Source organism: Gilliamella sp. BG3 (assembly GCF_046635605.1).
In the GTDB taxonomy this organism is placed as follows: domain Bacteria; phylum Pseudomonadota; class Gammaproteobacteria; order Enterobacterales; family Orbaceae; genus Gilliamella; species Gilliamella bombi.
In genome coordinates, this window is the sequence record NZ_JBIDFE010000003.1 from 57,672 (window position 1) to 115,342 (window position 57,671).

The 57,671-nt window shown below is 34.8% G+C and carries 51 protein-coding genes (2 of these 51 cut by a window edge); 26 read left to right on the top strand and 25 right to left on the bottom strand.

All coding sequences use genetic code 11. From position 1 onward, the window contains the following. The 4 genes from ACGH6S_RS01945 to ACGH6S_RS01960 form a co-directional block, all read right to left on the bottom strand. Positions 1 to 53, bottom strand: the 5' portion of a protein-coding gene (locus ACGH6S_RS01945; protein ID WP_065589319.1) for a hypothetical protein. The gene continues 634 nt to the left of window position 1, outside the view; 53 of the gene's 687 nt are visible here — the first part of the coding sequence; it begins with the start codon at positions 51 to 53; its stop codon lies beyond the left edge, outside the window. Between the two features lie 63 nt (positions 54 to 116). Next, entirely contained in the window at positions 117 to 443 is a 327-nt protein-coding gene (locus ACGH6S_RS01950; protein ID WP_065589318.1) for a hypothetical protein, read from the bottom strand. Positions 444 to 460: 17 nt separating this feature from the next. Next, entirely contained in the window at positions 461 to 769 is a 309-nt protein-coding gene (locus tag ACGH6S_RS01955; protein ID WP_174799426.1) for a hypothetical protein, read from the bottom strand. Between the two features lie 210 nt (positions 770 to 979). After that, positions 980 to 1,948: a helix-turn-helix transcriptional regulator gene (locus ACGH6S_RS01960; protein ID WP_174799427.1), complete on the bottom strand. Its 969-nt coding sequence runs from the start codon at positions 1,946 to 1,948 to the stop codon at positions 980 to 982. Between the two features lie 89 nt (positions 1,949 to 2,037). Here ACGH6S_RS01960 and radC point away from each other — a divergent pair, with 89 nt between their 5' ends. Together radC and ACGH6S_RS01970 are read left to right on the top strand one after the other, a co-directional pair. After that, entirely contained in the window at positions 2,038 to 2,511 is a 474-nt protein-coding gene (gene radC, locus ACGH6S_RS01965; protein WP_081296755.1) for a RadC family protein, read from the top strand. A 144-nt stretch (positions 2,512 to 2,655) separates the two neighbouring features. After that, the gene (locus tag ACGH6S_RS01970) at positions 2,656 to 3,060 is read left to right on the top strand and encodes a helix-turn-helix domain-containing protein (RefSeq protein WP_411578617.1); all 405 of its coding nucleotides are present in this window, start codon (positions 2,656 to 2,658) and stop codon (positions 3,058 to 3,060) included. A 451-nt stretch (positions 3,061 to 3,511) separates the two neighbouring features. On the opposite strand, the gene ilvA is transcribed toward ACGH6S_RS01970, so the two are convergent. From ilvA to ilvG, 5 genes are all read right to left on the bottom strand, one after another. Then, entirely contained in the window at positions 3,512 to 5,047 is a 1,536-nt protein-coding gene (gene ilvA, locus ACGH6S_RS01975) for a threonine ammonia-lyase, biosynthetic (RefSeq protein WP_411578618.1), read from the bottom strand. A 2-nt stretch (positions 5,048 to 5,049) separates the two neighbouring features. After that, positions 5,050 to 6,900, bottom strand: coding sequence for a dihydroxy-acid dehydratase (ilvD, locus tag ACGH6S_RS01980; protein WP_174799429.1), 1,851 nt, complete (start codon positions 6,898 to 6,900; stop codon positions 5,050 to 5,052). A 116-nt stretch (positions 6,901 to 7,016) separates the two neighbouring features. Continuing rightward, complete coding sequence (locus ACGH6S_RS01985) at positions 7,017 to 7,946, bottom strand: branched-chain amino acid transaminase (RefSeq protein WP_065589311.1); 930 nt, start codon at positions 7,944 to 7,946, stop codon at positions 7,017 to 7,019. 167 nt (positions 7,947 to 8,113) lie between these two features. Further along, positions 8,114 to 8,344 carry an acetolactate synthase 2 small subunit gene (gene ilvM / locus ACGH6S_RS01990; RefSeq protein ID WP_065635496.1) on the bottom strand — a complete coding sequence of 77 codons (231 nt, stop codon included), beginning with the start codon at positions 8,342 to 8,344 and terminating at the stop codon, positions 8,114 to 8,116. Positions 8,345 to 8,347: 3 nt separating this feature from the next. After that, the gene (gene ilvG / locus ACGH6S_RS01995) at positions 8,348 to 10,024 is read right to left on the bottom strand and encodes an acetolactate synthase 2 catalytic subunit (protein WP_411578619.1); all 1,677 of its coding nucleotides are present in this window, start codon (positions 10,022 to 10,024) and stop codon (positions 8,348 to 8,350) included. A 1,115-nt stretch (positions 10,025 to 11,139) separates the two neighbouring features. Here ilvG and ACGH6S_RS02000 point away from each other — a divergent pair. From ACGH6S_RS02000 to ACGH6S_RS02015, 4 genes are all read left to right on the top strand, one after another. After that, positions 11,140 to 12,027 carry an SDR family oxidoreductase gene (locus tag ACGH6S_RS02000; protein WP_411578620.1) on the top strand — a complete coding sequence of 296 codons (888 nt, stop codon included), beginning with the start codon at positions 11,140 to 11,142 and terminating at the stop codon, positions 12,025 to 12,027. Between the two features lie 135 nt (positions 12,028 to 12,162). Continuing rightward, positions 12,163 to 12,825: a hypothetical protein gene (locus ACGH6S_RS02005; RefSeq protein ID WP_143422103.1), complete on the top strand. Its 663-nt coding sequence runs from the start codon at positions 12,163 to 12,165 to the stop codon at positions 12,823 to 12,825. 213 nt (positions 12,826 to 13,038) lie between these two features. Then, positions 13,039 to 13,566, top strand: a complete 528-nt coding sequence (locus tag ACGH6S_RS02010; protein WP_085165723.1) for a hypothetical protein — start codon at positions 13,039 to 13,041, stop codon at positions 13,564 to 13,566. A gap of 188 nt (positions 13,567 to 13,754) precedes the next feature. Beyond that, positions 13,755 to 14,195 (top strand): hypothetical protein, encoded by a 441-nt coding sequence (locus ACGH6S_RS02015; RefSeq protein WP_085165721.1) that lies wholly within the window; start codon positions 13,755 to 13,757, stop codon positions 14,193 to 14,195. Positions 14,196 to 14,270: 75 nt separating this feature from the next. Here the strand turns inward: ACGH6S_RS02015 and ACGH6S_RS02020 are convergent, their stop codons facing one another. From ACGH6S_RS02020 to ACGH6S_RS02045, 6 genes are all read right to left on the bottom strand, one after another. Then, positions 14,271 to 15,512, bottom strand: coding sequence for an MFS transporter (locus tag ACGH6S_RS02020; protein WP_051634280.1), 1,242 nt, complete (start codon positions 15,510 to 15,512; stop codon positions 14,271 to 14,273). Positions 15,513 to 15,695: 183 nt separating this feature from the next. Then, the gene (locus ACGH6S_RS02025; RefSeq protein ID WP_411578621.1) at positions 15,696 to 16,808 is read right to left on the bottom strand and encodes a JmjC domain-containing protein; all 1,113 of its coding nucleotides are present in this window, start codon (positions 16,806 to 16,808) and stop codon (positions 15,696 to 15,698) included. After that, complete coding sequence (locus tag ACGH6S_RS02030) at positions 16,798 to 17,583, bottom strand: YchF/TatD family DNA exonuclease (RefSeq protein ID WP_085165718.1); 786 nt, start codon at positions 17,581 to 17,583, stop codon at positions 16,798 to 16,800. Before ACGH6S_RS02030 ends, ACGH6S_RS02025 begins: the two co-directional genes overlap by 11 nt. A 22-nt stretch (positions 17,584 to 17,605) precedes the next feature. Continuing rightward, positions 17,606 to 18,775: a lipopolysaccharide assembly protein LapB gene (gene lapB, locus ACGH6S_RS02035; RefSeq protein WP_085165716.1), complete on the bottom strand. Its 1,170-nt coding sequence runs from the start codon at positions 18,773 to 18,775 to the stop codon at positions 17,606 to 17,608. 12 nt (positions 18,776 to 18,787) lie between these two features. Beyond that, entirely contained in the window at positions 18,788 to 19,093 is a 306-nt protein-coding gene (locus ACGH6S_RS02040) for a LapA family protein (protein ID WP_034914045.1), read from the bottom strand. Positions 19,094 to 19,255: 162 nt separating this feature from the next. Continuing rightward, complete coding sequence (locus ACGH6S_RS02045; RefSeq protein WP_296300926.1) at positions 19,256 to 19,975, bottom strand: phosphatase PAP2 family protein; 720 nt, start codon at positions 19,973 to 19,975, stop codon at positions 19,256 to 19,258. A gap of 106 nt (positions 19,976 to 20,081) precedes the next feature. On the opposite strand from ACGH6S_RS02045, the gene ribA reads away from it, so the two are divergent. After that, on the top strand, positions 20,082 to 20,693 hold the full coding sequence (gene ribA, locus ACGH6S_RS02050; protein ID WP_034914165.1) for a GTP cyclohydrolase II: 612 nt from the start codon (positions 20,082 to 20,084) through the stop codon (positions 20,691 to 20,693). Positions 20,694 to 20,873: 180 nt separating this feature from the next. Here the strand turns inward: ribA and ACGH6S_RS02055 are convergent, their stop codons facing one another. The 4 genes from ACGH6S_RS02055 to zipA form a co-directional block, all read right to left on the bottom strand. Then, positions 20,874 to 21,062, bottom strand: a complete 189-nt coding sequence (locus tag ACGH6S_RS02055; RefSeq protein WP_085165713.1) for a 2-hydroxymuconate tautomerase — start codon at positions 21,060 to 21,062, stop codon at positions 20,874 to 20,876. A 9-nt stretch (positions 21,063 to 21,071) separates the two neighbouring features. After that, positions 21,072 to 21,590: an S-ribosylhomocysteine lyase gene (gene luxS, locus ACGH6S_RS02060; RefSeq protein WP_174799439.1), complete on the bottom strand. Its 519-nt coding sequence runs from the start codon at positions 21,588 to 21,590 to the stop codon at positions 21,072 to 21,074. Positions 21,591 to 21,660: 70 nt separating this feature from the next. After that, positions 21,661 to 23,739, bottom strand: coding sequence for an NAD-dependent DNA ligase LigA (gene ligA, locus ACGH6S_RS02065; RefSeq protein ID WP_174799440.1), 2,079 nt, complete (start codon positions 23,737 to 23,739; stop codon positions 21,661 to 21,663). Positions 23,740 to 23,858: 119 nt separating this feature from the next. Beyond that, a complete protein-coding gene (gene zipA, locus ACGH6S_RS02070) occupies positions 23,859 to 24,773 on the bottom strand; it encodes a cell division protein ZipA (RefSeq protein WP_174799441.1) in 915 nt (304 codons plus the stop codon). Between the two features lie 409 nt (positions 24,774 to 25,182). On the opposite strand from zipA, the gene ACGH6S_RS02075 reads away from it, so the two are divergent. Together ACGH6S_RS02075 and ACGH6S_RS02080 are read left to right on the top strand one after the other, a co-directional pair. Beyond that, positions 25,183 to 26,391: an efflux RND transporter periplasmic adaptor subunit gene (locus tag ACGH6S_RS02075; RefSeq protein WP_065589297.1), complete on the top strand. Its 1,209-nt coding sequence runs from the start codon at positions 25,183 to 25,185 to the stop codon at positions 26,389 to 26,391. Between the two features lie 18 nt (positions 26,392 to 26,409). Then, the gene (locus tag ACGH6S_RS02080) at positions 26,410 to 29,604 is read left to right on the top strand and encodes an efflux RND transporter permease subunit (protein ID WP_174799442.1); all 3,195 of its coding nucleotides are present in this window, start codon (positions 26,410 to 26,412) and stop codon (positions 29,602 to 29,604) included. 164 nt (positions 29,605 to 29,768) lie between these two features. On the opposite strand, the gene ruvC is transcribed toward ACGH6S_RS02080, so the two are convergent. Together ruvC and ACGH6S_RS02090 are read right to left on the bottom strand one after the other, a co-directional pair. Next, the gene (gene ruvC / locus ACGH6S_RS02085; protein ID WP_034914152.1) at positions 29,769 to 30,257 is read right to left on the bottom strand and encodes a crossover junction endodeoxyribonuclease RuvC; all 489 of its coding nucleotides are present in this window, start codon (positions 30,255 to 30,257) and stop codon (positions 29,769 to 29,771) included. Next, positions 30,257 to 31,000 carry a YebC/PmpR family DNA-binding transcriptional regulator gene (locus tag ACGH6S_RS02090; RefSeq protein WP_065560314.1) on the bottom strand — a complete coding sequence of 248 codons (744 nt, stop codon included), beginning with the start codon at positions 30,998 to 31,000 and terminating at the stop codon, positions 30,257 to 30,259. The genes ruvC and ACGH6S_RS02090 overlap by 1 nt, the downstream gene beginning before the upstream one ends. 766 nt (positions 31,001 to 31,766) lie before the next feature. Here ACGH6S_RS02090 and murB point away from each other — a divergent pair. From murB to birA, 3 genes are read left to right on the top strand one after another with little or no spacing between them, the layout of a single operon-like run. Beyond that, positions 31,767 to 32,777 carry a UDP-N-acetylmuramate dehydrogenase gene (gene murB, locus ACGH6S_RS02095; RefSeq protein ID WP_174799443.1) on the top strand — a complete coding sequence of 337 codons (1,011 nt, stop codon included), beginning with the start codon at positions 31,767 to 31,769 and terminating at the stop codon, positions 32,775 to 32,777. Between the two features lie 58 nt (positions 32,778 to 32,835). Then, complete coding sequence (locus tag ACGH6S_RS02100; RefSeq protein ID WP_065560337.1) at positions 32,836 to 33,978, top strand: MFS transporter; 1,143 nt, start codon at positions 32,836 to 32,838, stop codon at positions 33,976 to 33,978. Continuing rightward, positions 33,953 to 34,906 carry a bifunctional biotin--[acetyl-CoA-carboxylase] ligase/biotin operon repressor BirA gene (birA, locus tag ACGH6S_RS02105; RefSeq protein ID WP_174799444.1) on the top strand — a complete coding sequence of 318 codons (954 nt, stop codon included), beginning with the start codon at positions 33,953 to 33,955 and terminating at the stop codon, positions 34,904 to 34,906. Before ACGH6S_RS02100 ends, birA begins: the two co-directional genes overlap by 26 nt. Positions 34,907 to 34,973: 67 nt before the next feature. Here birA and ACGH6S_RS02110 read toward each other — a convergent pair whose 3' ends face one another. Then, the gene (locus tag ACGH6S_RS02110) at positions 34,974 to 37,295 is read right to left on the bottom strand and encodes a zinc/cadmium/mercury/lead-transporting ATPase (protein ID WP_296302616.1); all 2,322 of its coding nucleotides are present in this window, start codon (positions 37,293 to 37,295) and stop codon (positions 34,974 to 34,976) included. A 1,025-nt stretch (positions 37,296 to 38,320) separates the two neighbouring features. Between ACGH6S_RS02110 and ACGH6S_RS02115 the strand changes: the two genes are divergently transcribed. Together ACGH6S_RS02115 and gapA are read left to right on the top strand one after the other, a co-directional pair. Beyond that, a complete protein-coding gene (locus tag ACGH6S_RS02115; RefSeq protein WP_411578622.1) occupies positions 38,321 to 39,271 on the top strand; it encodes a hypothetical protein in 951 nt (316 codons plus the stop codon). Positions 39,272 to 39,758: 487 nt separating this feature from the next. Beyond that, positions 39,759 to 40,757, top strand: a complete 999-nt coding sequence (gene gapA / locus ACGH6S_RS02120) for a glyceraldehyde-3-phosphate dehydrogenase (protein ID WP_034912538.1) — start codon at positions 39,759 to 39,761, stop codon at positions 40,755 to 40,757. 145 nt (positions 40,758 to 40,902) lie between these two features. Here gapA and ACGH6S_RS02125 read toward each other — a convergent pair whose 3' ends face one another. The 3 genes from ACGH6S_RS02125 to yjgA all read right to left on the bottom strand — a co-directional run bounded on the left by ACGH6S_RS02125 (position 40,903) and on the right by yjgA (position 42,628). Further along, the gene (locus ACGH6S_RS02125) at positions 40,903 to 41,112 is read right to left on the bottom strand and encodes a cold shock domain-containing protein (RefSeq protein ID WP_025315032.1); all 210 of its coding nucleotides are present in this window, start codon (positions 41,110 to 41,112) and stop codon (positions 40,903 to 40,905) included. 384 nt (positions 41,113 to 41,496) lie between these two features. Beyond that, entirely contained in the window at positions 41,497 to 42,027 is a 531-nt protein-coding gene (gene ppa / locus ACGH6S_RS02130) for an inorganic diphosphatase (RefSeq protein WP_065589290.1), read from the bottom strand. Between the two features lie 64 nt (positions 42,028 to 42,091). Beyond that, positions 42,092 to 42,628: a ribosome biogenesis factor YjgA gene (yjgA, locus tag ACGH6S_RS02135; protein WP_411578623.1), complete on the bottom strand. Its 537-nt coding sequence runs from the start codon at positions 42,626 to 42,628 to the stop codon at positions 42,092 to 42,094. A gap of 77 nt (positions 42,629 to 42,705) precedes the next feature. On the opposite strand from yjgA, the gene pmbA reads away from it, so the two are divergent. From pmbA to uvrD, 12 genes are all read left to right on the top strand, one after another. Then, positions 42,706 to 44,058 carry a metalloprotease PmbA gene (gene pmbA / locus ACGH6S_RS02140; protein ID WP_411578624.1) on the top strand — a complete coding sequence of 451 codons (1,353 nt, stop codon included), beginning with the start codon at positions 42,706 to 42,708 and terminating at the stop codon, positions 44,056 to 44,058. An 8-nt stretch (positions 44,059 to 44,066) separates the two neighbouring features. Further along, positions 44,067 to 45,809 carry a SulP family inorganic anion transporter gene (locus tag ACGH6S_RS02145; RefSeq protein WP_296317373.1) on the top strand — a complete coding sequence of 581 codons (1,743 nt, stop codon included), beginning with the start codon at positions 44,067 to 44,069 and terminating at the stop codon, positions 45,807 to 45,809. A 153-nt stretch (positions 45,810 to 45,962) separates the two neighbouring features. Beyond that, positions 45,963 to 46,253 (top strand): DNA-directed RNA polymerase subunit omega, encoded by a 291-nt coding sequence (gene rpoZ, locus ACGH6S_RS02150; protein WP_174799447.1) that lies wholly within the window; start codon positions 45,963 to 45,965, stop codon positions 46,251 to 46,253. Between the two features lie 18 nt (positions 46,254 to 46,271). Continuing rightward, positions 46,272 to 48,380, top strand: a complete 2,109-nt coding sequence (gene spoT / locus ACGH6S_RS02155; protein ID WP_174799448.1) for a bifunctional GTP diphosphokinase/guanosine-3',5'-bis pyrophosphate 3'-pyrophosphohydrolase — start codon at positions 46,272 to 46,274, stop codon at positions 48,378 to 48,380. A 5-nt stretch (positions 48,381 to 48,385) separates the two neighbouring features. Beyond that, a complete protein-coding gene (gene recG / locus ACGH6S_RS02160; RefSeq protein ID WP_174799449.1) occupies positions 48,386 to 50,479 on the top strand; it encodes an ATP-dependent DNA helicase RecG in 2,094 nt (697 codons plus the stop codon). A gap of 242 nt (positions 50,480 to 50,721) precedes the next feature. Continuing rightward, a complete protein-coding gene (gene lptM / locus ACGH6S_RS02165; protein WP_141672655.1) occupies positions 50,722 to 50,877 on the top strand; it encodes an LPS translocon maturation chaperone LptM in 156 nt (51 codons plus the stop codon). Between the two features lie 21 nt (positions 50,878 to 50,898). Further along, positions 50,899 to 52,152 carry a diaminopimelate decarboxylase gene (lysA, locus tag ACGH6S_RS02170; RefSeq protein ID WP_174799468.1) on the top strand — a complete coding sequence of 418 codons (1,254 nt, stop codon included), beginning with the start codon at positions 50,899 to 50,901 and terminating at the stop codon, positions 52,150 to 52,152. Between the two features lie 121 nt (positions 52,153 to 52,273). Continuing rightward, on the top strand, positions 52,274 to 53,098 hold the full coding sequence (dapF, locus tag ACGH6S_RS02175; RefSeq protein ID WP_174799450.1) for a diaminopimelate epimerase: 825 nt from the start codon (positions 52,274 to 52,276) through the stop codon (positions 53,096 to 53,098). Positions 53,099 to 53,257: 159 nt separating this feature from the next. Continuing rightward, complete coding sequence (locus tag ACGH6S_RS02180) at positions 53,258 to 53,995, top strand: DUF484 family protein (RefSeq protein WP_174799451.1); 738 nt, start codon at positions 53,258 to 53,260, stop codon at positions 53,993 to 53,995. A 12-nt stretch (positions 53,996 to 54,007) separates the two neighbouring features. Next, positions 54,008 to 54,925 (top strand): tyrosine recombinase XerC, encoded by a 918-nt coding sequence (gene xerC, locus ACGH6S_RS02185; RefSeq protein WP_174799452.1) that lies wholly within the window; start codon positions 54,008 to 54,010, stop codon positions 54,923 to 54,925. A gap of 2 nt (positions 54,926 to 54,927) precedes the next feature. Continuing rightward, entirely contained in the window at positions 54,928 to 55,641 is a 714-nt protein-coding gene (gene yigB / locus ACGH6S_RS02190) for a 5-amino-6-(5-phospho-D-ribitylamino)uracil phosphatase YigB (RefSeq protein ID WP_174799453.1), read from the top strand. 215 nt (positions 55,642 to 55,856) lie between these two features. Further along, a protein-coding gene (gene uvrD, locus ACGH6S_RS02195; RefSeq protein WP_174799454.1) for a DNA helicase II crosses the window boundary here: on the top strand, positions 55,857 to 57,671 show its 5' portion. Its footprint extends 366 nt past the window's final position; 1,815 of the gene's 2,181 nt are visible here — the first part of the coding sequence; its start codon is at positions 55,857 to 55,859; its stop codon lies beyond the right edge, outside the window.

Genomic DNA, 57,671 nt, shown 5'->3' on the forward strand with positions numbered 1-57,671 from the left:
GTAGTAAAAATTAGCCAACAAAAAACTAATAAGTGGCGTAAGTTATTTTTCATATTATTCCTTTCAGCATAATATTTAATAAACCGATAAGATCCTAAGTAGGATCTTATTCATAATTATTCAACAAAAATTGCAAATATTCGAGTGATAACTGTTAAACTTACAAATATTAATGATATGATTTTCCATACATTTTTATTATTATCATTGGTTGTGTTATAGACAGCGAATAACGTGGCTATTGACCAAATGATAATCAAAATATTGCCATTAAATAACCCTGAACTTGAACGTGTAAACATATCAACAATTGTAATAACAACGACAGGAAGAAACCAAAACAACCAAAATGTTTTTGCAAGTCCATATTCTCCTTTAATATATTTAATGTGTGAAGACATGCTTTTATTTTGTTGTTCTTTTATTTTATCTAGTAATGACATGCTATACTCCTTTTTTATTAGTTAACAATTTGAACAAAAAATTGGTTTTTATTTTTTTTGTCTAAAAATACAGAATATTTAACAGGGAATGCTCCATTACCACCAAAAGAAACGTTTGCTTGGCATAAGTATCTCTTTTGTTCTTTATCTTCGTTAAGTGTTAATTGATCGCTAATGTTAATAAAAGAAAGTTGACCGCCACCTTGTTTTGCCATTATTTGGTTCAATAGCTTTTTTGTATCTTTGCTATCACAGCTAGGCGGCATACCATCCCCACAACCTGTTAAAAAAAGCCCTAATATTGATATAGATAGTAATTTCTTCATCGTTTTTCCTTTTTTTATGAATGTTAAAAATTCAATTGTAGACTAGTTATTTTAATAAGTCTATAATTGGAATTAAATTAACAAAAAATCCATTAATGGATTTTTTGTTGATGATTAGTTTGATTATATTAATAATGATATATGTCAAAATTTGACATAGAAAAGAATAATTTTTACTATTGAGTAGTATATTTATTTGAGGTGTTTTTGTTATTCTTCATCAAACCAATCCCAAAAATCAACGGGTTTAATAACTTCCACCATATTGCCCCACATATAGAGATACCAAGACATTTCAAGGGCACCGCCTGCTTTAAATTTAACGGTTATTGATTTGTCTTTATTTTCTATCATAGTTTGAGTTGGGTGGAAGATATAATGTCTAACTTCTTTTGCTACTTCAGGACTAAAACACCACTCCACATCGAAAGGTTCCTCTTTAAAGGTACCAAACATATCTTGACAGTAATCAGTTAAATTAAATGAATTGGGGATTGTATAACTAAGTTCTAAAATATTAATTTTTTCTATATTATGCAAAATAAAATGATGGATCTGTTGGCCATAATAATTATCGCTGTGCCTTGCTAAAAGGTAATGATTTCTTTCACTATATAAAATTCCGTAAGGCTCTAAAGTGTTGTGACTATATTTTCCGCTATTTTTGTTGTAGTATTTTATTTTTATTTGTTTTTTATTAAGCAAAGCTGTTCGTAATGTATTGAGTATTTCTACATCTAAATGAAACCTAGGTCCAGGGCGAAAAGCTAACCCTTCAATTTTCAATAATGCTTCTGTTTCATCTTCAAGGCTTCTTTTACGTTTTTTAGATTGTAATAAATTTTTAATCTTTGTTTCTAAACTAACTAGTGATTTGGCTTGCTCGTGTAAATTATGTTGCTGTAAAAAATTCACACTAGCCTGCAAGGCAGAAAGCTCTTGTGGGGAAAAAGTAAAAAGTGCATTCATCTGTTGAGATGAAATCCGCCATCGCTTGCAGCGTCCGTCTGTTGAATACTCTTCCATATTTGGAAAATAATCACGCAACCCTGCACACATTCGTTGTGCTGTTCGTAGTGATACGTTATAACGTCGTTGGATCTCATCTAATGATAAACCCTCAGCACTATTTTGTAATTCAAAAGCAAGATCAAACAAATCCCATGATTTTTCGTACATTTTTATTTTCCTACTCAGATATTAAATATGACAAAATCTGTCATTATTTTACATTAAGATAAACAATAATAATAACAAAGTAGATATTTATGATGATAATCAATCAAAAAGAGTTAGCTATAATTGATCAAGCAAAAAAAATCATGAAAAAATATATACAAGTAGGGAAAAAGATATCCACAATAGATCATGTTAAGGATTATTTTATATTTCATTTAGGATTATATGATTATGAAGCGTTTTGTGTTTTGTATTTAAATAGTCAAAATAGAATTATTGCACTAGAGGAGCTATTTCGTGGCACAATTAATGAGTCAAGTGTTTATCCTCGAGAAATTGTAAAGCAAGTATTATATTATCAAGCAACAGCCATTATTTTGGTTCACAATCATCCAAGTGGCGATAAAGAGCCTAGTTTATTGGATATTTTATTAACCTCTAAAATTAAAAATGCATTAGCGTTGATCGATGTTGTTGTATTAGATCATTTGATTGTTGCTAGAGATAACGTTATTTCAATAAAGGAAAATACAAAATATAACTCGATGAATCTGTTTAATTGATATTTAGCTGATTATCTGGCGATTAAAACACCAAAAAATCTATTAGTGGAATTTATTCGTTTTTTTAATCCTAAAAAGGTATTTAATTATTATTTTAATCTCAGACAATGATAGCCATGATTTTTTATATTAGATATTCCCAGCATGGTAAAACTAGCAGCGTCAAATACAGATAAAATAGTCGGTAAACGAATACAACAGCGTCGTAAAGAAATGGATTTGACCGTTGCTCAACTTTCCGAAAAAATCAATTTATCTCCGCAACAATTAGCACGTTATGAACGGGGTGAAAATAAAATTAACTTCGATCATTTTGTTAAAATTGCAGAGCACCTAAAAACACCAATAAGTTGGTTTTTTATTGATTTTGATACCTATCTTAATGGTTCGGTATTAAATAATAAAATAGGGGAACAGCAACAAAGTTATGAAATGAAATTTACCGACAAACAACATAATGACCTTGATGCTCGTTTATTGCAACACTGGCGAGTATTATCTATAGAACAGAAACGAGCATTCATACTATTTTTAGATACCTTAAAATAAATCTAAAAAATATACTAAAACAATGAAATTCCCTCTTAAAAGTTACCATACGCTAACAAATTTTTAAAATTAATTAACTTTATTATTCAATAGGCTATAACCTTGACGTTTTTACAGTAATTTTTACCGTCGATGCTCTATTGTTATTTCCGTGTACAGGTATTAATGGTAAATAAAACCATACTATTTATATGGTAATACTCTGTATTTAATATTTGATGAAGGAAAACAAAGGCAATAACCTCTGCGTTATTGGCTATAAAGTTATCCGGTGTAGTATTACAACGCCATCAACCAATACATAAGAGCATATAGAAGACAAAGTCTGCGATTCTTGCGCTTTTGCAACTGAGTAGCAAAAGCGCTTTTCAAAAAAATAAAACTTACTACAACAAAAAAGTACTCTTCGCTAATCCACCTTATAGGTGAATAGTAATTACTAATTTTAACCTTAATTAGTTAAAAACAGTTTAAGCGAAGGATTATGTGTTTCGTTGTGGAAACCATAATCGAGTTCAGTTAGGTGTTGATTAAACTGGTTAAGGGTTGATTCGTCGATTTCAAACGCAGCAAGTACACGCCCATAATCGGTACCGTGGCTACGATAGTGGAACATTGATATATTCCAATTAGTCCCTAACGTTTGTAAGAATTTAAGCAACGCTCCTTGCGATTCAGGGAACTCAAAACTGTATACTTGTTCTTGAAGCGGTTTGCAAGGTTTGCCACCAATCATGTAGCGTACATGTAGTTTTGCCATTTCGTCTTCGGTTAGATCCACTACAGGGTATTTTGCAGCAGCAAGTTCTTGCATAATTTCATCTTTTTCTTCACTTTTCGAGATTTTTATTCCCACAAAAATACAAGCAGATTTTTCATCATGATAGCGGTAATTAAATTCGGTTACTGCGCGTCCACCTAATAGCTGACAGAAACTTAAAAAACTGCCTTTCTTTTCTGGAATGGTGACTGCTAATAGCGCTTCACGTTTTTCGCCTAATTCACAGCGTTCTGATACATAGCGCAAGCTGTGGAAGTTTAAATTAGCGCCTGACAGTATATGAGCAAGTTTTTCACCACAGATGTTATGCTGATCGACATATTTTTTTAGTCCAGCTAATGCTACTGCGCCAGATGGTTCAGCTATTGCACGTACATCGTCAAATAAGTCTTTCACTGCCGCGCAAATTTCGTCGCTATTCACGGTAATAATATCATCAATATATTGTTGGCAAAGTCTGAATGTTTCATCGCCAATTCGTTTGACAGCAACGCCTTCAGCAAAGAGTCCAACACGCTCTAAATCAACAGGGTGACCTGCATCTAATGCAGCTTTTAAGCAAGCTGAGTCTTTAGGCTCAACAGCAATAACTTTGATTGATGGCATGATTTGTTTGATTAATACTGCAATGCCTGCGGCAAGCCCACCACCACCAACAGGTACAAAGATTCGGTCTATTTTGGCATTTTGTTGTAATAGTTCCATAGCAATACTGCCTTGCCCAGCAATTACTAATGGATGATCAAATGGTGGAATAAAGATGCGATTTTGTTCTTTAGCCAGTTCCATTGCTTTGGCTTTGGCTTCGTCAAAGTTGGCACCATAAAGTAATACTTCACCACCAAAACTTTTTACAGCTTCAACTTTGATATCGGCAGTTGTTAGTGGCATAACAATTAAAGAACTGATGCCTAATTTCGTAGCCGAAAAAGCCACTCCTTGCGCATGGTTGCCAGCCGACGCGGCAATAACGCCGCATTTGCGTTCTTCTTCACTTAAGCTGGCTATCATGGCTTGTGCTCCACGGATTTTGAAACTGTGGACGAGTTGGCGGTCTTCGCGTTTGACAAAAACTTGATTGTGTATTCTTGCCGAGATTTTTTCCATTTTTTCAAGTGGAGTTACTTCTGCCACATCGTATACGGCGCTACAAAGCGTTGCTTTTAAATAATCTGCACCGGTAAGTTGAGTATTTTCTTGTTTCACAATTAGCCACCTAATTTACTTTTATCTCGTACGGCACCTTTGTCTGCGCTTGTTGCTAAACTGGCGTAAGCTTTAAGCGCAAATGAGACGTAACGATCTCTATTATGAGGCGTAAATGCTTTTTCACCTCGTTCTAGTTCTGCAACTCGTCGACGTTCAAGTTCAGAAGTTGGGACATCTAGTACTAATTTACGATTTGGGATATCAATATCAATAATATCACCATCACGAACAAGACCTATAACGCCGCCATTTGCTGCTTCAGGAGAAATATGACCAATCGATAAGCCAGAGGAACCACCAGAAAATCGTCCATCTGTTATCAATGCACATTTTTTGCCTAACCCCATGGATTTTAAATAACTGGTTGGGTAGAGCATCTCTTGCATACCCGGTCCACCTTTTGGTCCTTCATAAATGATGACAACGACATCACCTTCAACTACTTTGCCTCCTAATATGCCATCAACAGCATCTTCTTGGCTTTCAAATACTTTTGCTGGACCTCGGAAAATTAAATTTTCAGCAGCAACGCCTGCGGTCTTAACAATTGCGCCATCTTGTGCCACATTACCATAGAGTGTTGCAAGTCCACCGTCTTGACTATAGGCGTGAGCTTTATCACGAATACAACCATTTACACGGTCATCGTCAAGTGAATCCCAATAGCAATCTTGTGAAAAAGCTTTAGTGGTGCGAATGCCTGCAGGTCCACTACGATACATTTTTTTTACTGCTTCGTCGGTAGTTTGAGTTATGTCGTATTTGGTGAAAGTTTCTTGTAATGTTAGTCCTAGAACGTTGTGAACATTGCGATTTAGTAATCCTGCTTTATCTAGTTCTGACATAATTGATACAACGCCACCAGCTCGGTGAACATCTTCCATATGATATTGCGCTGTACTTGGCGCTACTTTACATAAATGTGGGACTTTTCGCGATAATCTATCTATATCTGACATGGTAAAGTCGATTTCGCCTTCTTGTGCGGTGGCTAACAAATGTAATACGGTATTGGTTGAGCCACCCATAGCAATGTCTAATGACATAGCATTTTCGTATGCCGCTTTTGTTGCAATTGAACGAGGCAGGTAAGATGCATCATCATGTTCATAATAGCGTTTGGTGATTTCAACAATGCGTTTAGCTGCATTTAAAAAGAGTTGTTCACGTTGTTTGTGAGTGGCAATAAGTGAACCATTGCCCGGCAGCGAAAGCCCTAAAGCTTCGGTTAAACAATTCATCGAGTTAGCGGTAAACATGCCTGAGCAAGAACCACAAGTAGGGCAGGCAGATTCTTCGATGGTTTTGCTATCTTCATCGCTAACATTTGGGTTAGCACTTTGAATCATTGCGTCAACTAAGTCTAATTTAATGATTTGGTCAGATAGTTTGGTTTTGCCTGCTTCCATCGGTCCACCTGAAACAAAAATGGTTGGGATATTTAAACGAAGCGAAGCCATTAACATTCCCGGTGTGATTTTGTCGCAGTTAGAAATACAGATCATGGCGTCGGCACAGTGTGCATTAACCATATACTCGACAGAATCAGCAATGAGTTCTCTTGAAGGAAGTGAGTAAAGCATTCCACCATGTCCCATGGCAATACCATCATCAACTGCGATTGTATTGAACTCTTTGGCAATGCCACCCGATGCTTCAATTTGTTTGGCAACTAGTTGTCCAATGTCTTTTAAGTGGACATGTCCTGGTACAAATTGTGTGAATGAGTTAACCACCGCAATGATGGGTTTACCAAAGTCTTCATTTTTAACCCCAGTTGCACGCCATAATGCGCGGGCACCTGCCATGTTTCTACCCTCGATCGAGGTTGCTGAACGATATTTAGGCATTTCCTGCTCCCAATTTTATGCAAGTAACCGTGTTTAACGGTTTGTAGTTTTTAATATTAATCACCAAGTTAAAAAGTCATCCGCCAACATGGTTGGCGGATTTTTGATTTTATTTATTATTTAACAAGATCTAACCAACCATATTTATCTTCAGTTTTACCATTAAATAAACCAAAGAATGTTTGTTGGATTTGTTTGGTGATTGGACCACAACGGCCAATGCCAACTTGGATGCGGTCAACACTGCGCACAGGTGTGATTTCAGCTGCAGTACCTGTCATAAAGACTTCATCTGCCAGATAAAGTGATTCGCGTGATAGTGTTTGTTCTCGCACTTCAATACCAATGTCACGTGCTAGCGTTAATACTGCATCACGTGTAATACCAGGTAGCGCCGATGACGATAAAACCGGAGTGTATAAAATGCCATCTTTAATAATAAAGAGATTTTCACCAGCACCTTCAGATAAGTGACCATGAACATCTAACGCAATACCTTCTTGGAAGCCATTTGCTCTCGCTTCAGAACCAATTAATAATGATGATAAATAGTTACCACCTGCTTTAGCTGCGGCAGGAATTGTATTTGATGCAACGCGATGCCAAGATGAGACCATTGCATCAATACCTTTGTCTAATGCTTCTTCGCCTAGATAAGCCCCCCATGGAAATGCAGCTATCATAACATCGGTTTTATAACCCTCACGTGGGTTAACGCCCATACCCACATCACCAATAAAGACTAATGGGCGAATATAAGCGCTTTTTAAATTATTTTTTTTAATGGTTTGACGTGTAGCTTCCATGATTTCATCAAGAGAATAAGGTACTGGGAAACGATAAATTTTTGCTGAATTTAACAGCCGTTGTGCATGTTCTTTATGGCGAAAAATGGCAGGACCTTTATGGGTATCGTAACAACGTACACCTTCAAATACTGAAGTTCCATAATGTAAAGCATGTGACATTACATGAACTTTTGCATCTGCCCATGGAATCATGTCACCATTCAACCAAATATAATCAGATTTTGCTGTAGAACTCATTTTGTTTCCCTCTTTATTTTTCAATTTGTTAAGCATGTACTTTGCTTTCGGTATTTTTGTTTTAACGGTCAAGCATTATACTACACTTATTTGTTTATTTAACTGTTAAATTGTTTACCATCTTTGATTTAAGATATTATTTAATAATAAGTTGTTTGAGATCATTATTACTCAATTACTATTACATCTTCTAATTTTGCTACTTGATTTTGTAGTGTCGAAAACGCTCTTTCGGTGGTTAATATTAATGTCATAATTAGTATGTTGTTTTCAACTGTTTGCATTTGCATTGATTTAATATAACCACCCCGATGACGGATAACCCGTAATATACGTTCAAGTGCCCCCAATTTGTCATAAGCTTTTATGACTAATTGGTATTGTGTTTGTTCGTTCATTGCTTACTCCTCACAACTTCTATCTAGCATGTTTTCGTTTGCTGCTCCAGGTGGTACCAGTGGCCATACGTTTTCTAATTCATCTATGCATACATGTAAAAGATAAGCACCTTTTGAATTAAATAGGTTATCGAGCGCAGTATCGATTTGTGACTTTTTGTTGATAGTTTGCCCAGGTATATCAAATGCTTTAGCTAGCATTAAAAAGTCGGGATTATCTGATAAATTTGTTTCGCTGTATCTTTCGTTAAAAAATAATTCTTGCCATTGGCGAACCATACCTAGGCGTTGATTATCAATTAATACAATTTTTATTGGCAATTTTTTACGTTTTATAGTAGTCAATTCTTGGACATTCATCATGAAAGATCCATCACCTGATACACAAATTACACAGTCATTGGGTCTTGCCATTTGTGCGCCAACGGCCGATGGTAAACCAAATCCCATTGTGCCAAGCCCACTTGATGTAATGAAGTTTTGAGGGTGATTAAAGCACATATGTTGTGCTGTCCACATTTGGTGTTGTCCCACATCGGTAGTGACAATAGTATTAGCTGATTTTCGCTCAGAGATAGTTTTTAATAAAGTTGGCGCATAAATAGCTTCACCAGGGTGATCATAGCGAGTTGGGTATTGTGCTTTTAGTTGATTAATTTTTTTATGCCAGTTATCAATTGAAACTGTTTGATTTAGTAGTGGTAAAACTTGCTTTATATCGCCTTGTAATCCTAAATGGCTTTGGCGTAATTTGTTGATTTCAGCTTGATCGATATCAATATGAAGTACTTTAGCATGTCGTGCAAATTCATTAAGATTGCCGGTAACCCTGTCATCAAATCGCACTCCTAGGGCAATTAGTAGGTCACACTCTTGCACTGCTAAATTGGCTGCTTTTGCTCCATGCATGCCGACTAATCCTAAATAATAGGGATTATTAATATCGGCAACACCAAGCCCTTTTAATGTTGATACACTTGGAATTTGTGTTAATTCCATAAAGCTTCTAAGTTCGGATATTGCGCCTGAAAGCCCAACACCTCCACCAATGTAAAGCATTGGTTTTTGGGCTTGGGTGATCATTTGTTTGGCTTGTTTTATATCATCAGGCAAGATTGGGTATAGTTGAGTTTTATTCTGTGCAATTTTTAATGAGGATGGTGTTAAATAGTTATGATAATCTAGGTTTGCAAGCTGTATATCTTTGGGAACATCAATTAATATTGGTCCCGGTCTTCCCGAATTGGCTAAGTTAAACGCCTCTTCTAATATATTGGGTAAATCGTGTGCATCATCGATTAAATAACTGTGTTTGGTGCAAGCAAGAGATAATCCTAAAACATCAACTTCTTGAAAAGCATCTGTACCAATAAGCTTGGTTGGTACTTGACCAGTTATAGCAACAATCGGCACTGAATCAATCAAAGCATCAGCAAGACCTGTAATGATATTTGTTGCACCAGGACCCGAGGTGGCAATGCAAACACCAGTTTTTCCTGTTGCACGAGCATAACCAATAGCCGCCATGGCAGCACCTTGTTCATGACGACATAGTACATGTTCAATACCCCCGTCATAAAGTGCATCGTATAGAGGCATAATTTGTCCACCAGGATATCCAAAAACGATGGTTACGCCTTTTTCTTTTAAGGTTTTTACTATCCACTGTGTTCCTAACATTTATTCCTCGCTTGTACTTTACCTATCCATTAACCATAAAAAAACCCCCGCTTTTTGGGAGCGGGGGTTTTCTGATTTATGTATAAACATATTTTTTATTCAAAAACGCCCCCGCGCAGGAATAATGACCACGCTGACAATAATATTGATGAGGACGATTTTGAGTGAAAATTTCATAATGTTGGATGATTAACTTTTTATCATTTTTTAAAATATTTTTAACAAAATACTCGTTTTTAAAAAAAGTGCAACAGTTTTTTATTGCTTTTGCTATTTAGCACAAATAGTTTGTGAAAAAGTTTCAGGAAACACTGTGTTTTAGTATAAAAATATCGGTTTTAATAGTTTGGTCTGATGTTTTTGCAATGTCAGTGTATAAAAAATAAATATAAGTAATATAAAGAAATATCAAATATTTAAAAAAAGATATCAGTATGAAAATATTGCAACTAATTATTTTTGTTATTTTTAAATTGGTTTTAATAAACTTTGATAACGCTAAAAAACTTCACAAGATACATCTACTGCGGATTGGGAAAATGGTGATCTTAATGATTCTCAAAGTTCAGTCAATGATCCAATCCTTCAAAAATTACTTAACGCATATTGTGAAAATAGTAATGAGATGAATGAGCTTAAAAAATTTTCTAAATGGTGTTAACTATCACTACGATATAAATAATAAAAAAATCATAATAATTTATCTAAAATCAATATGTTGTAAATAAAAGCAATCTGTTTTTTAAATTTTCTTTTACTAGCTTCGTATATGTTAATTTGATACACTTAGTTCAGTGCAAGATTATGCAATATTTAAGGTTTCGGCTTTACTAATTTCAATGACCTCACCAAGCCAATCATAGAAAGCCGCCTTTGTTTATTATTAGCCTCACTTTTTGTTTGTTTAAAAATCTTTGGGGATGATATTGAGCAATGCTATTAAGTTTAAAAAAGAATATTCTAATTTTTGTTGTCAGTAAATATAATTTATTGAATTAATTAGTTATTTTAAAGATTAAAATAGGTTTATCAATAGGATTTTGTGATTATTAATTGATTTCATTTAAGTTATATCGAATTTGTTTTCAAATACATGTTTAACTTAGGAGAAAATTATGAGCAAACAAATCTATAATCCACTTACCAAATATCATCATGATAAGTTCCCAAAACAAACACAAGTTGCACCAGCTTTACAGTGTGAAATGACCCCAACTCCTGATTGTGGTGAAAAAAGCTATCAAGGCCATGGCCGCTTAGAAGGACGTAAAATGCTTGTTACTGGTGGCGATTCTGGTATTGGTCGGGCGGCAGCGATTGCTTATGCTAAAGAAGGTGCTGATGTAGCAATAAATTACCTTCCTTTCGAGCAAAAAGACGCGGAAGATGTTGCTAAGGTTATTCAAGCGGCTGGGCGCAAAGCTGTATTGATCCCCGGTGATTTGAGTGACGAGACTTTTTGTAAAAAATTAGTTGAAGAGGCACACCATCAATTAGGTGGATTGGATAATTTGACATTGGTTGCTGGTAAGCAGGTTGCTGTTGAAGATATTATGGAACTTACTACCGAGCAAATTAAGAAAACCTTTGAAGTTAATGTGTTTTCGCTTTTTTGGTTAACTAAAGCGGCTTTAGGTTACTTAAAACCAGGATCAACCATTATTACAACTTCATCTGTTCAGGCTTATCAGCCTAGCAGTAATTTATTAGATTATGCTTCAACTAAAACAGCTATTATTGCATTTACACGTGGATTAGCTAAACAATTAGGTCATAAAGGTATTCGTGTAAATTCTGTTGCCCCAGGTCCAGTTTGGACTCCATTACAAATTTGTGGAGGTCAACCAAGTGGCGCTATTCCTGAATTTGGTAAACAAACTCCTTTACAACGAGCTGGCCAACCTGTTGAACTTGCTGGTGTTTATGTGCACTTAGCATCTGAAGAATCAAGTTATACAACTGGCGAAACTTATGGTGTTACAGGTGGTATGCATATTAACTAATTGATATTTGTTATAGTAAAAGAGTTTATTTAAACTCTTTTACTATTAACATTAGATAAAATTAACTTTTAAAATAAAATGGTTATTATGAGTTAATTCATGGTAGTTAAAAAATTAAATAAAAAAGGAATAAAAATGAAACTTTTTAAAGTGATCACTTTAGTAGTGTTAGGGCTTTTTTTAGTCAATTGTGATAATTCAAAATCAAAAACTGATGATATTGAACAACAAGCCAAACAAACAAGTTCAGAAGTAAGTGACAAGGCTAATCAAACAGGTGCAGAAATTAGCGATAAAGCCAATCAATTAAGCTCAGAAATTGGTGATAAGGCTAGCCAATTAAATGCAAAAATTGAAGACCAAGTTAAGCAAGTAAGCTCAGCAATTAGTGATAAAGCTAAAGATTTGTATGAACAAACAAAATCAGAAAAAGATGAGATGCTTAATAAGATTGAAGAAGGTAATTATAATGTTGCTCAAGGTTTGATGATCAAGGCGATTAAAACAAAATTACCTGCAACAATTGATTCGAGTGTAACTTTAGTTGATGTATCGTCAGATAGCAATGCAATTAATTATAAATATATTGTGAATAATATCACTAAAGATGCATTACAGGCTAAAACTAATCAAAAAAATTTACAGGATAAATTGGTTGCGTTTTATTGTGGTGATGATTCTAGCATGAAGACTTTAAGATTAGTATTCCCTAGAGGAGCTAAACATAATTATTATATCAATGACGATAAGGTATTTTCAGTAGATGTAAAACCAAGTGATTGTGATGATGATGATTAAATATATTTTTATTAATTTGAATAACTAGTTAAATTTTATTAATATAAAAGGGCTGATTGAAGCCCTTTTTATTTTGGACGCTCTTTCTTAATAGTGTTCATTTACAGCTCTTTTAAAGGTTAATTAATATTATTATTACTGTTTTTGTATTTTTATAGTTTTATCTTTTAAAAGATATCAGGTAGTGATGAATTAGCTTAGGTAGGAATGAATATGAAAGGCATGAAAGTAACATTTGTGATGTTAATGGGGATAATATTATTTGGTTTTAACAATTCAGAAGCAAAAGTTATAGGTACTCAGCGAACTGGTATTCAAGAGAATATGGATATTGTTGAAAGAGGACAAAATATTATTGCTCAATCAACACCTGAAAAAATTAAAGAATTTAATGAGCAAAAAGATGGTGATTATAGTTTTGCTCAAGATTCGGTTGTTGCAGGTATAAAAGAAAAGTTACCCATTGTGATTGATAAATTTACGATGTTCAATGACATATCAAAAGATAACAATAAACTTATTTATAAATATATTATAAAAGGTTTGCCTAAAGATGTGATATTGCTAAAGCAAAATCAGCAATCTGTATTAAAAACGATAGTTACTTTATATTGTGGTAATGACCCAAATGTTGAAGCGTTGAAACTCATATTCCCAAATGGAGTAAGTCATAATTATTATCTTGAAAATGAGAAAATTATGTCGTTTGATTTGGAACCGAGTGATTGTGATTCTAAATAACCATTAATCAACTTAAAAAATACTAGAAACCATCAGCACTAAATGAGTGGGGGCTTATTAAAGCTTACTTTTTGTTTTAAATTGTAAATTTTTTATGTACTTTTTTCACTGATATTTTACAATTTATCGACCATTTTTTAAATAAGTGGTCGATATGTAATTTATAAAATTTACTCAAAGGAATAATAATGAAAAGTTTAAAAACAGTGTCAGCAATTTTGATAAGCTTGGTTCTTTGTAGTTGTGATAATTCAAAATCTGATGCTAATAAAGCAGTTGGTGATTCTTCAAAAAATACTGAATTAAGTCGTTTGCAAGAAACTATTATTAACGAAGCAAAAAAAATGCTTCCAGTTAAAGTTGATGCAAAAACTAATTTGATTGATATAACTAAAGATAATGATTTAATTAATTATAAATATGTAATTGATAGTTCAAAAGATGAGGTATCAATTCCTGATACTCAAAAAATGACGACAGAAAGTCTAAAAACACTTTATTGTAGTAATAGCTCACAAGTTAAACAACTTAGGGATGCATTCCCAAATGGTGTTAGTCATAATTATTATATAAATGATGAGCAATTATTTAGTGTTAAATTGACGCCAGCTTCTTGTACTGCTAACTAAAGTAGTTTGTTTTAATTTTTGATATAATTTATTAATGTGATATAAAACAGGGTGATTTACCCTGTTTTTTTTGAGTTATTCTAGTTCTTTACCTTTTGTTTCGGGTATTAAAAATACAAATGCAGCCGCTGATAATAAATAAGCAGCAGACAGTAAAGCTAATGCGTAGCTAATTGAATAAACAGTAGCTAAATATGCAATTAAAACTTGCGATATTCCTGCAATTCCTCGACCTACATTGAAAATAATATTTTCAGCACTTGAACGGGCATCTGTTGGGTAATGTTCAGCAAGCAATGCACCATATCCGCCCATCATGCCATTTACAAAAAAGCCAATTGCTGAACCAAATATGATTAATATAAACATATCAGTTTGATGAAAATAAAACCAAATTGAAACTGCCGAAACGAATAAAAATAGGATATAAGAAGGACGGCGACCAAATTTATCACATAACCAACCAAAAATTAAGATCCCTAATGACATACCAATTGTTGTTGAAATGGTCCAGAACATTGTATTTTTGAATGGCAATTTGAGTTCAGTTGCAATCATATTTGGCATCCAAACCATGAGCCCATAAAAACCAAAATTTTGTACTGCACAGGCAATAGTTAACCCTATTGTAGTTGCTACGGTTCGAGGATTTTTAAATAATTTGCCAATGGCTATTTTATTTTTATTTTGGGCTTTTAAATTTTGCCAGATTTCTGGCTCTTTTAGGCCTTTACGTGTCCAAGCAACAAATAGCGCTGGTAGTACTCCCATGGCAAAAGCCCAGCGCCAACCATAAATTTCACCAATAAAATTAACGGTCAATGCGGCTAAAATGATACCTACTTGAAAGCCTAATGCTACAATAGATGTTGCTCTTGAGCGTTTATTTTTAGGCCAGCTTTCAGAAACTAAAGTCATACCAATTCCAAATTCACCACCAAGACCAAGACCACTTAAAAAGCGAAATATTAAAAAGCATTCATAGTTAGGTGAAATTGCACATAACCCAGTGAAAAGAGAAAATATTAAAATAGTCCATGAAAAGACTCTTACTCGACCATATTTATCGGCAAGGATACCAAATAAAATACCGCCTAATACGGCGCCAAGTAAGGTTACTGATGTTAAGGTTCCTAAATCAGCTTTAGTTAGGTTAAAGCTGGTCGAGATTAGACTAAAACATACACCTAAAATCATCATATCCATGCCATCAAGTGCGTAACCGACAGTGGATGCAAAAAGGGTTCTTTTTTGATACGGGGTTGTGTGTTCGTTTTCACTTTCTGCTTGCAAGGCTGTGTTTGCTTCAGTTTTCATGTATACCTCTAGTTTTTAAAAATAGATGTTACTTAAAATTTGCGTTTTATGATGTTTAATTTGTGATTAAACGGAGGGTAAATTAAAGCGGGGCAAGTATATACTTAAAACTAGTAAAAAGCCAAGCTTAATGCCCTAGACAATCGTTTTATCTGCCGATTTTGTTATCGGCAGTTGATTTATTTAATCTTCAGCAAAGTGCCAATAACCTTTGTTGACAAGATCAAGCATGACTTTAAGTGTGTTTTTATCCTGCAACTGTTCGTAATTAAGTGTTTCAGTTTCACAAAGTAGATCAATGATAGGCATTGGTAAGTCAATTTTTTCACCATGAATATAGCCAAAATTGCCTACTTTAAAAATTCGAATGCTTAGTACACGGTTTAGTTCTGCTCCAGCTTTTAGTAATAATTCAAATTCTTCATAATTGTATGGTGGTTCAACTTGTACAATATTTAGATCGTGCATTGGTAGAGTAATGTATTTGCCAAACCAATCGTTAAATAATGTAGGTGTTTTGATTAGGTCGATAATTTGATTTTGTACTTTTGTTAGTTCATAAGGTTGAATGCGATGAGGATCATTAGGTAGCTTTAAATCTGGATCTTGATAAAAAACACTAATTGGTAGGTTATCAATGACATAATCAGCAAAGCTACTTAATAGTTGTTGTGATGTTTGTGTCATAAAGCCAACGGAATAACTTAATGATTCTCCAATGGATATACCATTATGCGGACAACCTGTTGGAATGTATAGAATGTCGCCTGTGGTGAGCTCTTCGTCAATGATTGGTTGATATTCTTCGACATGTAATAATGCTTTGTGTGCATTAAATTGTTTATAATTTGGATCGCCATTGCCTACTTGCCAACGCCTGCTACCCATGCCTTGAATAATAAATACATCATAATTATCAATATGAGGTCCAACTCCAGCGCCTTGGGTTGCGTAAGAAATCATTAGATCATCAAATTGCCATTGTGGAAGGCATTTAAACGGCTTAAGTAAGGTCGCTGCTTGTTCATGCCAATGGTCAACGGCTTGTACTAGCAAACTCCAATGATCTTCACCTAAGTTATCGTATTGAGTAAATGGTCCGAATTTAGCATCCCAAACACCATCTTTATTAGAAACAATTCGGCTATCAATTTCTTCTTCCATCGCTAAACCAGCTAATTCGTCTGGTGTTATGGGATCGATAAAATTAACAAATGCTTTGCGTAAGATTACCGGTTTTTTTTGCCAATAGTTTGTTAAAAAATCATCCCAATCAATAGTTAATTTATAATTCATTTAATTTTCCTTGAAGATTGAATAACTGGCAAAAATTATGGGTGGTTTTTTGGGCTATATCCTCTAAAGAAACACCTTTTAAAGCAGATAAATATTGCGCAACTACACGAACATACGCTGGTTGGTTTTCTTTACCTCGATATGGCACGGGGGCAAGATAAGGTGAGTCAGTTTCGACCAAAATACGATCAAGTGGAACATATTTAGCAACTTCGCGTAAGGCCTCGGCATTTTTAAAGGTGATAATCCCTGAAAAGGAAATATAAAAACCAAGATCCAATAGTTGTTTTGCTGTTTCGATATCTTCTGTAAAACAGTGCAAAACACCAGAGTGGACATGCTCTTCTTTTAAAATTCTTAAAGTGTCTTCTTTAGCATTACGTGTATGGACAATAATGGGTTTGCTTAGCTTTCGCCCTAATCGGATATGTTCTTTAAATATAGTTTGTTGTAGTTCTAAGTTGTCTTGTTGGTAGTAATAATCAAGTCCTGTTTCACCAAGGGCAATGACATTATCTTCTTGTGCTAAGGTTTGAAAGCGTTCAGCATCGTAGGTTTCGTCATCAAGATTAAGTGGATGAATCCCACATGAGAAAGAGCATTGAGTTTGATAAGGTGTAAGCTTATGTTTCATCGATTCATAGCCAGATAGTGTTGTTGCCACGCTTAGGCAATGTTTAACGCTATTGTTGATAGCTTCTTGTAAAACATCTTTGATGGATTTAGTACTAAAGTCTAAACTATCTAAATGACAGTGAGAATCAATTAAAAACATAAAAATCTCTTCTTTATTTATCTTAATGTTGTTCAAAATCACGAACAGGTTTTATTGTTGACCATGAACGGCAAGCAGGGCATAACCAGTAGAGTGAGTTAACTGTGAATCCACATTTTTGGCATCGATAATTGGGTACCGCTTTTATTTGTTCGCCAACCATGTTGCGTAAAAGTAAAAGGCTTTCTTTAGCTTTACCTTGTTCTGCATCAGCAACATGATAGTTCATTAATCGATAAAAACCTTTTAAATTAGGGTGTTTCAGTAATTCTCGATACATATAGTATTGTGCAGTGTCTAGACCTTTTTCTTTTTCGATAACATCAGCAAGCATTAATTCAGCAACATTACCTGTATCTTGATCGACACATATTTGTAAAAATTCTTGAAATTCATATTGATTATTTAGCTTTAGGTAACACTCTTTTAATGCAGGTAATGCTTCGCCAATAAAAGCTTTGTCCTGCTGTAATATTTGCTGAAAAGATTTGATAGCTTGCTCAGTTTTGTTTTGTACCATAAGAACTTGCCCCAACATGAGTGAAGTACGAGCACATTTAGTGTCTGCCATTGCTGATTTTTGTAATAGACTATTGGCTTTATCGAGATCATCATTATCAATCGCTATTGACGCCAATTCACAATAAAATTGTGCAATATCGGTTTTGTATTTTACATTACCAAGTTTGACCAATTTAGTTGCCATGTTGATGGCATTTATCCATTCACTGGTTGATTGATATATGATGATAAGTTGCTGTAATGCATGCTGTTGAAAGTCTTCTTCATCAATTAATTGTAAAAATGTCTCTTCAGCACGATCGTAAAATCCTGCAACCATGTAATCTCGACCTAGTTGTTGAATAGCTAATAGTCTCTGTTCGAATGTTAAAGATGAACTTTCTAATAGCGCTTGATGAATACGGATAGCACGATCAACTTCGCCTCGAGAGCGAAATAAATTGCCCAATGTTAAATGGGCCTCAAGTGTGCCATCATCTTCTTTTAACATGTCTAAGAAAAGATCGACAGCTTTGTCTTTTTGATTTGATAAAAGAAAATTCAAACCATCAACATATTCACGAGATAGCCGATTAGATTGATTTAGATGTTTCTGTTTTGCATTTCTGTCACCCATATACCAACCGTATGCGGCGGCAATAGGAAGTAACAAAAATAACAGTTCAAACATAGTAACCTATTCTTAATTAGTTTTAGTTGTGTTTATTTGCTGATTATTAGCCATGCCTTCATCATATTTTTTTTGTAATTTATTTAGTTTACGTTTTGTTGATGAGTGCTGTAATTTAGATTTTAGAAAGAAAATACCGGTTAATATCCAACCAACAATAAACCCCGAACCAAATAAAATAGCTAATAAGACTGATAAGCGGGTTTCAGTTTTAGCCACCAAATAATTGAATGTTACTATTTGATCATTAGCCGAACCTATTGCTATTGAGATGGCAAAGATGATAATTATCAATAAAATTGATATAACAAATTTCATAATGTTGACCTTTCTTTTTTTTGTTTTAGTTAAACTCTTTAGTTTATTATACTCTTCTATTCTTATAATTTCTTTTTGCATTTGGCTAGTTAGATTATTAACTGTATTGCCTAAAAATAATATTGTTTGTTGTAAATGTCACTTTCTCAAAATATTTAATAATCATTTGTCTACTATATGCCATTTTCTAGCATAAAAATAGCAAATTAATGAGATTATCCATGCGATTAATATACTTGTTATTAGATCAATAGGACTATGCATGCCTAATAATAACCGGCTTAATTCAATTAATATTGACCAAATAATGATAGAAGATACTATCATATAATGTTGTCTAAATTTTAGTAATATTAAGGCCAATAGTGCCCAAGTTACAGCTAACAAGGTATGCCCAGAAGGAAAAGCATATCCCGTTTCATTTTGCCAGTGGCTTGATAACCAACTGGGGATTGTTGATGAATTGTTAAATAATTGATGAATAATTTCTTTTCTTTCTGAACGTGATTTCGAATAAAATTGTTGATCACTAATATTATATTCCTGAGCCATCCAAAGTACATAAGGCCGTGATTCAGCGGTTTGTGATTTTAAAAAGCTTTTAATTATTTGCCCACTTAATATTGCACTCACAAGAAGCAACCATAATAATATGATTCTTTTTTTTGTTTTTTGGGGTAATAGCAGACAAAGTACAATGAATAAAATTGTTGAGGTGATAATTCCCCAAGGAAAACTTGCTGTTTCAGTTATTAAAAATAAACATTTAGATGTATTATTTAAGGTTGCTGGTTGCCAATGCCAATTTATGGCTATAATAGTAAAAGGAACAGCTAAGAAAATAGCCAATAAGACTATTGTTTTTTTTATTACTAACCTCATTTATAAACTCAATTAAGTATAAATTGCTTTTGCTTAATATTTTAGCATAGAAGATAAATTTATTTTTATAAAATCTTATTTATCGTTATTGAAAACGGAGATAATAATGCAATTAAAACGTGTTGCACAAGCGAAATTGCCGACGCCTTGGGGGTGTTTCATTATTGTTGGATTTGAAGAAATTGCAACAAAAAAGGATCATGCCGCATTAGTATTTGGTGATATATCTGGCGATACACCAGTTCTCACAAGAATTCATTCTGAATGCTTAACAGGCGATGCGCTTTTTAGCTTACGCTGTGATTGTGGTTTTCAGTTAGAAGCAGCCTTAAAACAAATTGCAAAGGAGGGTAAAGGGATTTTAATTTATCACCGGCAAGAAGGACGTAATATTGGTTTATTGAATAAAATCAGAGCTTATGCGCTACAAGATCAAGGCTTGGACACGGTTGAAGCTAATGAGCAATTGGGGTTTGCAGCAGACGAACGCGATTTCACTCTATGCGCAGATATGCTAACTTTATTAGGTGTATCACAAATTCGCTTATTAACCAACAATCCCGAGAAAATACGAGTGCTTGAACAATCAGGAATTAAAATTATACAACGGGTGCCATTGGAAGTTGGTGGAAATCCAAACAATGAGCATTATCTAGAAACAAAAGCAAATAAAATGGGACACTTACTTCATTTGCATCACTATAATTGCAATCACTAAAAATTTAAGTTAACTAAGAGAACTTATTGGTTTGTAATTGAATTTATCCAAAATAGTAAAAATGTTTAAATAAAAACTCAAAATAGAAAATATTATTTTGAGTTTTTATTACTTGATAATAAGAGAAAAATTTTAATTTAGGTTTATGTGATAATTGTCAATTGTTTGGCACCTTTAAAATCAATTTTTATCGCTGCGTAGCACACCACCATTAGCAATCTGATCTTTAGATAATTCGTGCATTATGATTTGTACTGCTTCTGGTTTACAGTTAAGGGTTTCAACGATGGCATTAGTTACCCGTTTTGCCATTTCTCTTTTTTGCTCTACAGTGCGACCTTCTAAAAAGTCTATAACGACATTAGGCATAGATACCTCCTAGTGATTATTAATTTGGGCAAGTTGCTCATCAGTTAATGCGATTTCATCATTATGGCATATGCTAATGCCAGATTTTATAATTTGTTCAGCAATGCCCTTAGCTTCATCTAATGAGTGCATTTTATAGGTACCACATTGATACTCATTCAATTCAGGAATCTGATTTTGTGATTTAACATTTAATACGTTATGCATTGATTTTAGCCATGCATCGACAACTAATGCCTCATTAGGATTACCAATTAAGCTCATATAAAAGCCTGTACGACATCCCATTGGTGAAATATCGATTATTTCAACTTTATCACTGTTAAGATGATCGCGCATAAAACCAGCAAATAAATGTTCTAATGTATGAATTCCTTTTTCTGGAAGGTTGTTTTTATTTGGAATGGTAAAGCGTAGATCAAACACAGTAATGCTGTCACCTTTTGGGGTCACCATTGTTTTTGCAATTCGCACAAAGGGTGCTTTCATTTTTGTGTGATCAACTTTAAAACTGTCTAGTAAAGGCATAATGTCCTCCTTGTTATTTGATAATTGTTATTCTAATCAATTTACTAATAAGTACCAGTAGATTTGATATTTACTGATCAAGTAAATTTATTAATTCTTGCTCATCAATAACTTTTATTCCTAGTTCTTGAGCCTTATTAAGTTTAGAGCCTGCTGCTTCTCCTGCAATGACTAGATCAGTATTTTTCGAAACACTGCCTGTTACTTTGGCTCCTAGTTGCTTTAATTTATCTTTGGCTTCATCTCGTGTTAAAACCGACAATGTACCAGTTAATACTACAGTTTTTCCTGAAAAAGGTGAGTTAATGGCGATCTCTTGTACCTGTGGAATGACATCTTGCCAGTGAATGCCTACTTCATTACTGGTTAGTTGTTCAATTACATTGCGATTATGTGGTTCTTGAAAAAAGTCAATAATGCTTTCTGCAATGACGGCACCAATTTCGTTTACTGATTGTAGTTTTTCTAGTGAGGCATTCTCAATTGCTGATAAACTACCAAGTTGGTTAACAAGATTTTCGGCAGTAACTTCACCAACATTCGGGATTCCAAGCGCAAATATAAAGCGGCTTAATGTAGTATTTTTAGATAATTCTAGTGCATTTAATAAGTTATTGGCAGATTTTTCCCCAATTTTATCTAAACTACATAGTGTTGGTAGATTTAGTTTATATAAATCTGCAGGTGTTTTGACATATTCTTTATCAACCAGTTGTTCAATAATTTTTTCGCCCATACCATCAACATTCATTGCTCGCCGTGAAACAAAATGCTTTAAGGCTTCTTTTCGTTGTGCAGGGCAAATCAAACCTCCAGCACAGCGTGATATCGCTGCACCTTCGTCTCGAACTATTTGCGAGCCACAAATAGGGCAGTGTGTCGGGAAGATGATTTCTTTTGTGTCGGCGGGTCTTCTATCTACTATGACGGCTACTATTTTAGGAATAACGTCACCAGCTCGGCGTATTGTTACATAGTCACCCTCACGGATACCTAATCGGATTATTTCATCGCTATTATGTAATGTCGCATTGCTCACAATAACGCCAGCAACTGATACAGGTTCAAGCCTTGCTACAGGAGTAATTGCACCTGTTCGCCCAACTTGAAAGTCTACTTTATTTAATTTTGTAATTTCTTCTTGAGCCGGATATTTAAATGCTGTGGCCCATCTTGGTGCTCGAGCAACAAATCCAAGCTGATTTTGTAGTTCAATACTATTAACTTTAATTACTACACCATCGATATCAAAATCTAATGACATACGCTGTTCACCAATTAGTTTAAAATAATCTAGAGCGGCTTGCACCCCTTGGCGTTTTTGTACTTTATTACTAACTGGTAACCCCCAAGCTTTAAATTGCATTAAACGATCGTAATGAGTGTCAGGTAATGTGGTACCTTCGACAATACCAACACCATAACAAAAAAATGCTAATGGTCTTTTTGCTGTAATTTTAGGATCTAATTGTCTTAATGAACCAGCGGCTGCATTACGTGGATTGGCAAATACTCTTTCGTTATGCTTTTCTGCATCTGCGTTGAGTTTTTCGAAGCCTTTATGTGTCATAAAGACTTCTCCTCGAACTTCTAATCTAGAAGGGATGTTATCGCCTCTTAGAACTAGTGGAATTGTTTTGATAGTCTTTACATTGGCTGTTATGTCTTCTCCTGTTGTACCATCTCCTCGTGTTGCTGCTTGTAAAAAACGACCATTTTCATAAAGAAGACTGACAGCAAGTCCGTCAAGTTTGAGCTCACAACAATATTCAACCTGTTCAGCATCGTTTAAATGAAGACGATCTTTAACTCGTTTGTTAAATGCAATAAAGCTAGCATCATCAAAGACATTATCTAGTGATAGCATAGGTATTTCATGTTTAATGGATGCAAATTGGGCTAATGGGGAACCACCAACTCGTTGGGTTGGTGAGTCGGAAGTAATAAGATCTGGGTTTTGCTGTTCTAATGTTTGTAGTTGCTTTATTAATTTATCATATTCAACATCGGGAATTTCTGGTGTATCAAGGACATAATAACAGTATTCATGATGTCTAATTAGGTTGCGTAGTGAAGTCAATTGCTTCGCTATGTCTTTATTCAATTCAGGTGTATTTACTGAATTTTTTGTTTCATTATGTAGCGACATGATTATATGCTCTTATTAAAACGAAGGTTTGGGAAAATATTATAAATAGGTTATATTCATTTTTATCCACCAATTCAAGTTGGTGGAATTTTTTAAAAGATTTGCTGAAAAGACTACGGTTAAATTTCGTTACTGACCTTTTTAATACGTTCTTTATAACTGTCTATTTTTTGAGGGGTTAGCATATGATGTTCATCATCTAATACTACACCGTTGACATCGTCAGCTATGCGTTGTGCTGTTTGCAACATTAATTTGAAGTTTTGTTGATTGTTACCCTCTGTAGGCGCAACCATAAAAATAGACACACCAGGTGTAGTAAATTCATACATTGTATCGGGATCCAAATATCCAGGTGTCACCATATTGGCTAAACTAAATAATATTGCTCCATTACCCGCAGGATCTACATGGCGGTGAAAAATTCTCATATCACCGAACTGAAAACCAGATTGCATAATGCTAGCGAGTAACACATCACCTTGTAATAATTTCCCGTTAATGCCTGTGATATTTAATACAATAATTTCGGTTGTGGATTGTTCAGTGTCAATATTTATTTTTTTGGGTTCTTCGTTATGGTTAATTTCATTATTAGTATCTGATGGTTTTTCTTTCGTTGTAAGAATTAAATCAGGGTGTTGTTCATCTTCAAAAAGATCAAGTTCAACATTGATAGCTGGTTCTTTTGTTGTTTCAGCATTAATCTCTTGTTTGTCGTCATTATCAACAAATAAATCTTCTTGTTGAGGTATTTTTTCTTGCTCTTTTGTGAGTTCATTAATAATTACATCGTTTTCAACGGTTTCACTGCTTTTTGTTGTTTTAGGTTTGAGTAAGATAACATCATCATCTTCTTCTATGTCATTCATAGAATAGTTTTGATATTGTTGAGTATTTTTTTCAAATTTTCCTTTTTTATTTGAACTAAAAAGCGAAGAACGTTCTTTTTTATTGATCCAAAACCCATGGATGAGCAATGCAATAATGACCAAGGATGCAACAACAACTAGAACAATACGTAAATTATCCATAATAACCATCTCTGTATTAAATTAAATATAGACTCAAATTATTCAATCATCTTTTGAAAAAGTGATTGCGGAGTACAGTAATGTAAATTTTTTATTCTTTATTAGCAATATGAATTAATATTCATTAAAGCAACCATATTTGATATTTGTAGTATAACATTTTATTTAAGATACTTTATAGCACAAAAAATCAATTACTCTATATTACTTTATTTCTAGCAATAATCCTAATTAGCAATACTTTTTTTAGTATCATAATCTAACTAGCTATTTTTTAGAACTCTGTGCTATTAACTTGTAAAGATACTTACAATCTATGCATATTTTTTGTAAAATCGCCGATTACTTTTAACTAAGATCAATTATTAAAAATTAAAATAATTATTAAGTTTACTGAGGTCATATTTATATGAGATTTAACAAGCTATTATTAGCCTTGCCTGTGGCGTGTGCTAGCCTACTTTTATTAACAAGTTGTGATAATGGCAATTCAAAAAATGGTAATAATAAATTACCGAAGGTAACTGTATTTAAAGTGGAACCATTGAATTACACATTAAAAATTGGTTTACCAGGTAGGGTTGTTGCATCTCAAATTGCTGAAATTAGGCCTCAAGTAGGTGGTATCGTCTTAAAACGCGAGTTTGATGAAAGTTCGAATGTTAAGGCCGGACAATCTCTTTATCAAATAGATCCAGCTATTTATCAAGCTAATTATGATAGTGCGGTAGCAAGTGTTGCTAGCGCTAAAGCGAATGCAAATATTGCTCAACTTACTCTTAAGCGTTACGCTGGATTATTAAATACTAAATCAATCAGCCAACAAGATTACGATAAAGCAGCTGCAGATGCTAAACAGGCTGAAGCTGCAGTATTAGTTGCACAAGCAGCTGAGCATACAGCTAAAGTCAATTTAGAATATACAAAAGTGTATTCACCAATTGATGGGTATATAGGTAAATCAAGTGTGACTGAAGGGGCATTAGTGTCGGCAGGTCAATCGACACCACTTGCACTAGTTCAACAACTAGACCCAATTTATGTCGATATGACAGAAGCGGCTACCCGTTATAATAAATATATTCAGGATGAAAACGTAATTTATGAACCAGTAAAAGGTAATAATGTCGAATTATACTTTAATGATGGTTCTAAATACGCTTATCCAGGTAGTGTAAAATTTTCTGATATGACTGTAAATGAAACAACGGGTACAGTAACTTTGCGGTCACAATTTACAAATAGTGAAGGGAAAATTTTACCCGGCATGTTTGTTAAGCCTCAGTTGACATTAGGCTATATCAAAAATGCAGTGCTTGTTCCACAGCAAGGAATTACCAGCAATAAGTTAGGGCAATATACTGCAAAAATTTTGAAACCTGATAATACAGTAGAGTATCGACAAGATATTCAAGTATACACAGGAGTTGGTGGTTATTGGGTTGTAACAAAGGGAATTAACATTGGTGAAGAGGTTATTATTACTGGATTACTTAATTTAACTTCTGTTGAAAAACCTCAAAAAGATGCTCCACCTATGAAAGTAGAAAAAGTCGGAGATCCTAATACACTTTCACAAGAACAATTAGACAGTATCATAAAAAACAGTGTGAAATAAAACAGGAGTAGGTGAATTATGGCTAAGTTTTTTATTGATAGACCTGTTTTTGCATGGGTAATTGCTATCATGATGATGCTAGGAGGTGCTTTATGTATCAAGCTACTAGCTGTTGAGCAGTATCCTGACATTGCCCCTCCTGCTGTAACTGTTAGTGCTGTTTACCCAGGTGCCGATGCACAGACCATCGAAAATACTGTTACTCAGTTGATTGAACAGAATTTAACTGGATTGGATAATCTAATTTATATGAAATCAACCAGTAGTGCACAAGGTGTTGTTCAAACGACGTTAACCTTTGCTCCTGGAACTAATCCCGATTTTGCTCAAGTACAAGTGTTAAATAAAGTAGAGAGTATTAAATCAAGGCTACCAGAAAGTGTGCAAAAAAATGGTGTTTCTGTTGCAAAAAATAACACCAATTTTTTAAAGGTTGTGGGTTTTTATTCAACAAATCCTAAAAAAACACAAGCAGATATTGCTGATTTTGTTTATTCAACTGTGCAAGATCAGATTAGACGTGTACAGGGTGTAGGTGATACTCAATTGTTTGGCTCTGAATATGCAATGCGTATTTGGCTTGATCCAAATAAATTGACCTATTTTAATTTATCAATTGAAGAAATCATTGCGGCTATTCAAGCACAAAATGCGCAAGTAACAGCAGGGCAATTAGGTGCCTTACCATCAACAGATGGACAAGAACTCAATGCGACAATTACAGCTCAATCACGTTTAAAAACACCCGAACAATTCCAAAATATTTTAGTGCGTGTAAATACAGATGGTTCTAATCTTTTATTAAAAGATATAGCAACGGTTGAAATTGGTGCGTCTGATTATAACTTTATTTCTTATTATGATGGTAAAGCATCTGCAGGTCTTGGTATTTATTTGGCAACAGGAGCTAACCAATTAGAAACTTCTGATCAGGTAGATAAAAAATTAGCCGAATTATCAAAAATCTTTCCTGAAGATATTCACTATGCTTATCCGTATGACACAACACCATTTGTAAAATTATCAATTAATAACGTAGTACATACATTGATTGAAGCTATTATTTTAGTTGTTATTGTAATGTATGTCTTTTTACAAAATCTCCGTTCGACACTTATACCGACGATTACCGTACCTGTGGTATTGCTAGGAACTTTTGCTGTTTTGTATATCTGTGGGTTTACGATTAATACATTATCTATGTTTGCAATGGTGCTTGCCATAGGCTTGTTGGTAGATGATGCAATAGTTGTTATTGAGAACGTTGAACGTATTATGCATGATGAAGGTTTATCGCCTTATGATGCAACCGTTAAATCGATGGAACAAATTACTTCAGCGTTGGTTGGTATTGCAGTTGTGTTATCTGCAGTATTCGTTCCTATGGCATTTTATGGAGGTGCAGCGGGTGGAATTTACCGCCAATTTTCAATTACCATTGTAACAGCGATGGCATTATCAGTGTTGATGGCAATTGTATTAACTCCAGCGCTCTGTGTTCAAATTTTAAAAGCACCATCTAAAAGTAAATTAAAAAGAAACTCGTTAGGTGACAAGTTAGAATCTATACCACCATTTAGTTGGTGTTCTGTTGGCACAAAAAAATTCTTTAAATGGTTTAACGAGTTCTATGAAAAAAGTTTACGCCATTATGAAAAAGGTGTAATAAAAGTTGTTCGTTATCCATTAATAGCTTTTGTTTGTTATGCTTTAATTCTAGTTGGATTAATCTTTGGCTTTAATCGGTTACCTACTGGTTTTTTACCTAATGAAGATCAGGGTGTGCTTTTAGTTATGGTTGAGCTACCGCCAGGATCAACTTTAGAGCAAACTATGTCAGTTTTAAATAAAACGGCAAAATTTTATACTGAGCAAAAAGCTGATTCAGTTGAGGAAATATTTACTGTAGCTGGATTTAGTATGGTTGGTCGTGGGCAAAATATGGGGTTAGGCTTTGTTCGATTAAAAAATTGGGAACAACGTAAACGCGCAGATCAAAAAGTTAATGCTTTAGTCGCTAGCGGTTGGGGATTTGCTTCTACTATAACCGAGGGAAGGGTAATTGTTACCAACTTACCAGCTGTTCCAGCATTAGGTATGGCTAATGGTTTTTCTTATGTACTGAAAGATACGGCTAGTTATGGGCATGATGCTTTGGTAGGTGCATTTTTCCAAATGTTGGGTCAAGCTTCTCATCATCCTAAACTGCAACAAGTTAGACCGGGAAGTATGCTAGATGTTCCGCAGTACAAAATTAATGTTGATTTTGAAGCAGCACAAGCATTAGGCGTTTCGGTAAATTCAGTAAATACTGTATTGTCCACAGCTTTAGGTTCTGCTTATATTGACGATTTTGTTTATAATAACCGAGTTAAAAAAGTATACCTACAATCAGATGCACCTTATCGCATGTTGCCAGATGATTTTAGTTACTGGCATGTTAAAAATAAAAATGGTGAAATGGTTCCATATGATGCGTTTGCTACTACGACAAAAACTTATGGATCTCCTTCACTAGTTCGTTATGATGGTGTGGCAGCAATGGAGATAAGTGGTTCAGCTGCTCCAGGCCTGAGTTCTGGGCAAGCAATGGCTGTAATGGAAGAATTATCGAAAAATTTGCCTAAAGGATTTACTTTTGACTGGACTGATATTTCTTATCAAGAACGTCAAACAGGTTCACAAACAACAACTCTTTACATTATTTCGATTATTGTTGTATTTTTATCATTAGCTGCATTGTATGAAAGTTGGACGGTACCGATTTCGATTTTATTCGTTATTCCTCTTGGAATTTTAGGTACAGTATTTGCAACTATGTTTAGAGGGCTTGATAACGATATTTACTTTATTGTAGGACTATTAACGACAATGGGGTTATCTGCTAAAAATGCTATATTGATTGTAGAATTTGCCAAAGATGCCTTGGAAAAAGAGGGTAAATCATTGATTGATGCTACACTTGAAGCTTGTCGTCTGCGCCTACGCCCGATTTTAATGACTTCGTTTGCCTTTATTTTAGGGGTATTACCACTAGCATTAAATAGTGGTGCTGGTTCCGCTAGCCAAAATGCGGTAGGTACTGGTGTAATTGGTGGTATGTTGACAGCAACATTTTTAGCAATATTTTATGTTCCCTTGTTCTTTTTATTTGTAACAAAACTATTTACAAAACATAAAAATAAAGCAGTGTTACCTGTTAACCGTTCTTAAAAGCAATAACTAAATAGCTAGTTTTGGTACATATATGGCCTTGATGTATAGTTCTATAGGTCATATATAACTTAAGCGAGCTATTAAAATAACGAAATGCGCCGTTTTTTTGGCGCATTTTTTATTTATATAGTTGCGTATACGTAAATTGAATTTTGTTATATTTACTTGCGATGCTTTAGTAACTGCTGACTTGTATGGGCGTGGGTGATTGCTATAGCTAAGGCATCAGCGGCATCAGCTTGAGGGCTAGCTGGTAACTTTAATAATAATTTGACCATATGTTGCACTTGCTTTTTATCGGCTGCGCCTGTTCCTACTACACTCTGCTTAACTAAACGAGCTGCGTATTCAAAAACAGGTAAATTATTATTTACAGCAGCAACAATTGCTGCTCCCCTTGCTTGACCTAACTTTAATGCGGAATCGGCATTATGAGCCATAAAAACTTGTTCAATAGCAAACATATCAGGTTGGAATTGTAAAATAATTTCACTAACACCGGCGTATACTCGTTTTAGACGAGTAGGTAAATCATCAACAGCAGTACGAATACATCCGCTACCAAGGTAGGTAAGTTGTCGTCCCGTTTGATGGATTACACCGTAACCCGTCAAACGAGATCCAGGATCGATGCCAAGAATAATGGCCATTAGAGTGTTGCAGCAACCTCGTCAGAAACTTCACCATTATGATAAACTTCTTGAACATCATCACAATCTTCAAGCATATCAATTAAACGTAATAATTTTGGTGCAGATTCAATATCAAGATCGACTTTTGTTGCTGGAATCATTGATACTTCAGCGGCTTCGGCAACTAGCCCAGCAGCATCAAGCGCATCTTTTACTTCACCAAATGATTCTGGTGTAGTAAATACATCAATTGCGCCGTCATCATAAGTCACAACGTCGTCTGCCCCTGCTTCAAGCGCAGCATCCATAACTTGGTCTTCATCAGTACCAGTTGGGTATGAAATAACGCCTTTTTTAGTGAACAAATATGAAACTGAACCATCAGTACCTAAGTTACCACCTGTTTTAGTAAATGCATGGCGTACTTCGGACACAGTTCGATTACGATTATCACTCAGGCATTCAACCATTACAGCTGTGCCAGCAGGACCATAACCTTCATAGATGATCGTTTCCATGTTGCTATCATCTTCCCCACCAACACCCCGCGCAACAGCTCGGTTCATGGTATCACGGGTCATATTATTAGATAACGCTTTATCCATTGCAGCTCGTAATCGAGGGTTTGACGCTGGATCGCCACCACCTAATTTTGCCGCAGTTACTAATTCACGAATAATTTTGGTAAAGATTTTACCCCGTTTTGCATCTTGTGCAGCTTTACGGTGTTTCGTATTGGCCCATTTACTATGACCTGCCATAAAATTCTCCAGATAATAATTAAAAAATCGCTATATTTTAGCAAACATTTACTTAAAATTCATTACTAATATACCGATAAGTTTTTATGTTCTGTAAATTATTCTTTATTAGGAATGATTTAATTTTTACTTATATGTAGGAATCGTGTTGTTCACAGTTGTTAGAGAAGCTACTATAATGAATATACATAAAAAAGCACTAACCTTGTATCACAAATATCCGATATGGCTCCTATATCATCAAGAAAAAATAATTGTCACCGATTCAGCAAACATTTAAAAACGGATAAGGCATCTTTCTACATATTAGGTATACTGAACACTTGCATTTTAAGGACTTCGTCACGCCTAACAATTAATTAAAATATCAAATACAGCTAAAAGCAGTTGCTCTTTCAATAAAAGGAAATAGAAAGACGCTATTAAAGATGGTGTTATAATATAATTTTGCAAAATGCTAATAATAACAATTTGTTATGCTCTGGAGATTGTTAACAGATAATCACTGAAAAATGAAACATTATTGAATGTAGTAACACGTTACAATAAGTTGGCAAGAAATTATATCAGTATGATTGCATTAGTACATTGCATGATGTGACTAAGAATGTAAAGGATGCTTATGATTAATACAAAAGATCAACAGCTCCTAACCAATGTGGTAATATAAACATTAAATACGATAGATCCCAAACTATAAAAATAACCTAAGAAATTGATTGATTTTCGGGCATCTATTTTCACAAAAAATTAAAGGTAGTTATCAATGAAACAAAAAATTCCTAATACATTTGGTTTAACTGTTTTTGCGCAAAACGTTGTTACTGTAACCAGTCCCGAACAATTACAACAGGTTTGGCAAGATAACTCCCAAAATTTACCAATTATGATTATTGGTGAAGGCAGTAACACACTTTTTACCTGTGATTTTGATGGTATTATTATTGTTAATCGTATCAAAGGTATTACCATTAGCGAAACAGAACAAGCATGGCATTTAAAAGTTGGTGCTGGTGAAACTTGGCATGATCTAGTATCAACAACAATCAAGCAGAACATACCAGGACTTGAAAATCTAGCATTAATTCCTGGATGTGTAGGTTCGGCACCGATTCAAAACATTGGTGCTTATGGTGTTGAGTTTCAAAAAGTTGCTGATTATGTGGAGCTACTTGAACTAGCTACAGGCAAAATCATCACTGTAACTGATGGCCAATATGGATATCGTGAAAGTATCTTCAAAAAAGCGTATTTGCAAGGTTATGCTGTTATCAATGTTGGTATAAAATTACCAAAACAGTGGCAGCCAGTTTTAACTTATGGGGAATTGCGAAACTTTGATCCCAAAATTGTTACTGCAAAAATGATATTTGATAAAGTGTGCGAAATTCGTTGTAGTAAATTGCCAGATCCAAAGGTTTTAGGCAATGGTGGAAGTTTTTTTAAAAACCCTGTGATCGATAAAATTGTGGCGGACAAGCTACTTGAAATTTATCCAAACATGCCAATATATCCACAAGCTAATCATCAAACAAAATTAGCCGCAGGTTGGCTTATTGATCAGTGTGGTCTTAAAGGCTACCAAATAGGCGGAGCGGCTGTGCATCAACAACAAGCATTGGTTTTAGTTAATAAAGACCAAGCAACAGCACAAGATGTGGTTGAATTAGCTCGACATATAAAAAAATGTGTATTACAAAAATTCTCGGTGAATTTATCACCCGAAATCCGATTTATCGGCAACTCGGGCGAAATTGATGCAGACAATTATTTATAATTAGCACCAAATTATAATTGCCCGCAAATTTTAACCCATAATTATACGCGATAACATTATGAAACATTCGTATTCATTCCCTATTTTATTAACGAGTTTGCTCTTTGTAACAATCTCGTTGTCAGCATTAAACACACAGGTACCATTGTGGTTAGTGCGTAATGAGTTTTCGCTTGGGCAAATTGGTCTTGTCGGATCAAGTTATTTTACTGGTAACTTGCTAGGTACCATTTTCGCCAATTGGTTTATTAATAAATTCAATGCTCGGCACACATACACCTATAGTTGCATTATTTTTGCCATTGCAACCATTGGATTAAGTTTTTCAATGAATTTTTATAGCTGGATAATGTGGCGATTTTTTATAGGCATTGCTTGTGCGGTCACTTGGGTGGTTATAGAAAGTTGTATATTACTCACTGGCCCTGTACGTACGCGAGGAAAAATGCTGGCAGTTTATTTAACCACTTATTACCTAGGTACGGTTTTAGGGCAAGCTTTGTTGCAGTATTTTCCGCAAAACATATTATATTTTGGATTAGTTATTATGTTACTGATGGGATTAGCAATTTTATTTATTTTGCTGACCCATTATAAATTACCAAAAAGGAAAAAAAGCAGCTTTAACATCATGCCAATGATATTAAATAAACCCTCTCGACTTGGGTTAACTGGTTGTGTTATTGCAGGTATGTTAATTGGATCGTTATATTCACTTTTACCAGCCTATTACTCACATTTAGGATATAGTGATATTCAGGTGGCTAATTGGATGATTTTACTGATTTTATCAGGAGTGATTGCACAAATGCCTGCTAACTGGTGTGCAGACAAATTTGGACGGCAACTTATATTATTAATTGAATCGTTACTAATGTTAATTGCATGTATTATGCTGATATTCAATTGGTTTAATGCGTTGGCGATTATTTTATTAGGCGCCACTATTTACACCATTTATCCCATATCCATGGCTTGGGCTTGCTCGTGTGTTAGAAAGCAAGATATTGTGGCGATGAATCAAGCAATGCTATTAACCAATACATTAGGGAGTTTAGTTGCTCCTGCTGTGATAGCATTTATTATGGATAAAACAAGTAACACCTATTTATTTGTTAGTTTTGCTATAATTTCGTTATACTTTATTATATTATTAGCCCAAAAAAGAGGAACGGATGCGCAGCTACAAAAATCCGCTTAAATTAATTGAAATACTAGCCGATGGTCAATTCCATTCAGGGGAAGAATTGGCAACAATTTTTGGCATAACCCGTGCAGGCATTAATAAATACATCAAACAACTGCGTGAGTGGGGGATTGAGCTAACCTCAATACAGGGTAAAGGCTATTGCTTGGCAGCGCCTCTTAATTTGCTTAATAAAACCAAAATTAACCAGCATTATCAATCGAATAGTCGATGTGAAATATTACCTATTATTGATTCAACTAACCAATATCTACTGGATCGAATTGATCAACTAACATCGGGCGATTGCTGTGTGGCCGAATTTCAATCCAAAGCACGGGGAAGGCGAGGGCGAAAATGGTTTTCACCTTTTGGCACTAATCTATACTTTTCAATGTATTGGCGACTAGAACAAGGCGTAGCGGCGGCAATGGGATTGAGTTTAGTTGTTGGTATTGTTATTGCTGACACCTTACGTACATTATCTGGCCAAGACATCAAAGTTAAATGGCCAAACGATCTATATCTTAACGATCAAAAACTAGCTGGTATTTTAGTTGAGCTTGCAGGTAAAACTGGCGACTGTGCCCATGTTGTGATTGGTGTTGGCGTCAATTTAACCATGACAAACCCGGATACCAACATAGTTAACCAAAAATGGGCTAATTTAGGCAATGTTGATCGTAACTTATTAGTTGCGCAGGTTGCCAAAACCTTAAAAAGTCAATTAATAGAATTTGAAAAACATGGTTTAGTGCCATTTATTAATGATTGGAATAGACTAGATAACTTTGTTAACCGTCCTGTAAAACTATTAATTGGCGATAATATTATTCAAGGAATAGCAAAAGGTATAAATGACCAAGGAGCCTTATTGTTAGAACAAAATGGTAAAATTGAAGCTCATATTGGTGGCGAAATCTCATTAAGAAGTGATGAATAATAACCTAACAATCATTTAAAGAACCTATTCCACTTGCTACAAGTGAAATAGGTTAATTAAACCAATTTTAACTTTTATTCTTAAATTTCAAAACTCGAAGCGCATTAGCTGTCACAATCGCAGTCGTACCTGAATCAGCTAGCACAGCCAGCCACAGTCCAGTAAAGCCAAATAAGCTGGTAATTAAAAATACTAACTTAATTCCCAACGCAATTGTAACATTTTGTTTAATATTACGAGAGGCAAAACGAGTTAAACCAATTAGCTTAGGTAAACTTAACAAGCTATTTTTAGTTAATGCGGCATCAGCGGCTTCTAGCGCAACATCAGTACCACTACCCATAGCAATACTTACGGTTGCCGCTTTCATGGCTGGAGAATCGTTAATTCCATCGCCCACCATAGCAATCGTCGTTGAGATACGCATCTTTTCAATTTCTGCTAATTTATCGGCAGGTAACAACTCCGCACGGTAATCCATACCTAATTGCGAGGCAATGGCTTTGGCCGCTCGCGCATTATCGCCTGTCAGCATCAAAGTCTTAACGCCAAGCTTATTAAGCTCATTCATTGTAGTAATTGCATCAGCCCGCAACACATCTTGCAATGCAATAATGCCCATCAATTGTTGACTTGTTACTGCAACTACTACAGTTTTACCAGCGTTTTCAAGCTCCTCAATAATTTTGGTATGTTCATCTTTCAATGGTGATGAAACTGTCACAACCTTACTTGGTGACACAATATAAAAAGTCTGATTATCTACCTCGCCTTGAACGCCAACCCCCGCAATCGCTTTACGATTATCGGCCTCATTAATATTTAATTGATTCTGCAATGCATAATCAACAATAGCCTTAGCAATGGGGTGATGCGAACCGCTTTCAATAGCGGCAACTAATGTCAATAATTGCTCTTTTGAAATATCTTGACTAATCACATCGGTGACTTGCGGTTTACCTTCGGTTAACGTACCAGTCTTATCAAATGCAACCACTTTAACTGAACCAATATGCTCTAGCGCCGCACCGCCTTTAATTAGCACGCCTTGTTTTGCCGCATTAGACAAGGCCGACGTTATTACCGCAGGCGTTGAAATAACCAATGCACAAGGGCAACCAATTAACAATAGAGTTAAACCTCGATAAAACCAAGTATACCAATCAGCATTGAACAACAAAGGTGGCGCAATAATCACTAACAGAGCAAATAAAGCAATTGCTGGCGTATAATAACGACTAAATTTATCAATAAATCGTTCAATAGGTGCTTTACGCTCCTCGGCATCTTCAATCAACTGTAAAATACGATCTACCGCATTTTGCCCAACTTCTGATACCACTTTTAATTGGATTGTATTATCAACCACGAGTGAACCAGCCAAAATCTTATCGCCAGAAAGATAATTAACAGGGATCGACTCACCAGTTAGTGCACTTTCATCAATATTGGCTTGCTCACTTATCAAAATCACATCAGCAGGCAAACGACCACCAGACGAAATTTCAATAATATCATTGGGTTTTAAGCTATGACTGGCAACCGTTTTTCGCTCCCCATTAATGATTATCACTGTTTCTTGGGGCATCAGCTCAGCGAGCGACGAAATACCTTTTTTAGCTTTACTTGTAGCAATACTTTCTAGCATTTCGCCTATCATAAATAAAAATAAGACCATGGTTGCTTCTTCGGAGGCACCAATAAACAAAGCTCCAATAGCTGACACACTCATTAACGACTCAATTGCAAATGGTGTACCACTACGCGTTAAAACTACCGCTTCTTTCAAAATAGGTATTAACCCAACAATTGCTGTCATTATAAAGGCATATTCGCCAACGGTTTGATTCCATAACAAAAGGATATAACTCATCACAATTAAAGTGCCTAATACCACTAAAGGAATTAGTTCTTTTTTATCAAAACTGTGGGAATGATCATGATGATGAGAATGTTCTGGAGATGATTCAAAAATAGGTTTATAGCCTAGCTCGATAACTTTATTTTCTATTAATTTAATGGTTTTTTCATTATGTTGGGGAACAAATACCACCAACTTTTCGGTAGAAAAAACAATCTTAATTTGGTTAATATTGGGTAACGCTTTTAGGCTATTTTCAATTTGTTGAGCACAGTGCGCACAATCCATGCCTTTTATTTTCCAAGTTAATTTAATTTGCTCGTTTAGCCTGTTGGGATCATCAGGGGGATCGTCAAACTCATTTTTAGACGTAGTATGAGTATCGCCCCCACAGCTATGTGTTGATTCTTGATGACAAGTTATATCGTGAGATAAATGAACATGATTATGTGCCATATTTAAACAATTGCCATGACAACACTCATGGTGATGAAGTTCATGATGTATATATTTGTTATTATATAACATAACGTTACCTATATTTATGGGTGATTTTGATTGTACGCCAAAAAATAAAAAAGAAAATCATTTTTACTTTTAGTAGCAAAAAAAGTAAAAATCACTTCAAAACTGACCTGTAACACTTTTCAAAAAATAACGAACTAACTAATTAATTCGCTTTAATTATTAGCATGTGCAAGGCACAAAAAACACAGCAAAAACATTGTAATAAAAACAGAAATTAGCTAATAATTACTTAAATTAAGTGAAATAAAAAACTTTAATAAAATCAATGGTCTACCTGAACTATTTTAGAGAAAACACACAACACGGCAAGGTCAATCCACCTATCTTTTAACTGTGTTGTAGTGCTTTGCTAACAGAGTGAGGCAGCACGAAAAATTGGACTGCTTGGCGAGTTTGTGCTTTGTCAGGGATGCCAATTTATCAGGAACAATTTGGCACTTCTGAGCAAAGCAAATAGGCTTAAAAAAGGCGAATATCATAATGATTCGAGTAAATCATACCGATGGTTAAGAGCGAGAGCGTTGGGTACCGTAGTTCATATTTTGTATCTCATGTGAGTTGTAAGATGTTACGCTCAAAATTCTTAAATTAAACGTTATCACCAATATCAGTTATTTCGACAAAACTCAAAAGCTATAAAGCTAACAGCATATTTTAATTATAAAATTAACCTATCTATAAAGTCGAATTGTTTTATCTTTACATTTCTTTACAAAAAATCCGCTAAAAAACTAGCCAGCTATATCTTAAATGGTTATACTTTTATCGCTATAGGAAAGAAAGCTTATTAAATAAGCAAGCAATTGTAAAAAATCTAAATAAAACAAATCATTACTTGACAGGTAAACCATAATGCATTATCATTTTAGACACCAGACACCAGACACCAGCACTGGCAAACCTATGTCTTAAATTTATTAAATAATCTTATTCGACGAATTTTTACACGAAACTTATTTATATCTTCCAAATTATCTCTCAACGTATTATCGAAATTGTTTCCAAAAAGCCTATTGGTGTTGGGGGTGTTATTACTGTCATCTTCATGGAGTTTACAGGCATTAACTAGTAAAAGTGGTCGTGTAAATAATCATCGTAGTGATGCAATAATGCTACCACAGTCGGTAGTTATCAATTATGCAAGGCCGAATCTGCTATTTGGTAAAAATGGTGTAGATATTAGTGGAGTCAACTTCGCAGGTCCAGCTGATATATGGAATCCTGATGAGGGCTTTTTAGTTCAATCAACCAATCCTGCATCATACGGCCTTAATTTTCCGACTACAGGCGCTGATGGATTATATTTTGATTTAGTTATAGAGGAAATTGATGCACGCCAATTGGTATGGGAGCCAGTTACACATGGGGGAATAACAGCCACAGTGACATGGATATGGGCTGAAGATGATTGGCTTACATCTGGAGGAGAAATTATAGCGCGCGTTACGCTAAAAGGTCCTGAGGCAAGCGCTCAAATAAATAATCATTATCCTAATCGAATTGCTGTGCCAAGGTTACCGCAGATTTTTGAGTTAGTGGGTAGAGATATTAGTACTGGTAATGAGCTGGTAAAATATGGATTTGCATTACAGAAGTGGTTCGTGAACCGTAAAGATAAACAAGATAACTATTCTAATACAGAAGCGTGGTGTAGATATTTAGGCTATCGAGTGCCGCAAGTAAAGGATCTAACGAACGCAATCTGTTTGGGTACATGGGAAGGTGATTGGTGTAAAGGCTCTGTCGGCGCTACGCCATCATCAAGTGGTAATCATTATCAGCGTCGAATAGGAGCAGGATTTTTCACTGAGTGGGGCGGTACGTACCTTTATGCTGGAGCAGGTTTCGTCTATGACTACCAATACTGGACAAGCGACACGGCTGGAAATACTCAGTTTGATGTGGACTCAGATGTTGGTGATGTGTACTTCAACCAATCGAGTAATAGCCCGCGGGGTCTTTGCGTTACTCCTTAGCTTTTAATCTTTGGAATGTGGTTAAGTTTATGGTGCTAATAAGGAACAAGCATTAAAAAAGTTTCCATGTAAGGTAAAGCCCCCTAGTTTGCGTATTTACTATTAGATAGTAAATACGTTTATTTGAAAAAATTCCAATAAAATCAGATTTCTGTCTGAAATGTTTTAAGGTGAAAATCCTACATATTGTAAAATTAATATGCCTGTCTTTTCACGACGTTAGAATATATCGAAAACTGAAAACTAAGTTATTGGTTTGTTATTTAGTTTTGGGACGGTTTTTGATTATAGTACGGCTTACTACGTCAGGTTATTTTTTACAATATCATGATTTTATTTATAATAATTAATATAAATTACATTCAGTTTAATCTATTTAATCAATTCGTGTTTAATTATTAGGAATCTTCTTGAATAAATCTTTAAAATTTGATAGTTTACAGGAAAGATTTTTAACATTAAAAACACTAAAAAGAAGGTAATTGTTATGACAATCAAAGTAGGTATTAATGGCTTTGGCCGTATTGGTCGTATTGTTTTCCGTGCTGCTCAAAAACGTTCAGACATTGAAATCGTTGCTATCAACGATTTATTAGATGTTGAGTATATGGCTTATATGCTTAAATATGATTCAACACATGGTCGTTTTGACGGTACAGTTGAAGTTAAAGATGGTAAATTAGTCGTTAATGGTAAAGCAATTCGTGTTACTGCTGAACGTGATCCTGCAAACTTAAAATGGAATGAAGTTGGTGTTGATGTTGTCGCTGAAGCAACTGGTTTATTCTTAACTGATGAAACTGCTCGTAAACACATCCAAGCTGGTGCTAAGAAAGTTGTTTTAACTGGCCCTTCTAAAGACAGCACTCCAATGTTTGTTATCGGTGTTAATGATAAAGATTATGCTGGTCAAGATATCGTTTCTAATGCTTCTTGTACAACTAACTGTTTAGCGCCTTTAGCTAAAGTTATCAACGATAACTTTGGTATTGTTGAAGCATTAATGACAACTGTTCATGCAACAACTGCAACTCAAAAAACTGTAGATGGTCCATCTCATAAAGATTGGCGTGGTGGTCGTGGTGCTGCTCAAAACATCATCCCTTCATCAACTGGTGCTGCTAAGGCGGTTGGTAAAGTTATCCCTGAATTAAACGGTAAATTAACTGGTATGGCTTTCCGAGTTCCTACTCCAGACGTTTCTGTTGTTGACTTAACTGCTCGTTTAGAAAAACCAGCTAAATATGAAGATATCTGTAAAGCAATCAAAGCCGCTGCTGAAGGCCCAATGAAAGGCGTTCTTGGCTATACCGAAGATGATGTTGTTTCTACTGATTTCTTAGGTGAAGTTTGTACTTCAGTATTTGATGCTAAAGCTGGTATCCAATTAAGTGATAACTTTGTTAAACTTGTTTCTTGGTATGACAATGAAGTAGGTTATTCAAACAAAGTATTAGATTTAATCGCAGTTATTTCTAAAAAATAATTGATATTTAACTTTGTTTATAAGGCGACCTTAGGGTCGCTTTTTTTATGCTCTCATTTTAGAGAGATTTTTAGTTTTTTTAGAGACAAAAAAACGCTCACTTTGTGAGTGAGCGTTTTTCTAATATGAAATTCTAAAGTTTCAATTAGATTACAACGACTTCAGCAGCTGCAGGTCCACGAGGGCTATCTTGGATAGCAAATTCAACTTGTTGTCCTTCAGCTAATGTTTTAAAACCATCACCTGAAATAGCTGAAAAGTGAACAAATACATCTTTACTTCCATCCGCAGGGGTAATAAAACCAAAACCTTTACTTTCATTAAACCATTTTACTTGGCCTGTTTTTTTATTCATTTACTAGACATCCTAACAATAATTAATAATTAGCCATTACGACCGTATGGGTTTTAACATCGTGTTAATAATGTAACTAAAAGCCAAGATAATGTGCTTAAAAATACATTATTGTGGTTCATTGTTATTCACTATTTTGTACTTTGTTGTTTACCCAGTGATATTACCGCATAAATTATAATCAAAAGCAAGATGTGAATAATAATTTTTTTTTATAAAAAAAAAAGTTTTATTGAATTTTCAGGAAATTATTTTTTAATTGATAAAAGTCAAATTTTGGACGTTGAAATTTTAATTGATTTTTAAAGTCACTAAAAATTATGAAAAATAAAAAAGCCATAAAATAATATTTATGGCCTTGATAAAAATATTTTTTATTGAACTTTATTTGTTTTTTGCTCGTTCAAATGACTCAATAATTTCTTTACGGGCGGCATCTGCGTTATCCCATCCGTCAACTTTCACCCATTTACCTTTCTCTAATGCTTTGTATTGTTCAAAAAAGTGTTTGATTTGTGATTTGAGTAATTCAGGTAAATCATCAACATCTTTAATGTGATCATATTCTTTTGATAGTTTGCTGTGAGGTACTGCAACTAGTTTTGCATCTTGACCTGCTTCGTCTGTCATTTTTAATACACCAACTGGGCGGCAACGAATAACTGAGCCTGGTTGTAATGGGTATGGCGTTGGGACTAATACATCAACTGGATCGCCATCTAATGATAATGTGTGATTAATATAACCATAGTTACATGGATAAAACATTGCTGTAGCCATAAAACGGTCAACAAATACAGCGCCAGTGTCTTTATCAACTTCATATTTAATTGGATCTGCATTGGCTGGAATTTCAATCACAACGTAAATATCATCTGGTAATTCTTTACCTGCTGGTACATTTAAAAGTCCCATTTTTGTATCCTCTATCTAAGTTTATATAGTGTTTGTGAATAATAATAAGCGCACCTTATAAAGATTATTCAGTGTCGCTCAATTCTTTTAAATATTGAAAAATTTGTCTTGCCGTTTTGGTTGGCTTGTTTGTTTCTTGCTCTTTTTTTGCTAAACGGGCTAAGGTTCGTAATTGCTGACGATCGGCAGTTGGGTACAAACCGATAATAGTTTCGGCATCGCCAGTTGCAATCAATTCATCACGAAGTTTTTCAAGTTTGTGAAATAGGGCGATTTGCTGATTATAGCGATTTTTAAGTTTATCAAGTGCTTGACTAATTGGGTCAATATCTCGGTTACGCAGCAGTTTACCAATGTATTGAATTTGGCGGCGATACCCTTCTTTTTTTATTTTCTGCGCAAGTCCAATTGCATAAGTGAGATCTTCATCGAGAGGAATTTTTTCAAGTTCGTTTTTGCTTAGCTTGACAAGTTCAATCCCTAATTTTTTTAAAGCTTCAGCATCACGTTTAATTTCACTTTTACTAACGTAGATGATTTCGTCATCTTCAGTGTCAATAGCGAAGTTGGGTTCTAGATTTGTCTCTTGATTGTAATTCATGTTATTTCTTTTGTTAACTATTGTGTAATTCTAGCTTATTATAGCGTATCGCTAGCAGAATTGTAGAAAATAATAAAATGAGTATTGAACAGATTAAAAAAGAAGCTTTAAATCAAAAAGAAACTTTATCGGCAATTGTTGCTAATGCTATTGAGCAAGCAAAGTCACGTGTTGATGAAGTTGAGGTATCGATTAATAAGTCAACAGGTATTAATGTTAGCACTCGCATGGGTGAAACCGAGAATGTTGAATTTAATAGTGATGGTGCGTTATCTATTACTGTTTATCAAAATAAACGTAAAGGGAGTGCTTCTACCAATGATTTGTCTTCTCAGGCTATTTTGCAAACGGTGAATATGGCGATTGATATTATGCAATATACTTCGCCAGATCCTTGTTCAGGTTTGGGTGATGTGAGTCAAATGGCATTTAATCCACCCGATTTAGATTTATTTCATCCTAGTGATTTGAACGTTGATAATGCCATTGAACAGGCTAAACAAGCCGAATTAACTGCGTTAAATCATTCCAAATTGATTAATTCTGATGGCGGTTATTTTAGTAGTCGCTATGGCGTTTATGTTTATGGTAATAGTTTGGGGATGTTGCAAGGTTATTGCGCAAGTTCACATTCACTTTCATGCTCAGTTATTGCTCAACAAGCAGGGCAGATGGAAAGTAATTATGCTTATACTTCATCACGTGATTATAGTCAGCTTAAGTCCGCTGATTGGATTGGTGTGCAGGCGGCTGATAGGGCGATCTCACATTTAGGCGCTAAACAGATCGCAACAATGCAAACTCCTGTGTTATTTAGTGCAGAAGTTGCCGTTGGACTCATTAGGCATTTAGTAGGTGCTATAAGTGGCGGTGCCATTTATCGTAAATCTTCTTTTCTTTTAAATAGTGTAGGGAAGGTGATTTTTCCTAATTGGTTAACTATTTATGAGGATCCTTTTATTTTAAAAGGCGTTGGATCATCGCCTTTTGATAGTGAAGGGACAAAAACAGTTAAGCGCAATATTGTTGAGCAAGGTGTATTACAAACTTATTTGTTAGGCAATTATTCAGCACGTAAATTAGGCTTAAAATCGACTGGGCATGCAGGTGGGATTCATAATTGGTTTGTATCGCCAAGCCATGCAAATGCTAGTTTTGATGAGATGCTAAAAAAATTGGATAAAGGTGTTTTGGTGACTTCGTTAATGGGGCAAGGTGTTAATAGTGTGACTGGTGATTATTCGCGTGGAGCTACAGGATTTTGGGTTGAGAACGGAAAAATTCAATATCCAGTTAGTGAAATAACCATTGCTGGTAATCTTAAAGATATGTATAAAAACATTGTGGAAATTGGAAATGATATCGAAACAAGAACAAGTATTCAATGTGGCTCAATTTTGATTGATGATATGAGTATAGCGGGGAAATAAGGATTAGCATGGCTGATTTGTTAAAAAGTACTTTTTTTCAAAAACTAATTTCATGGATGCCTGGATTAGGCAGTTTATTACAGTATAAACGAGAATATCTTAATTTTGATATTAAAGCTGGTTTATCAGTTGCTGCTGTTTCGTTACCTGTGTCAATTGCTTATGCTGAATTGACTGGTGTTGGCGCTATAGCTGGACTGTATTCGACCATTTTGCCTTTAATTGTATATGCGTTTTTTGGTTCTTCTAAACAATTGATTGTAGGACCTGATACAGCAACTTGTGCTGTAGTTGCCGCTGTTGTGTTACCTTTAGCGGCTAATGATCCAATATTGCGCTGGCAATTAGTTATTATATTAACAATAATGATAGGCATTTGGTGTATCATTGCTGGAAAGTTACATCTTGGTGCTTTAGCCGACTTACTTAGTCAGCCTATTTTAATTGGTTTGCTTAATGGCATATCAATTACCATTATGGTCGATCAGTTAGCCAAGACTTTAGGCTTTAGCTACGATTATTCTTATTTGATTGAGCGAATAGTCTATTTCCCTTTTAAATTGTCAGAAATTCATATAGGCACTGCACTCGTTTCGTTTTTTACTTTGTCTATTTTAATTGCCTTAAAGCGATTAAAACCTCTATATCCTGCACCTTTATTAGCTGTTATTGTGATGACGTTTTTTTCGTGGGTGTTTAATTTTGAATATTTTAATATTCGTATTATTGGTAATGTTAGCAGTGATTTTATTCCTACCGAGTCATGGCTTGATTTTGATAAAGGATTAATGCGTGATTTAGTTGTTCCTTCACTTAATATTGCTATCATCTGTTTTGTTAGTATGATGATAACTGTACGCAGTTTTGCATCAAAAAATAACTATGAAACCAATGCCGATGTTGAATTTAAAGCGTTAGGTATAGCTAATATTGTAGCAGGGTTATCACAAGGGTTTGTTGTTAGTGGTACATCATCAAGAACAGCTGTAAATGATGCAAATGGAGGTAAAACGCAACTAGTTTCGATTATTGCAGCAATATTAATTGGTATTGTGGTATTGTTTTTCCTTTCGCCTTTACAATATATTCCAACTTGTGTGTTAGGGGTTATTTTAATATATTCTTCAATTTCACTCATTAATTTTCAAACCATCGTTCGCTTTTTTAAATTTGATCGAGACGCTTTTTATTTGAGTTTGATAACACTTATTTCAGTACTTGTTATAGGGATTATTCCTGGTATGGCGTTAGCGGTACTACTGGGGTTATTTTTATTTTTACGTCGAGTATTTAGACCTAAAGATCAGTTATTAGGTGTTGATGAAAGTGGTCGGATTCATTCCATAAGCCAAAATGTGCAACCGATCAGTAATACAATGATTTATCGATTTAATTCTCCGCTAACTTATTTCAATATCGCTTATTTTAAACGAAGAATTATCAGTTATATTGATGAGTCTAGTGATCCAATAAGCTATGTTATTGTCGATGCAATCCCTTGTTTTACTTATAAAGATGTGAGTGTGCTGTCGGGAATTGATGAATTAGTGAAGTCTTTAAAAGTAAGAAATGTTACCCTAATTTTATCTGGTCGACGTAAAACACTTAAAAATTGGTTTAAACAGATGAATATTAAGCTTGATGATGAGTATATCGAGTTTGCTTATGATCTTTATTTTGCAGTTAAGTTAGCTCAAAGTAAGGGCCATATGGATAATAAAACTGATGATGAATCTGAACATTTATCATGACTACTCATCAAATATGTAGGATCTGTTTTAATTATCTGACATTTCTCAATTATTGACAGATAAAGTAATATTAATATAGACAATCGCCTACAAATTTAAGTACAATATTAGATCTTTCAAATAAAGTATTTTAGTAAAAAATTAGAGGTAAAAATGGCACGTGTAACTGTTCAAGATGCAGTAGAAAAAATTGGTAATCGCTTTGATCTCGTTCTTGTAGCAGCGAGACGCGCTCGTCAATTACAAGTGGAAAATAAATCACCACATGTTCCTGAAGAGAACGACAAAGAAACTGTTATTGCTTTACGTGAAATTGAAAATGGTCTTGTTAATAAACAGATTCTTGATATTGCTGATTTTCAAGCTCGTCAAAACAAAGAGGAAGAAACACGAGCAACACTTCATGAGTCGATTCTTCTCGAAAACACACCATCATACGAATAAGCTTTACAGGAATTGCTTATGCAATATTTTGATGGCTTAAAAGAGGTTGTAGCATCTTATCTTCCGTCTAAACAAGTCGAATTGATACAAGATGCTTATCTTTTTGCTAAAAATGCACATGAAGGGCAATTCCGATGTAGTGGTGAACCTTATATTACTCACCCAGTTGCAGTTGCAACATATCTAGCTGAGATGCGGCTTGATTATGAAACAGTTATTGCCGCACTTTTACACGATACTATTGAAGACACTCCTGTCACTTTTCAAGATATTACCGACAAATTTGGTAAACATGTTGCCATTTTAGTCGAAGGTGTCTCTAAACTTGATAAATTAAAATTCCGTAACAGGCAAGAAGCACAAGCTGAAAATTTTCGGAAAATGGTGCTTGCTATGACTGAGGATGTGCGTGTAATTTTAATTAAACTTGCTGATCGTACGCATAACATGCGTACACTTAGTGCTTTAAGACCTGATAAACGTCGTCGCATTGCTAAAGAAACCCTTGAAATTTACGCACCTTTGGCTCATCGTTTAGGTATCAATCACATCAAAACAGAACTTGAGATTTTGGGCTTTACAGCAATGCATCCAAATCGAGCTAAAGTGATTGAAAAAGTCGTTAAAACAGCGCGAAATACGCGAAAAGAGCTAATTCAACAAATTTTGTCTGAAATCCGTGGGCGATTACATGACGCTCATATTGATGCAGAAGTTACTGGTATCGAGAAAAATATCTATGTTATTTATCAAAAGATGAAACTACGTGAACAACATTTTCATTCTATCATGGATATTTACACTTTTAGAATTGTGGTAAAAGATGTTGATGGTTGTTATCGTGCTCTTGGACTGGTACATAATTTGTATAAACCACGTCTTAATCGTTTTAAAGATTATATCGCTATTCCCAAAGCAAATGGCTACCAATCATTGCATTCATCGTTAATAGGCCCTCACGGTACACCAGTTGAAGTCCAAATTCGTACCGAAGATATGGATCAAATGGCTGAAATGGGTGTTGCTGCTCATTGGGCGTATAATGCAGTTGATGAATTAAACAATACTACTGCGCAAATTAAAGCTCAGCGCTGGATGCAAAGCCTGTTAGAATTGCAACAAAGCGTAGGGAATTCTTTCGAATTTATCGAAAATGTTAAATCTGATTTGTTTCCTAAAGAAATTTACGTTTTTACTCCCAAAGGACGTATTGTGCAATTACCAGAAGGAGCTACCGCAGTTGATCTTGCTTATGCAGTCCATTCTGATATTGGTTATCAATGCATTGGCGCAATTGTTGATCGTAAACCTTATCCTTTATCACAACCATTAAGCAGTGGGCAAACAGTTGAAATTATTACTTCCCCTGAGGGCCATCCTAATGCTAGTTGGTTAAATTTTGTGGTTAGTGCTAGAGCGAAGTCGCGTATTCGTCAGGCGCTTAAAACTCTTAAGCGTGAAGATGCAATTGAATTGGGTCGACGTTTATTGAATCTTTCGTTAGTTAAATCAGGCGGTATTAGTGGACTGTCAGAAAGCCAAAAGGCTAGAGTGGTTGAGTTAGCCAAATTGTCCAATTTTGATGATGTCTTAGTCGAAATCGGATTAGGTAATATTATGAGCCATTTTATTGCCAAAGGTTTAGAACATAAAGCGCTGCTGCAAAATAAATCAGAGTCAAATAAAACTCTTGTTATTACTGGCAGTGAAGGAGTTTCTGTTACATTTTCTAAGTGTTGTCATCCAATTCCTAATGATCCTATTGTTGGGCATGTTAGTCCAGAGAAGGGGTTAATTGTGCATCATGAATCTTGTCGAAATGTTACTGGTTATCAAAATAATCCAGAAAAATATATCTCACTTAAATGGGCTCCCGATATTTCTCAACGTTTTGTTGCTGAAATTTGGCTCGATATTTTAAATACTCAGGGTTCTTTGGCGCATATACTTTCAATTATTAATGACGAAAATACTCGCTTGCAATGGCTAAATACCGAAGAAAAAGATAGGCAGATTTATACTGTTATTCTACAGATAGAAGTAAAAAATACCCAGCAACTTAATGAATTAATTCGTAAAATGTTACTACAACCTGATGTAGTAAGTGTTAAACGAAATATAAATTAGTCATTATGATAAATCGTTTTTTCGACCATTTGCCGTTGATAAAACTAACGGGGATTGGTGAAAGTCTAGAAAAAAAATTCAATACATTAGGTATCTATACCGTTAAAGATCTGTTATTGCATTTTCCTTTACGTTATGAAGATCGTACTTCATCTTGTGCTATTGCTGACGCCAATATTGGCGAATTTACGACAATTGAAGGTGTTATTATTAAAAGTGAAATTGCTTTTGGTCGCAAACAAATGCTAGTTTGTTACGTTCAAGATGATTCTGGTATTGCAATATTACGATTTATGCATTTTACTGCTAGTATGAAGGCTTCGCTAATTAAAGGTAAATGGATCAGTGCTTATGGTGAAATAAAACGCGGTAAAAATTATCTTGAAATAATTCATCCGCAATTTAAATTAAAAACAAGTCGAGACGAAAAATCTATCAAGTTAGAAGATGATCAAGAAAGATACACACCTATTTATTCAACTACTTATGGATTAACTCAGGCTGTGATTCGACGGTCAATTATGGCTGCGCTAATTTTGTTGAAAAATAATCCTTCAGAAGAAGTTTTACCTCCTCAGTTGGCTTATCGGTTTTTGTCGGCTTTTGATTCTTTAAATATTATTCACAATCCCCCCATTGATACTGAGATTGAACAGTTGGAGTCGGGTGATCACCCAGCTATTAAGCGGTTTATTTTTGAGGAATTGATTGCTTATCATCTGAGTATGTTAATGATAAAAAAACATAATCAAAGACAGCAGGCACACTTGTTTTCCCCAACTCAACGCTTGATCAACCCGTTTTTATCATCATTACCTTTCACGCCAACCCATGCTCAACAGCGAGTTGTGCAAGAGATTTATCTCGATATGGCAAAACCAGTACCTATGATGCGATTAATTCAAGGTGATGTTGGTTCTGGTAAAACATTAGTAGCAGCTTTAGCAGCGTTGAATGCAATTGAAAATGGTTGCCAAGTGGTTTTGATGGCACCAACAGAAATATTAGCCGAGCAACATTATAATAATTTTAGTACTTGGTTTGGGCCGTTGGGAATTAGTGTTGATTGGTTGTCAGGAAGATTAACCGCCAAAAATAAGCGACAGCGTTATGAGCGCCTTCAAAAGGGTGAAATTACTATGTTAATTGGTACTCATGCAGTATTTGTTGATAAAGTAGAATTTACCTCTTTAGGTCTTGTCATCATTGATGAACAGCATCGATTTGGTGTTAATCAACGCCTAAGTCTTTGGGAAAAAGGAATTAAAGATCATCTTTATCCGCATCAATTAATTATGACGGCAACGCCTATTCCAAGAACATTAGCCATGACCATTTATGCTGATTTAGATGTTTCTGTTATTGATGAATTACCACCCGGAAGAACACCAATTAACACAGTTGTAATACCTAATAATCGCCGAGATGAAATTATTGAACGTGTAAATCAAGCTTGCTTAGCAAACCGCCAAGTTTATTGGGTGTGTACTTTGGTCGAAGAGTCCGAAATACTTGACGCACAAGCGGCTGAAATGCTGGTTGCAGAATTGCAAATGCGTTTGCCGCATTTAAATATTGCGTTAGTGCATGGTAAAATGAAGTCTGATTTAAAACAATCAGTTATGCAAGAGTTTAAAGCAGGAAAAATTCAACTGCTGGTTGCTACAACAGTTATTGAAGTTGGTGTTGATGTTCCTAATGCTAGTTTAATGATTATCGAAAATGCAGAACGTTTAGGTTTAGCTCAGTTACATCAGTTGCGTGGGCGAGTTGGACGTGGCACGGCAGTATCTCATTGTGTATTAATGTATCAAGCTCCTCTAAGTAAAGTTGCTCAAGCACGCATGAAGGTAATGCGTGAAAGTACTGATGGATTTGTTATTGCCCAAAAAGATCTTGAACTTCGTGGTGGTGGTGAAATTTTAGGGACTCGGCAAATGGGTACAGCTAATTTTAAAGTTGTTGATTTGATTCGCGACCAGCATTTGATTAGTGAAATTCAAAATATATCTTATGACATCCAAAAAAACCATCCACACAGTGCTGAACAATTAGTTGATTGTTGGCTTCCAAATCGTGAAAAGTATATTAATGCATAAAACTTAGCTGATTTTTTCTGATAAGTTTTGAAATTATCAATCTGAATCATATCTACAAATTGTGTAACGGTTTATTGCATAGTAATTTGATGTGTAGAATGTAGTCTTGTACCTTTAATTTAATATATTTACTTATTTTATATATCTGTTTATGTTCGCATGATGATTTGCGCTTTGCAGCATTGTGCCTATCGTGTAATATAGATAGTATTATAAAAAATGGAAAGAATTGCGGATATTGTATGAAATCAACTATAAAATTACTCCCTATCTGTTTTGTTACATTGGCATTAGTAGGATGTGGATTAAAAGGTCCGCTTTATCATCCAGTTGAAAAAACAGCAATGCAACAAACAAAACTAACAACTGCTTCAATTCAATCTGGTTTATTTATTTAAATTGCATAATGGAATAACATGATGGATTTTTTAAATTATCAACAAAGTCGTTTATTTGCCAATCAGATAGCGATAGCGGATCTTGCTAAGCAGTATGGTACACCATTATATGTTTATTCGGCCGAATACATAAGTAAACAGTTTTTAGAGTATGAACATGCTTTGGTTAATAATAAACATTTGGTTTGTTATGCGGTTAAAGCTAATAGTAATTTGGCTGTTTTGAGTTTACTTGCAAAACTGGGTGCTGGTTTTGATATTGTTTCACAAGGTGAGTTAGAACGAGTATTAAAAGCAGGAGCAGATCCTAAAAAAATTGTCTTTTCAGGTGTTGCTAAATCAATAGTTGAAATTGAACGTGCGCTTGAAGTTGGTATTAAGTGCTTTAATGTTGAATCTGAGGCTGAATTATACCGAGTTGATGAAGTTGCTAAAAGATTAGGTAAAATTGCACCGATTTCATTGAGAATCAATCCTGATGTGGATGCTAAAACACATCCTTATATTTCAACAGGTCTTCGCGAAAATAAATTTGGTATTAGCTATGAGTTAGCTTTAAATGTTTATCGAAAAGCAAGCTCATTAGCTAACATTAAAATCGTTGGTATTGATTGCCATATTGGCTCTCAATTAACTCAATTGTCACCATTTCTTGATGCTGCCGATCGTATACTCGCTTTAGTTGATAAATTGCAATCTAATAATATTGTAATTGAACATATTGATTTAGGTGGAGGTTTAGGGGTCTGTTATGATAACGAACAACCACCAACAGCATCGCAACTTGTAACCGAACTTAAGAACAAATTAGTTGATTATCCTGATATTGAAATTTTGTTCGAACCAGGGCGTTCGATTGTTGCTAATTCAGGGTTGCTAATTACTAAGGTGGAATATACCAAACACCAAGATAATAACCATTTTGCAATTGTCGATGCAGGTATGAATGACTTAATTCGTCCCGCTCTTTACGATGCTTGGATGAGAGTGTTACCTGAAAAGCAACCACAAACTGGTGATGAATTTTTGGTCTATAATGTTGTGGGACCTATTTGCGAATCTAGCGATGTGTTGGCTTATCAGCGTGAGCTTTCGGTTAAACAAGATGATTTGTTGGTAATTTGTAGTGCTGGTGCTTATGGCTTTAGTATGGCATCAAATTATAATAGCCATTTACGACCAGCAGAAGTGATGCTTATTGATGATAAACAACATAAATTAATTCGCCAGCGTGAATCCTTCGATGATTTATGGCGAGGTGAAGTAGTTTTATAATATTTAACAGGTTATTGAATGCTTAATTATAATAGCATTCCTCTTTTAGTTGATGTTGGTAACCAGTTTAGACTAAAAGTTAAAAATAAAAACATGTTTGACAACAGAAGGTAAACTAGCGATGAACTTTTCAAAAATGCATGGACTCGGAAATGATTTTATGGTTATTGATGCTGTGACGCAAAATGTTCATCTTTCGACAGAAATGATTAAACGTATGGCAGATCGATATACTGGTGTCGGGTTTGATCAACTTCTTATTGTTGAGCCACCTTATGTACCAGATAGTGATTTTCATTATCGTATTTTTAATTCAGATGGTTCTGAAGTTGAGCAATGTGGTAATGGGGCTCGCTGTTTTGCACGTTTTGTTCGTTTAAAAGGCCTTAGCCGAAAACGAGTGTTAAAAGTTAGTACCATGAAAGGCAATATTGTTTTAACCGTAAATGATGATAATACTGTGCGTGTTAATATGGGACAGCCTATTTTTGAACCTAACAAAATTCCTTTCAAAGCTATAAAAGAAGAAAAAACTTATATAATCCGAGCACAAGAACAGACTATATTATGTGGTGTTGCATCTATGGGCAATCCTCATTGTGTTGTTCAAGTCGATAATATTCTAACCGCAGAAGTGGCAACACTAGGTCCGTTATTAGAACAACATGAACGCTTTCCTGAACGTGCCAATATTGGATTTATGCATATTATTGATCGCAATAACATTAATTTACGTGTATTTGAACGTGGGGTTGGCGAAACACAAGCTTGTGGTACTGGTGCCTGTGCCGCAGTAGCAGTAGGCATCAATCAAGGACTATTAAACCAACAAGTTAATGTCAATTTACCTGGTGGCAAATTATTAATTGAATGGAAAGGTGGAAATCAACCACTTTATATGACTGGACCTGCTACACATGTATATGATGGTTTTATTGCTACTTAACTTTAACATCATCCTCCCAATAGATTCTAAAACTTGTTGACAGAAAATAACAAGGCAAAAAACATTCAGGTTTGGTATTGATTTTATTGAAGTTTTTATCTTTAACCGAAAAAAACAGTAGAAACATGAGATAACACGGTAATACAATAGACGCTAATTATGGTTGGTAAAAATACACAAAATTTAAGAGTAAAAAAAGCTCGGCGATCGTCTTCATCATTAAAATTAAATGATGAAATCGTTTGTCAATATATTATTGATAATCCAGATTTTTTTATGAGAAATGCCCGGTATGTTGAGTGTATGCAAGTGCCTCATCCTGTCAGGGGAATGATTTCTTTACCAGAATGGAACATGGCGCGTCAGCGCAATAAAATTAACCAATTAGAGTGCGAAATTTCATTATTATTGGAACATGCCAGTGCCAACGAATTGTTGTTTAATCAGCTAATGGATCTGCAAATTGAATTAATTAAAGCACAGGATCTAAATCAACTTATTGTTTTATTAAACACATGGGCTAAATCATTAGGACTTAGTGGTGCTTATTTATATCTTTTTGGTGACAAATGGTTGCTTAATGCGCCATCAAATTACCATCATATAGCTTTAGATTCATCACAATTTGATTTTATTCGTGTTAGACATTTCCAGTACAGTCAACAGTATTTAGGTACATTAAATTCAACTGAGCTTGATTTTTTATTACCTGATGAACACGGTTATGTTGGCTCAGTGGCATTATCTTTGTTAGGTCAATTTGGTGATTTGGGGCTTTTAATGTTTACTAGTGCTAATTCCGAACATTATCAAGCAGGACAAGGTACATTATTACTTGAAAAAATGAGTGAAATTTTACCGATTTTAATTAGCAGATGGATTATGCGAACAAAATAAGGACATAGCATTATGCAGCCTAATAAAAATGATAATACGGCATTAAAGCTGCCTGTTGATCAATTTTTAAATTATTTAAAGTCAGAAAAGCAACTAAGCTTAAATACTCAGATTAATTATCGACGTCAACTTTATGCACTTATTTCGTTGGCAAGTGAAGTTGAAATCTCGAACTGGCAAAATTTGGATTCATCCGCAGTTAGATTGTTAATCAGTCGTAGCAAACAGACGGGCTTGCAAGCAAGAAGCTTATCATTAAGACTTTCTGCTTTGCGTAGTTTTTGTGATTGGATGGTAAAAAACGAGCTGCTTACCGCTAATCCAGCTCGAGGCGTGCTAAATCCAAAATTAGGTCAACACTTACCCAAAAATATTGATATTGACGAAATTAATCAACTGCTTGATATTGATCATAACGATCCTCTTTCTGTTCGTGACAGAACAATGCTTGAAGTTATGTATGGTTCTGGGTTACGCCTTTCTGAATTAGTCGGTCTTAACTGTCAAGAATTGAATCTTGTTGATGGTGAAATTCGCGTAATGGGTAAGGGGAATAAAGAGCGAAAATTGCCATTAGGTCGAGAATCTATCAAATGGATTAAACACTGGTTGTCAATGCGGAATTTTTTAACACCACAAGATGATGCTTTATTTATTTCCAAATTGGGTAAGCGTATTTCACCGCGAAATGTTGAAAAACGGTTTGCTCAGTGGGGAATCAAACAAGGGTTAAGCAGTCATGTTCACCCTCACAAATTACGTCATTCATTTGCAACTCATATGCTAGAATCAAGTGGTGATTTGCGTGCAGTACAAGAATTGTTAGGGCATGCTGATTTATCGACGACCCAAGTCTATACGCATTTAGATTTTTCGCATCTATCTGAAGTTTATGATTCAGCCCATCCACGCGCTAAAAGGGGAAAATAACGATGCACTTTTATCGATCTATTAATAAGATTAAAGCGTTTACTTTCGATCTAGATGATACGTTATACAATAACAGCATGATCGTTGAAAAAGCGGAAGACGAAATGATCAAAACTCTTCAAGGTTATGAACAATTGCGCACGCTTACTTTACCCGAATATTTTTCCGAAAAGCGTGCTGTACTTGCATCTGACCCTGAAATTTATCACGATGTTATTGTTTGGCGAATTCAAACCATTACATCGCTATTAAATAAAACTAATATACCAGCATCAAAATTTGCTGATGTCATCGATGAAGCAATGAGTTGTTTTAATGTTTGGCGGCACAAGATGAACGTTCCTGAATCAACGCATACACTATTAACTAAATTAGCCACTAAATATCCTTTGGCTGTTATTACTAATGGTAACGTTGATATTAACAAAATTGGCATAGGTGATTATTTTCAATTTTCACTACGTGGTGGTGAACATGGCCGTTCTAAACCTTTTCCTGAAATTTTTGATTTAGCATCTCACAAACTTAATATTCCATCACACTCTATTTTACATGTGGGTGACAATTTATTAACGGATGTTAATGGAGCTATTGATAACGGCTTTTTAGCTTGCTTTATTAATATTTATAATCAGGATATTTTTCAGCTTAATGATACTAGATGTTTACCTCACATCGAAATAACACAATTGCCAGAATTAGAGAATCTGCTATAATTAACCTCCTTATCTGTACAAATAAACAGTAAAATAAATGTAAAGATACGTTTCTTTAGTAGCAATGAAAATTTTTACCTAAGAAGCTTTGTCTTTATTTATGTTCTGTTAGATCACAGTGGACAAACGTATTCGGAATATGATGAAAATATTAATAACGCTTTCAACATTAATGCTACTTGGCGGTTTCTATTATCAAAATAGGTTTGCATGTAATGGAAATTAATAAATTATTATTAGATGGCCTAAACACAGAGCAACAAAAAGCAGTTACTACCGATAGTCAATATTCAATTGTTCTTGCAGGTGCAGGGAGTGGCAAAACGCGTGTTTTAGTTCATCGTATTGCTTGGCTTTGTATTGAAAAGAGTTATTCACCTGGCTCAATTTTTGCGGTTACTTTTACCAATAAAGCGGCTATTCAAATGCAAGAACGTATTCAAGCATTAGTAGGCGAGGGTTATTTTAATGGTATGTGGGTGGGTACATTTCATGGGCTTACTCATCGTTTGTTACGCATGTTTCCTGAGCAAGCTAAGTTACCTCCTAATTTTCAACTTATTGATACTGAAGATCAAATTCGGCTTATTAAGCGAATTTTTCACGAGCTAAAAATCGACGAAAAACAATGGTCGCCAAAACAGTGTGCTGCTTTTATTTCTACTCAAAAGGAAAAAGGTTTCAGAGCGGAAGATATTGTTCCTGAAGATCCTAAACAAGTGATGTGGCAGGCGATTTATCGAGACTACCAAACTATTTGTGATAGAGTTGGATACGTTGATTTTTCAGAATTAATTTTAAGAACGTATGAGCTGCTTTGCCATAATCAAGACGTTTTAAATTATTGTCATCATCGTTTTTGTAATATCTTAATTGATGAATTTCAAGACACTAATAAGATCCAATATCGTTTGGTACAAAAACTGGCAGGTAATACAGCTAATGTAATGATTGTAGGCGATGACGATCAATCTATTTACAGTTGGCGTGGTGCTAATGCGGATAATCTCCAATTATTTATAAACGATTACCCTGAAACTGAAATTATTAGGTTGGAACAAAATTATCGTTCAACTGGTAACATTTTAGATGTAGCTAATAATTTAATATCGAAAAATCAGAACCGGTTGGGTAAAACTTTATGGACAGATATAGGCGGCGGTGAACTGATTACGCTTTATATTGGTTTTAATGATATTGATGAGGCAAGATTTGTTGTTGGTCAAATAAAAAAATTCCATGACGAAGGTGGAAAGTACGCAGACTGTGCGATATTGTACCGTAATAATGCACAATCACGTATATTTGAAGATACATTGTTGCAAGCAGGTTTACCTTATCAAATTTATGGATCTATTCGTTTTTATGAACGACAAGAAGTTAAATTAGCGCTTGCTTATTTACGGCTATTACATGACCACAATAATGACATGGCGTTTGAAGCTACAATCAATACCCCAACTCGAGGTATTGGTAATGTCACGCTAGATAAAATTAGATTGACTGCAAAGCAGTATAATATTTCATTATGGGATGCATGTATAATGCTAATCCAAACCAATGCTTTTACTGAACGGCAAAGCTCTGGGATTGGTCGTTTTTTGGAATTAATAGAATCAATCTTCGATAAAGTAGAGCTTAAACCATTTTATAAACAACTTGATATTATTATCAAATTATCTGGCATATTGCAAATGTATGAGCAAGAGCCTGGTATTAAAGGGCAATCAAAGCTGGAAAATCTTGAAGAATTGGTATCGGCCGCTGAGCAGTTTTATCGCTTTAATGAAAATAACCTTATTCAAGATAAAGAAACGGGTAAGGCATTAACTGTTTTAGAATCATTTTTAGCATATACGTCATTAGAAAGCAGAGATGTAATTAGTGAACAAGATACCGTTCAACTAATGACTCTGCATTCTGCCAAAGGTCTTGAATTTGATAATGTTTTTATTGTAGGACTAGAAGAGGGCATATTCCCAGACTTAAGATCTTCTCAAGACTTCGATAAACTTGAAGAAGAGCGTCGT

Excerpts from the sequence above, each read along its gene's own strand:
- ACGH6S_RS01950 (WP_065589318.1), bottom strand. The coding sequence starts at position 443 with ATGTCATTACTAGATAAAATAAAAGAACAACAAAATAAAAGCATGTCT.
- ACGH6S_RS01955 (WP_174799426.1), bottom strand. The coding sequence starts at position 769 with ATGAAGAAATTACTATCTATATCAATATTAGGGCTTTTTTTAACAGGT.
- ACGH6S_RS01960 (WP_174799427.1), bottom strand. The coding sequence starts at position 1,948 with ATGTACGAAAAATCATGGGATTTGTTTGATCTTGCTTTTGAATTACAA.
- radC (WP_081296755.1), top strand. The coding sequence starts at position 2,038 with ATGATGATAATCAATCAAAAAGAGTTAGCTATAATTGATCAAGCAAAA.
- ACGH6S_RS01970 (WP_411578617.1), top strand. The coding sequence starts at position 2,656 with ATGGTAAAACTAGCAGCGTCAAATACAGATAAAATAGTCGGTAAACGA.
- ilvD (WP_174799429.1), bottom strand. The coding sequence starts at position 6,900 with ATGCCTAAATATCGTTCAGCAACCTCGATCGAGGGTAGAAACATGGCA.
- ACGH6S_RS01985 (WP_065589311.1), bottom strand. The coding sequence starts at position 7,946 with ATGAGTTCTACAGCAAAATCTGATTATATTTGGTTGAATGGTGACATG.
- ilvM (WP_065635496.1), bottom strand. The coding sequence starts at position 8,344 with ATGAACGAACAAACACAATACCAATTAGTCATAAAAGCTTATGACAAA.
- ilvG (WP_411578619.1), bottom strand. The coding sequence starts at position 10,024 with ATGTTAGGAACACAGTGGATAGTAAAAACCTTAAAAGAAAAAGGCGTA.
- ACGH6S_RS02000 (WP_411578620.1), top strand. The coding sequence starts at position 11,140 with ATGAGCAAACAAATCTATAATCCACTTACCAAATATCATCATGATAAG.
- ACGH6S_RS02005 (WP_143422103.1), top strand. The coding sequence starts at position 12,163 with ATGAAACTTTTTAAAGTGATCACTTTAGTAGTGTTAGGGCTTTTTTTA.
- ACGH6S_RS02010 (WP_085165723.1), top strand. The coding sequence starts at position 13,039 with ATGAAAGGCATGAAAGTAACATTTGTGATGTTAATGGGGATAATATTA.
- ACGH6S_RS02015 (WP_085165721.1), top strand. The coding sequence starts at position 13,755 with ATGAAAAGTTTAAAAACAGTGTCAGCAATTTTGATAAGCTTGGTTCTT.
- ACGH6S_RS02020 (WP_051634280.1), bottom strand. The coding sequence starts at position 15,512 with ATGAAAACTGAAGCAAACACAGCCTTGCAAGCAGAAAGTGAAAACGAA.
- ACGH6S_RS02025 (WP_411578621.1), bottom strand. The coding sequence starts at position 16,808 with ATGAATTATAAATTAACTATTGATTGGGATGATTTTTTAACAAACTAT.
- ACGH6S_RS02030 (WP_085165718.1), bottom strand. The coding sequence starts at position 17,583 with ATGTTTTTAATTGATTCTCACTGTCATTTAGATAGTTTAGACTTTAGT.
- lapB (WP_085165716.1), bottom strand. The coding sequence starts at position 18,775 with ATGTTTGAACTGTTATTTTTGTTACTTCCTATTGCCGCCGCATACGGT.
- ACGH6S_RS02040 (WP_034914045.1), bottom strand. The coding sequence starts at position 19,093 with ATGAAATTTGTTATATCAATTTTATTGATAATTATCATCTTTGCCATC.
- ACGH6S_RS02045 (WP_296300926.1), bottom strand. The coding sequence starts at position 19,975 with ATGAGGTTAGTAATAAAAAAAACAATAGTCTTATTGGCTATTTTCTTA.
- ribA (WP_034914165.1), top strand. The coding sequence starts at position 20,082 with ATGCAATTAAAACGTGTTGCACAAGCGAAATTGCCGACGCCTTGGGGG.
- ACGH6S_RS02055 (WP_085165713.1), bottom strand. The coding sequence starts at position 21,062 with ATGCCTAATGTCGTTATAGACTTTTTAGAAGGTCGCACTGTAGAGCAA.
- luxS (WP_174799439.1), bottom strand. The coding sequence starts at position 21,590 with ATGCCTTTACTAGACAGTTTTAAAGTTGATCACACAAAAATGAAAGCA.
- ligA (WP_174799440.1), bottom strand. The coding sequence starts at position 23,739 with ATGTCGCTACATAATGAAACAAAAAATTCAGTAAATACACCTGAATTG.
- zipA (WP_174799441.1), bottom strand. The coding sequence starts at position 24,773 with ATGGATAATTTACGTATTGTTCTAGTTGTTGTTGCATCCTTGGTCATT.
- ACGH6S_RS02075 (WP_065589297.1), top strand. The coding sequence starts at position 25,183 with ATGAGATTTAACAAGCTATTATTAGCCTTGCCTGTGGCGTGTGCTAGC.
- ACGH6S_RS02080 (WP_174799442.1), top strand. The coding sequence starts at position 26,410 with ATGGCTAAGTTTTTTATTGATAGACCTGTTTTTGCATGGGTAATTGCT.
- ruvC (WP_034914152.1), bottom strand. The coding sequence starts at position 30,257 with ATGGCCATTATTCTTGGCATCGATCCTGGATCTCGTTTGACGGGTTAC.
- ACGH6S_RS02090 (WP_065560314.1), bottom strand. The coding sequence starts at position 31,000 with ATGGCAGGTCATAGTAAATGGGCCAATACGAAACACCGTAAAGCTGCA.
- murB (WP_174799443.1), top strand. The coding sequence starts at position 31,767 with ATGAAACAAAAAATTCCTAATACATTTGGTTTAACTGTTTTTGCGCAA.
- ACGH6S_RS02100 (WP_065560337.1), top strand. The coding sequence starts at position 32,836 with ATGAAACATTCGTATTCATTCCCTATTTTATTAACGAGTTTGCTCTTT.
- birA (WP_174799444.1), top strand. The coding sequence starts at position 33,953 with ATGCGCAGCTACAAAAATCCGCTTAAATTAATTGAAATACTAGCCGAT.
- ACGH6S_RS02110 (WP_296302616.1), bottom strand. The coding sequence starts at position 37,295 with ATGTTATATAATAACAAATATATACATCATGAACTTCATCACCATGAG.
- gapA (WP_034912538.1), top strand. The coding sequence starts at position 39,759 with ATGACAATCAAAGTAGGTATTAATGGCTTTGGCCGTATTGGTCGTATT.
- ACGH6S_RS02125 (WP_025315032.1), bottom strand. The coding sequence starts at position 41,112 with ATGAATAAAAAAACAGGCCAAGTAAAATGGTTTAATGAAAGTAAAGGT.
- ppa (WP_065589290.1), bottom strand. The coding sequence starts at position 42,027 with ATGGGACTTTTAAATGTACCAGCAGGTAAAGAATTACCAGATGATATT.
- yjgA (WP_411578623.1), bottom strand. The coding sequence starts at position 42,628 with ATGAATTACAATCAAGAGACAAATCTAGAACCCAACTTCGCTATTGAC.
- pmbA (WP_411578624.1), top strand. The coding sequence starts at position 42,706 with ATGAGTATTGAACAGATTAAAAAAGAAGCTTTAAATCAAAAAGAAACT.
- ACGH6S_RS02145 (WP_296317373.1), top strand. The coding sequence starts at position 44,067 with ATGGCTGATTTGTTAAAAAGTACTTTTTTTCAAAAACTAATTTCATGG.
- rpoZ (WP_174799447.1), top strand. The coding sequence starts at position 45,963 with ATGGCACGTGTAACTGTTCAAGATGCAGTAGAAAAAATTGGTAATCGC.
- spoT (WP_174799448.1), top strand. The coding sequence starts at position 46,272 with ATGCAATATTTTGATGGCTTAAAAGAGGTTGTAGCATCTTATCTTCCG.
- recG (WP_174799449.1), top strand. The coding sequence starts at position 48,386 with ATGATAAATCGTTTTTTCGACCATTTGCCGTTGATAAAACTAACGGGG.
- lptM (WP_141672655.1), top strand. The coding sequence starts at position 50,722 with ATGAAATCAACTATAAAATTACTCCCTATCTGTTTTGTTACATTGGCA.
- lysA (WP_174799468.1), top strand. The coding sequence starts at position 50,899 with ATGGATTTTTTAAATTATCAACAAAGTCGTTTATTTGCCAATCAGATA.
- dapF (WP_174799450.1), top strand. The coding sequence starts at position 52,274 with ATGAACTTTTCAAAAATGCATGGACTCGGAAATGATTTTATGGTTATT.
- ACGH6S_RS02180 (WP_174799451.1), top strand. The coding sequence starts at position 53,258 with ATGGTTGGTAAAAATACACAAAATTTAAGAGTAAAAAAAGCTCGGCGA.
- xerC (WP_174799452.1), top strand. The coding sequence starts at position 54,008 with ATGCAGCCTAATAAAAATGATAATACGGCATTAAAGCTGCCTGTTGAT.
- yigB (WP_174799453.1), top strand. The coding sequence starts at position 54,928 with ATGCACTTTTATCGATCTATTAATAAGATTAAAGCGTTTACTTTCGAT.